The organism is Roseateles sp. UC29_93 (assembly GCF_042695725.1).
Lineage (GTDB): Bacteria > Pseudomonadota > Gammaproteobacteria > Burkholderiales > Burkholderiaceae_C > Roseateles > Roseateles noduli_A.
On the sequence record NZ_CP170545.1, the window covers coordinates 4,640,521 to 4,698,191 of the forward strand.

Genomic DNA, 57,671 nt, shown 5'->3' on the forward strand with positions numbered 1-57,671 from the left:
TGAACCCGACGACGGCCACGCGCTCCGGCACTTTCACGCCCTGGCGCAACGCCTGCAGGAGCGCGCCTTGAGCCAGGTCGTCGTTGTTGAAGAAGATCGCGTCGACGTCGGGGGCTTCGCGCAGCACGCGTTCGAACATCGTCGCGCCCAGCGCCAGCGATGAGGGCGCGGCATCCATGAACTCCAGCGCCGGATCGTGCGCCGCGCCGAGTGCCGCGCGATACCCTTCGGCGCGTTGCAAGGTGCGCGGATCCAGCTGCGCCGCAGCGAAGGCGATCCGGCGGTAGCCGCGCCGGACCAGTTCAGCCGTCATCGCATGGCCGGCGGCCTGCTGGGAGAAACCGACCGAATGCAGGCCCGTTTCCCCGCGGTTCTCCATCACATGGACGAAGGGCACGCCGCTGCCCTGGAGCAAGGCACGGGAGGCGTCGGTGCGGTCGAAGCCGGTGACCAGCAGCCCGGCGGGCCGGTTCATGAGGTAGGTGCGCAGCAGCGCTTCCTCTTCCTCCGGGTGGTAGTGCGTGACGCCGATGAGGCTCTGGTAGCCGGCGGCCAGCAGCGTGCGCTGGGCCGCGTCGAGCAGGTCCACGAACAGCGCGTTCGACAGCAACGGGATCAGCACAACAACCTGGTTGCTGCGCGACGAGGCCAGCGCGCGCGCGGCCGGATCCGGCACATAGCCGAGTTGCGCGACGGCGGCGGTGACGCGCTCGACCAGCTCGGCGGCCACGCTGCGCTCGCCGCGCAGCGCGCGCGACGCGGTGATCGGGCTGACGCCGGCGGCAAGCGCGACGTCTTGCAGCGTGGTGCGACCGGTGGCGCGCCGGCGCTTGGAGGAGGGCAGGGAACTCATTGGTCGGGAGGATAGCGCTGTCCTCCCGCGGTGGATGCCGGGGCAGACCCCGTGGTGCGTTGCGTTCCCGTATGGCCGCAGGATCCGGGTTTTTCCTAGGCTGCGCATGCAGGAACTCAGAAAAATCCGAAGCGATACTCCCGCGAAACCAATTCGACATGAACCGCGAGCCCGCCCGGGCCAGCAACGCGGTCGGGAGGATCACTTTGAACGCCATTCTTCGGCCCGCCGCAGGCGGGATGGGGCGCGCGCCGCGCGGCCGCACGATTGCCCGTTTGACGCGTCCCGCCCCTTGGGTGCTGGCAATGCTCACGGCGCTGACGGCGTTGTTGCCGAGTGCGGTATCCGCGCTCGAGGTCGGCGACAACGGCATGCCCACCTACTCGCAGCCGATCGCGATGCCTCCGGGCGTCGCGGGGCTGGCGCCGCAGCTGGGATTGATGTTCAGCAGCGGCGGTAACGGCGCACCCGGGCAGGCTGGGCGATCCAGGGCCTGTCGGCGATCAGTCGCTGCCCGGGCACCAAGGCGCTCGACGGCAAGCTGGTGCCGGTGACCTTCGGCGTCGACGACCGGCTCTGCCTGGATGGCCAGCGTCTGATCCGCGTCGATCCGGCCACGGGGCTGGCGTTGTCCACGCAGGGCGGGGATGCCACGGGGCTGCCGTCGGGCTTCCGCGAGTACCGCACCGAAAAGGACAGCTTCGCCCGCATCCGCGCCTATGGTCAGGCGACGTCGGGCGACGCCACCAGCGGGCCGGGCTACTTCAGGGTGTGGACCAAGGCAGGACAGATCTTCGACTACGGCGCGACTCCTGGTGGGGCCGGTTCGTCGGCCCTGGTGCTGGCGCAAGGGCGGTCGACGGCGATGGTCTGGGCGGTCAGCCGGCTGTCCGACGTGTCGGGCAACTTCATCGACTACAAGTACGAGCAGGGCTCGCCCGTCTGGGGCTCCTCCAACCCGTCCAACCTGCCGGGCAACGGCCGGACGTGGAAAATCCGCGAGATCCAGTACGGCCTCAACAAGGTGGTCTTCGAGTACGAGACGCGTCCGGCGACCAAGTTCCCGCTCGATGCGTCGGAGAGCTACCACCGCGGCGTGAAGAACGTGGATGTCGACCTGCTGAAGACGATCACGACCTACGTGAATGCGCCATCTCCGACGATCGGCGAAGTCAGCGGCGCGACACCCGTGCGCACGCTGAAGTTGACTCAAGAGGCCGGACCGACGACCGGGCGTTCGCGGCTGATGAAGATCGTCGAATGCGCGGGCGGGCCGAGCAGCACGCGGTGCCTGCCAGGGACTGACTTCACCTACACGGACGGGTATGACATCGCGCGGGTCGAGATCGCGCCTTTCAATCTGAAGCGCGAGCGGCTGGCGTCGGTCAACGGGCAGTATGGCGTGCTGGTCGGGGACTTCAACGTGGACGGGAAATCCGACCTGCTGCGCTGGTCGCAGACGACGTCGGAGAACAAGCTCTGGCTCAGCCAGGGCGACGGGAGCTTCCAGGCCGGGACCTTGGCCATCGGCGGCACTGCGCGCCCGCTGCAGACGCCGGATGGCTGCACGGTGTCCCTGGTGGCCGACGTCAATGGCGACGGCATTGCGGACATCGTCCGGATCGACCACACGACCAATGCGGCAGGCGCGGCGTGCGCCCGGGCTTCTGGTGCCGAATTCCTGATCAACGACGGCAACGGTAACTTCACGCCGCGCGCGTTGACCTTGCCGAGCGGTGTGGCGATTCCGTTCGCCCGACTGAAGTCGAAGATCACGACGCAGACCTTCTGCGGCCAGGTGGCCTCGCTGAGTCCCAAGGCGGGCGAGGGCACCTGGTACGACGGCGGATTGCTCGCGTTGGTCGGGGGTGGGGGCATCTGCGAGGACAGCCCGCGCACCGGGCAAGGCTGGACGCCGGGAGCGACGTACTACTTTATCGACCTCGACGGCGACGGTCGGCTGGACATCGTCACCACGTCGCTGGCCGAGGCTCAGCCGGAAGACCCGTTCGGCGGCGTCACGCCGCCGGAGCAGCGAATCCAATGCAACGGCTGCACGCGCGTTTTCCTTCAACGTGCCGATGGCAGCTTCATCGAAAAGACCGACTCGTCGATCGCCAACCGCTCGATGTACTCGGATCCGGGCCCGACCGGTTCTTCGGACAACGTCCGCGACGTCGATGCGGACGGTCTGGCGGATCTCGCCTTCGTCGGCGCACCGCTGCTCCACGAGAACTGGGGTTCGCTGGGCAATGGCAACTTCGCGAAGACCTCGGACGATCAGGGTTGCACGCGCCCTATGGACTTCAACGGCGACGGCCGCGCGGACTGTCTGTTCCCCGGCAGGACGAGCGGCACCAACATGCTGGCCGCGGGCATGGGCGATGGGACGTATCGCTATGTCTCCGGCTTCTCGGTTCCTGAAGGCTTGAGCACCAACTACTCGGAAGTCGTCAGCCAGAACTTCAACGTCCTCGTGCTCGACCTGAATGGCGACGGCAGGGACGATCTGGTGCGCTGGCACGACAACCCGGCGAACAACCGCGTCTACATGTCCAACGGCGATGGCAAGTTCACCTCGGTCTCACTGGGGCAGACCACGAACGGGCTGCAACTGCAGCACAGCGATGGCAGCTATGAACTGGTTCCAGGCGACTTCCGGGGCACCGGCGTGATCGAGTTGCTGCGCATCTCGAAGAATGCGCCGGACCTGACCGCGAACGACACGGATAACAAGCTGCTCGGCGTGACCGATCCGCGACCCGCTGACCTGCTGCTGACGGTGCGGGGCGGGAACGCCTTGACGACGACGGTGACCTACGTCCCGATGACCGGTAGCGACGGTCGTTACGTCAGTGACCGCGGGAACGCGGCCAAGCGCGCCGTGTGGCCGGTCATCGATGTGGCGCTGCCCGGTTGGGTGGCGGCGACGTTGACGTCGCAGACCACAGTCGCTGGGAAGTCTTCCGTCGTCGAGCATGGGTATGCCGGCATGAAGGCCGAAGTCGCCGGCCGTGGCGGTCTCGGCTTTAGAGAGGTGAGGCGATCCACTCAGGGGCCCGACGGCGGCTGGATCACGACGGTCACCGAGTCCGTACTCGCGAATCCCTACCTGGGAGCGCCGGCAGTGTCGGAGACCCGCACGGGCGCGTGGAACGCGACCGGCTCGGTGCTGAGCCGAAGCGTCAACACCTACTGCCACATGGACACGACCCAGGCCCAACGTGACGCCGCAGTGTCCAGCGGCGTGCATTGCGCGCTGGATCCGACGACGAAGATCAGCCGGCCGTTCCAGCTGCGCAGCACGCAAGTGTCGAATGACTTGAACGGCGCGGCGATGCCGACGATCGACATCCGCAACAGCTACAACGACCGCTTCGACCTGGTGCGCATCGACACGACCACGACGGGCTCGATGACGAGAGGGCTGGCGCAGACCTTCACCAAGACGGTGGTCAACGACTACGACTACCAGGCCGCGAACACCGCATGCAGCTCGGACACGAGCTGCAAGTGGATGCTGAGCCGGCTGTCGCGATCGACGATCACGAACACGGTGCCGAACAGCCTCCCGAACCTGCCGACAGACGCGGGGCCCGCGCCGAACGCCGGTGCGACTTCAGGGGGCGAGACCGGGGAACCTGCCGGTGCCGCCTGCGGTGATGAGCGTCATCCTCAACCTGCTGCTGGAGGACTGAGCCATGACGCATTCGATCAAGACAGCGGTGGCGCGTCGACTGGCGCGTTGGACGATGGCGGTGTTGGGCACAGCGGCGATGGCGCCCACCGTACTGGCGCAGACGCCCGCGGATCCCTACAGCTACAGCCGGACCAGCGCGATCACGTATCGCGCCGATGGTCTGGTCGACACGGAGACGGTCGAGCCCGACAACCCGCAGCTATGCACGAAGACGACGCACGGCTACGACGAGAAGGGCAACCGCACCAGCACGCAGATCGCGAACTGCGCGAATGCGAGCGGCACGGCGGTGTTCACGACGCGCTCGTCGAGCGCGAGCTTCGGTGGCTCGACGGAGATCAACGGCACGGCCGTGGCCGCCGCGGACAAGCTCTTCGCGACGACCTTGATCAATGCGGCGACGCACACGGAGTCGCGCGTCTACGACCCGCGATTCGGCGCGGTCACGCGGACCGTCGGCCCGAACCAGTTGACGACCAACTGGACAGTGGACGACTTCGGACGCAAGACGAAGGAAGTACGCGCGGACGGCACGAGCACGGTGACGTACTACTGCCTGATCGGCACGGGCGTCGACACGAGCAGCAATTCGCCGGAATGCGCGGGGCTGTCGCTGACGGACAAGCCGGACGGCGCCTGGACGCTGGTGCACAGCGAGCCGCGCAACAACGCGAACCAGAAGATGGGCCCGTACTCGCGCGTCTACGGCGACGCGCTGGGTCGTGAGATCCGCTCCGCCGCCGAGAGCTTCGACGGCGCGGGGCAGGGCGCCAATGCGCGCCTGGTGGTCAAGGACACGGTCTACGACGAGTTCGGTGCGAAGGTACTGGAGAGCCAGCCGTACTTCCTCGCGCTGCGAGCGTCGAGGCAGGATCTGGCCGACGTGCGCGGCGCGTCGCGCACGACCTACGACCGGCTGGGCCGTCCGACGGAGGTCCTCGTCCGCAACGACAAGGGTACGACGACCGGCAACTTCGGTGCATTCGGCTCCGGCGCTGCGGCGCAGGTCCGCTTCGAATACAACGGCCTGACGGTCACGACGGTCACCGTCGCGGAAGGCGGGCGCGAGCTGCGCAAGGTCGAAGAGCGCAACGTCAACGGTCAGGCGGTGCGTATCACCGATCCGGCGAGTGCGACGCTCGCGCATCAGCATGACGCCTTCGGCAACCTGATCGAGACGAAGGACGCGCTGCAGAACCGCATCGCGATCGGCTACGACATCGCGGGCCGCAAGGTCTCGATGAACGATCCGGACGCGGGTGCGAGCAGCTATGCGTTCGACGCACTCGGACAGATGGTGTTGCAGCGCAATGCGAATCAGCTGAAGAACGGCACGTCGACGACGATGGCGTACGACGTGCTGGGGCGCATGACCTCGCGGACGATGCCCGAGTACACGAGCACCTGGTACTACGACGTCGATGCGTCGAGCGTGGCCTGCGGCAAGGGCCGGCTCTGCGAGATGCGGACCAGTCACGGCCTGGTCAAGCGCTACAGCTACGACGGCATGGGGCGTCCGATCGGAAGCCGGTCCGATGTGATGGGCGGGCCGTCGATGGCGACGGCGCTGAGTTACGACGCGGCGACCAGCCGCGTGGCGACGCAGACCTATCCGACGGGTCTGCAGGTCGGCTACGGCTACACGGCCGGTGGCTTCCTGAACAAGCTCTCGCTGATCACCGGCGTGCAGGCGGGCGGCACCTCGCTGGCGGCAGGCACGGTGTTGTGGAAGCGAAGGCGAAGACTGCCTGGGGCGGTCTGGAGTCGGAGCAACTGCAGAACGGCTTCGTGGAGAGTCACAAGGTCGATGGTGTGACAGGTCAACTGTTCACACTTCGCGCCGGCACGGGCGGCAACGCGCAGGCAGTCGACCGTACCCACACCTGGGACGTCCAGGGCAACCTGACCCAACGCATCGATGGCGTCGGTGACGCCGTCGCGGGTCCCATCACCGAGACCTTCGTCTACGGCGACGCGCTGAACCGGCTGACCTCGTACACGGTCGCCGCCAACGCGGTGCCCAACGGAAGCCGCACGGTGACGATGACCTACAACGCGCTCGGGATGATGCTGTCCAAGAGCGACGCGGCGGGCTTCGTCTACGGCGCGCAAGGACCGACGTCGGTGCGTCCGCACGCGGTGCAGCAGGTGCTCGGCTCGACCGGCGGCAGCTACGTCTACGACGACGCGGGCAACCTGCTGAGCGCGGGCGGCGCGAAGTACTCTGCCATCCGCTACACCAGCTTCAACCTGCCCGACGGCCAGGATGGTCTGCAGGGCAACGGCACGCGCTATCAGTGGCAGTACGACGAGTCGACGGCTCGTATCCGCGAGACGCGGACGGTCGGCGGCGCGACGCGCACGACCTGGTACCTACACCCGGACAACCAGGGCGGCCTTGGCTTCGAGCGCGAGAGCGGCGGGACGGGCGGCGATTTGAATCGCCACTACATCTCGACCGGTTCGTCGACGCTGGTGCTGATCACGTCAGGCGCGTTGCCGACGTTGGCGTCGGGACAGACCCAGCCGAGCGGATTGGGCAGTGTGTTGGCGGGCAAACTGGAGTACTGGCACAAGGACCACCTGGGCAGCATCGTCGCGACGACGGACCAGACTGGTGCGGTGACGGCGCGCTACGCATACGACCCGTTCGGCAAGCGACGGTACGTCAACGGACGCTACGACGACTTCGGGAACATCGTCGTCGACTGGAATGGCACTGCGGCGGGCGCGACTGATCGCGGTTTTACTGGCCATGAGCACCTGGATGACGTCGGCATCGTGCACATGAACGGTCGGCTGTTTGATCCGAATCTGGGCGTGTTCTTGCAGCCGGATCCGTTCATTCAATCATCGGGAAATCTTCAGGACTATCAGCGCTACGGGTATTGCTCAAGTAATCCGATGACGTGTACAGATCCGACCGGATACTTTAAATTTAGTGACATTTTTACCGGTGGAAAGACGTTAGGGCCGGGGAGCTTTTTCTCGAATTTCTTTCTCACCTCGATGAGTGATCCCTTGCAGTATTGGACGTATCGAACCGTTGCTCGCAATAAGGTTGGCTATCAAATCGGCTCGATCGCAATCGGCGTATTGTCAGCATATTGCAATGGATTGGCTCCGGTCTGCGCCGCCGTTGGCGCAGCAGAGTGGTCTGGTTTTGCAGGAAATTCGATTGACCAGAATATTCGGGCGGGAGCTTTTGCAGGGATATCTGCATATGCCAATACGCTAATCGGCGACACATTTAAAAACTATTACGCCAACGTGGCGGCTCACGCTGCATGGGGTTGCGCAGAGAGCAAGGCGTCGGGTGGAAATTGCGGCAGTGGAGCGTGGTCCGGAGCGTTGTCGACCATCTGGGCACATGAAGGAGCGGAATTCTCCGGCGGATCAAAAGTCGGGGATATGGTGGCCAATACGATGACAAATGCGCTTGTGGGTGGGTCGATCAGCGCCCTGACCGGAGGGAATTTCTGGGTTGGTGCTAGGAGCGCCGCATTCTCGTATCTCTTCAATTATCTGAAACACTCCGCTGGGGCCGAAAATACATCAAGGAACTGAGTGAGCGGTCGGATATTGCTGCCAAGATGTTTGCGGACTTGGCAAGCGACACAACTACTACGTACTATTTTGATGTGGGGCCGTTGCCCGAAAGCGTCGGCGGGGGTCAGGACGAATATTCAGCAGCAGGAGCCATCAATTTGGCGAAGGATGTTGGGGGATAAAGAAGTTCTATCAACTGTCGTGATTGTGTCCGTGGATCCAACGTCGAAAGTCGCATTTGCAGATGTGGCTGGAAAATTCTTCTATCCCGACACTCTTCGGTTAATGGCGCATGAACTTGGGCATGCATATACTTGGTTTAGTACGAGGGGAAATTTTGTTGCCTATCGAACAAATTATGACGATGCCGTTCGTATCGAAAATCAGATTTCCCGTCAGTTGAACCCGAAGGCTCCGCAGCGCGCGTTTAGTGATCACGGTCGAGGACCTTAGGAGATGAGAGTGAAGCGATGGTCCAGGCGGGTTTGTGTTGCGCTTGTTGTAATCGATTTACTCTGGATTCTGGCAATTCTTTTGCCAGCTCTAGTGAGTACTCCAGATGGATCACTTACTGTCGATCGGCAAGTAACGTTTAGCGGGATTACTTTGGCTAATGCATGGAATGTGGCGCATCTTCCGGTGTATTTGTTCTTGGAGCCGATATTCTTTTCATCCACACTCAGTGATCCACATTCGCCATCGATGATCGTCGTCGTTGGCTACTTGTTATGTGGACTTCCTTGGGCGGCCTCCGTGGGATGGGCCGTCGGTGCGCTGTGCGATCGATTCAATTAAGACTTCAGCTTTCGGAAAGCGCTTAGCAAGCAGTCATTCTTGGCGTAATCCCTGATCTGGTGCCCCCATGCACCATCTAAGATAGCGCTATCCCGTCTGCTTCCCTGTGCGACGAGGACCCGACGGCGAACCGGTTGATCCGATCGCCGTCTCTTTTCAGACTTCGGGATAGCGCTATCCAATGACTTCACCGACCGTCACCGCCGCCTCGACCGCCGCCCGCGCCATCGTCGTGATGGGCGTTGCCGGTTGCGGCAAGACCAGCGTCGGGCAGGCGCTCGCTCAATCGCTTGGCTGGACGTTCATCGAAGGCGACGCGCACCACGCACCAGCGTCGATCGCCAAGATGCAAGCCGGTCAGCCGCTCACCGATGAAGACCGCTGGGGCTGGCTGGAACGGCTCGGTCAGATGCTCGCCGAGCAGTCGCCGGTCGTCCTCAGCTGCTCCGCGCTCAAGCGGGCGTATCGCGAGCGTCTGCGTCGTGCATGCCCGGCGCTGCGTTTCGTGTTCATCGACATCGATCGAGCATTGGCGCTCCAGCGCGTCGCCGATCGCGCTGACCGACACTTCTTCTCGACCACGCTGGTCGACAGCCAGTTCGCCACCTTGGAATCGCCCATCGGCGAACCCGGTGTCATCACCGTGCCCGCTGCCCTGACGCTGGCGGAACAGGTCGATCAGGCGCTCGCGCTGCTGATCCCGAACAACAATCAGGAGACCGGACCATGACGACGCCCGCATCGGACGCTCCCGCCACCTCGGTGGCCCCCCGCGCGCCGCTCCCGCCTGCAGACCCTCAGCGAAGCCGCGATGGCGCTGTGTCTGGCCGTGATGGCGCTTGCCGTGTTCGTCAACGTCGTGCTGCGCTACGGCTTCGGCAGCGGCATCAACGCGAGCGAGGAACTCTCGCGCCTGCTCTTCGTCTGGATGGTCTTCATCGGCGCGACCGCCGCCTATCCGCTCGGCGAGCACATGGCCTTCACCAGCCTGTTGCTGCCGCTGCGCAAGAAGCCCGCCGCGTTGCGCTTCATCACCGCCGTGATCCGCATCGCCGTCATCGCCGCGGCCGCCCTGGTGGGATGGGGCGCGTGGCAGCAGGTCGTCGTCGGCCTGGACAGCCGCTCGGTCGTGCTGGGCTATTCCAACGCGCTGTTGCCGTTGCCGGCGCTGCTGTCCTGCGGCGCGATCGCGCTCATGGCCGTGTGGGAGTTGATCCGGAACAAACCGATCGATCTCGACCATGAGTCGGACGTCGAATAAGGGCAGGGTGCATCGATCATGAGCAACGAAGCACTCGCCTTCATCGTCTTCTCCGTCGGCATGCTGCTGCTGATGGGCCTCGGCATCCCGATGGCCTTCGCGCTGGTGCTGACCGGCGCCGGCATGGCCTGGGCGCTCGACTTCTGGGACACCCAGCTGCTGGCGCAGAACCTCGTCGCCGGCATCGACAGCTTCCCGCTGCTGGCCGTCCCGTTCTTCATCCTCGCCGGCGAACTGATGAACGCCGGCGGCATCAGCCGGCGCATCATCGAGATGGCGCAGGCCTGGGTCGGCCACATCCGCGGCGGGCTCGGCTTCGTCGCCATCGGCGCCGCCGTCCTGATGGCCAGCATGAGCGGCTCCGCACTCGCCGACACCGCCGCGCTCGCCACCATCCTGCTGCCGATGATGCAACGCCACGGTTATCCGATGGGGACCTCCGCCGGCCTGATCGCCTCGGGCGGCATCATCGCGCCCATCATCCCGCCGTCCATGCCCTTCGTGATCTACGGCGTGACGACCAACACCTCGATCTCCGCGCTCTTCATCTCCGGCATCGTGCCGGGCCTGGTGATGGGCCTGGGCCTGCTGATCGCATGGAAGCTGCAGCTGCGCAAGATCGATCTGCCGCCGGGCACGCCGATGCCGATGGCCGACCGGCTCAAGGCCACCGCCAAGGCGTTCTTTGCGCTGCTGATGCCGCTGATCATCATCGGCGGCATGAAGACGGGCATCTTCACGCCCACCGAGGCCGCCGTGGTGGCCGCCTTCTACGCCCTGGTCGTCAGCTTCGCGGTGCACCGCGAGATGAGCCTGCGCGACCTGCACGGCGTGCTGGTGCGCGCGGCCAAGACGACGGCGATCGTGATGTTCCTGTGCGCCGGCGCGCAGGTCGCGAGCTACATGATCACGCTGGCGGACCTGCCGGGCGTGCTGACCGGCTGGCTCGGCGGCCTGATCGATTCGCCACGGCTGCTGATGGCGCTGATGATGCTGATCCTCGTCGTCATCGGCACCGCGCTGGACCTGACGCCGACCATCCTGATCTTCGCCCCGGTGATGCTGCCCATCGCCGTCAAGGCCGGCATCGACCCGGTCTACTTCGGCCTGATGTTCGTGCTCAACGGCGCCATCGGCCTGATCACGCCGCCGGTGGGCACGGTGCTCAACGTCGTGGCCGGCGTCGGCCGGCTGTCGATGCACCAGGTCATCAAGGGCGTGAACCCGTTCCTGATCACATATGCGCTGATCCTCGCGATGTTCACCGCGTTCCCCGAACTCGTGACCGCGCCCATCAAGTGGATGCGCTGAGCCCGTCGAGCTTCCCGTCGAGACCCGTTCCCCCAAGGAGACAAGCATGAGCCTGAAGAGCCTGAACACCCGCCGCAAGATCCTGGCCGCCGCGTCGGCGCTGAGCGCCGCGATGTGGACCGCCGCGCTGCCCGCGCAGGCCGCCGACATCAAGCCGCGCCTGATCCGCTTCGGCTACGGTCTGGCGGAGAACAGCAACCAGGGCCGCGCGGTGAAGGTCTTCGCCGACGAGGTGAACAAGCTCTCCGGCGGCAAGATGAAGATCCGCGCGATCGGCGGCGCCGCGCTCGGACCGGACACGCAGATGCAGCAGGCGCTGATCGGCGGCGCGCAGGAGATGATGGTCGGATCGACCGCGACGCTGGTCGGCATCGCCAAGGAGATGGCGCTGTGGGACACGCCTTTCCTCGTCAACAACGTCCGCGAGGCCGACGCGCTGCTGGACGGTCCGGTCGGCGACAAGGTCAAGGCCAAGCTCACCGACAAGGGCCTGGTGGGCCTCGTCTACTGGGAGAACGGCTTCCGCAACCTGACCAACAGCAAGCATGCGGTCAACAAGCTGGAAGACCTGAACGGCATCAAGCTGCGCGTGATGCAGAACGCCGTGTTCCTGGACAGCTTCAAGCAGCTGGGCGCGAATGCGGTGCCGCTGCCGTATTCGGAGCTGTTCACGGCGCTGGAGACCAATGCGGTCGACGGCCAGGAGAACCCGTACAACACCATCCTGTCGGCCAAGTTCTACGAGGTGCAGAAGTACCTGACGGTGACGAACCACGTCTACAGCCCGTGGATCGTGACGGTGTCGAAGAAGTTCTGGGACGGCCTGTCCAAGGACGAGCAGGCGGTGCTGCAGCAGGCCGCTGTGAAGAGCCGCGACTTCGAGCGCAAGGACACGCGCGACGAGGCCGCCAAGGCGCTGGCCGAGCTCAAGACCAAGGGCATGGCCGTCAACGAACTGAGCCCCGCCGAGACCGCGCGCATGCGCGACAAGCTGACCCGCGTGAACGCGGGCGTCGCGACGCAGGTGGGCATGGACCTGTGGAACGAAACGCAGGCCCAACTGGCGAAGTTGCGCGGCGGCAAGTGAGCGCGTGACGCGCATGACGCGCATGACGCGCGGGTGACAGCGCGGCTCGGTGTTTTCCCCGGCTGCGTCTGCGCACGAATGCGCATCGCCGCCGTGGCTTTCGTCTCCACGCGAAAGAGACGTTTCGTTACCGCCGCCTATCATGGACCGGACATTTCCTTCCTGATTCGCGGATGCATCGACGACATCTGACCCTGGCGGGTCTGGCCTGGTTGGGCGGCGCACAGGCCGCCGGCCGCGCCACCCTGCCGACTCCGGCCCTCGGGCCGGGGCCGGCGTCGACACCGCCCACGCCGATCTCGGCGACTCCGGCCACGGCGTCGTCCGGCGGCACGCCGTCCGCGTCGCTGCGCCTGCTGAGCGAGGAATTCCCGCCGATCAACTTCACCGAGGCCGGCCAGCCGCGCGGGCTCTCCGTCGACATCGTGCAGGCGATCCAGAAGCGGCTCGGCCAGTCGCTGCCGATCGAGTTCATGCCCTGGGCCCGCGCGTTCCGCGAGGCGCAGGACGGCCCGCCGGCGGCGCTGTTCGCGATGGCCCGCATCCCCGAGCGCGAGAAGCTCTTCCAGTGGGTCGGCCCGATCGTCACCTTCCAGAGCACCTTCTACGCGAAGGCCGGCAGCGGCATCCGGCTGCGCTCGCTGGCCGAGGCGAAGCTGGCGGCCAGGGTGCTGGTCGTGCGGGACTGGTACACGCTGACGCAGCTCCAGTCGGCCGGCTTCCACAACCTGCAGCAGATCAGCGATCCGATCCAGGGTGTGCGGATGCTGGCCGCCGGGCGGGCGCCGCTGTTCGCGGCGGAGAAGCTGTCGATGCCGCAGACGCTGGTGCAGGCGGGCGTTGCGCGCGGCGCGCTGGAGGAAGTCTTCAGCTTCGCCGCGAGCGAGGGCTACATCGCGTTCTCCCGCAGCACGCCGATGGGGACGATCCACGCGTGGCAGTCGCAGCTCAACGAGCTCAAGCGCGACGGCACGTTCCAGGCGATCTACAAGCGCTGGCTGCCGACCGACGCGCCGCCGAAGTAGCGCAGGGCGCTCTCGGCCCCATTTTCCGGCAACTTGTCACGGCATCGCGTCCTGCCGCTGTTCGAGCGCGGATCTCAAACGGCGCGTTTTCGAACTCTCCTGTCATGCGAACACTTCGGCATGACCAATGAAACTCACTTCTCTTGGCGCGGCGGGCGACCCGGCATCGGCTTCGGACAACGACATGGCCATGGCGTCGGCCACGGACCCCAGCCGGGGTCCGAGCGTCGCCGGAAGCCAGCATGTCCTGGGCGTGGACTTCTCACAGTCCCGTCGTCTGAAGCCGGCAAACAGTCCGATCGCCTTTCAGCCAGGGGAGGAACTTGGACGTCTGCCCCAGATGCCCGCATCCGGCGATGCGCGGCACCTGATCGGCGAGGTCGCGGCGGCGTTGGGGCAGAGCCTGCTGGAGCGTTATGACTGGGATCGACCGGTCGCCATCGACTCAAAAGCCGTGGCGACGTTGCTCAAGTCTCCGCACGTTCAGGGCAAGCAGGATGTGCAATGGGAATTGAAGGCGGATGCGCGGGCGGACAAGGTCCTGCTCGTGGCCCGGTCTGGCGGCAAGCCGGTGGCGCAGGCGTCCGTGCTGGATTTGAGCAAGATTCCCCCGGGGATGGTGATCCTCTGTCTGGAACCCGATGACAACCAGATAAAAACGGCGCAGGGCCGCTTGACGGACCGCTACAACGCGGGAGGGCACACGCTAGGTTGCCTCAGCGTGCCGGAGCATTTGAAACACCATGCCGCTGCCGTAAGACCTCTGCACGGGTTGCCTTCCCAGTCGCGCATCATGCTCGTCGGTCATGGAAAGGGGCGACCGGATCGTGATCCAAACACGCCCTTCTCGATCGGTGAATTGGCCCACATGAACGTCCGCCAGATTGCGGATCGATTGGCGAAAGACGGCCTGCAGCAGAGCTTTGCCGGCACGCTGTACCTGGAGAGCTGCGGCAGCGGATCGGGCTTCGGCGACGGGTCGAGTTTTGCGCAATCGCTTCAGGCTGAGCTGTTCAAGCGAGGATATCGGCAGGCCTGCGTCGCGGGGCTGCCCGGCAAGACCCACCTTTGGGAATCGGGGCAGAACGAGTCCCAAGTCGATGCGCTGTCCACAGACGTCAACATCGCGTTGCAACAGTCGAAGCGCACCGTCGGCAATCTGAAGAAGACGCGCCAGCAGCACTCGGAATCCCTGACCACGGGCAAGCTGACCTCGGGTGGCCGACGTCAGGATCAGGTGACGCAATCGCTCACGGCCGCGTTGAACAAGGAAAAGAAGCACATCGCCGCACTGAAAACACTGAAGGGACTGGTCAACCGCGGTCTCAAGAAGGGGGAGACGGACGCGCAGCGACGCGACAAGATCCTCGCCAGCTCCGGCGTGCTCAATTGGTGGGGACGACTCGGGCCCGGGGCGTCGAAGCCGAAACCGCCCAAGGCCTCGAAGGGCTAAGACCCCAGCGCGGCGGCTTATATTCCATGCGACCCCGAGAAAGGTTCGCATGGCTTCGTCCTCGCTTGTTTCCAAGTCCAACCGCCGTCCCAGCCTGGATCTCGCCCTGCAGGGCGGCGGCTCCCACGGCGCCTTCACCTGGGGCGTGCTGGACCGGCTGCTCGAGGACGGTTCGCTGCGCATCGACGGCGTGTCCGGCACCAGCGCAGGCGCCATGAACGCGGCAGTCATGGCGACCGGCTTCGCACAGGGCGGTGCGCTGGGCGCGCGGCAGGCGCTGTCGCGGTTCTGGCAGGACGTCTCCGGTGTGCCCGCGTGTTTCGGCATCGTGGGGGAGATGAAGGGCCTGACGGACACCGCGCGGCTCGAGACGCCCGCCTGGGTCTTCAATCGCAGCGCGTGGCCGGGGATGGCCGCCTGGGACGCGTGGTTGCGGCTGTGGAGCCCGTATCAGCTCAACCCCTTCAACCTCGATCCCCTGCGGGACATCGTCCGTCGTCACGTCGACATCGACGCCGTGCACGCAGGACCGGTCAAGGTGTTCGTCACCGCGACCTCGGTGCGCACCGGGCAGCCGCGCGTGTTCAGCGGCGACGACCTGAGCATCGAGGCGCTGATGGCCTCGGCCTGCCTGCCGCACAGCGCGCAGACGGTCGTCATCGACGGCGAGCCGTTCTGGGACGGCGGCTACTCGGGCAATCCGGCGCTGTGGCCGCTGGTCTACGGCACCGGGTCGGACGACGTGCTGCTGGTCCAGATCAACCCGCGCCAGCACGACGGGATCCCGCGCACGTCCGCCGAGATCGACGACCGCATCAACGAGATCACCTTCAACGCGAGCCTGGTGGCCGAGCTTCGGGCGATCCACTTCGTGCAGAGGCTGCTGCGCGACCAGCGCGTCGATCCCACGCGCTACAAGCAGATGCGACTGCACCGCGTGGCCGACGAGGGCGGGCTGGCGCAGTTCGGCGCATCCAGCAAACTCAACACCGATCCGCGGCTGCTGACGACGCTGTTCGGCCTCGGCCGCGCGGCCGCCGACGGCTGGCTGACCACGTGCGCGCAGCACGTCGGCCACGAGAGCACGCTGGACATCGGCGAGGTGTTCCTGGCCAACCGGGTCCGCAATGCGCGGCCGGCGATCAAGCCGCCGACGAAGGCCGTCGACAAGACGGTCGACAAGACGGTCGACAAGGCGGTCGGCAAGGCGGTCGGCAAGCTGATGGGAAAGCCGGGCAAGTCCTGACCCCGCGATCCCCGGCCGCACCCCGGCCGCACCCCGGTCCACGTCCCGGCGCCTGGGGACAGGGAGAACCCCGGCGTCGCACGAATTCTTCACCGGATCGTCATGCGTTTCCCCGAACATCCGTCCCCATATGTCGACGTGCGGAAAGCACGCGGTTTTCGGGACCATCAGGGAGACTTCGATGCGATCCATCCTGCTTCTGACCGCCGTGGCGGCGGGCCTCGTCCATCAGACCGAGGCCAACGCCTTCGCCCAGGACACCCACAAGCGCATCGCCATCGATGCGGTCCGCTACATGCAGCGGCATGCGGACAGCACCAACTACGCGAAGCTGCTGGCCGGCGTGACGCGCGCGGGCTACACGATCGACCAGTTCGCCGAGCAACTGGGCCAGGGCGCGTATGACGTCGACGACTTCGCCGACACCTACCTCTGCGGCGCGGTGACCGGCGATTGCGTGCTCGCGCCGGTCTGGGGCCTCGGGTCGGGGATCGTCAACTACACGTCCTACTGGCATTTCCAGAATCGCACGCAGGGGCCGGACGTCCACGGCAATCCCTTCGGTGGCTACAACTACGCCAGGCTCACGGTCAAGGGCGACATCGACGACCTCGCCGCGGCGTGGCTGGTCGGCGACCACCTCGACGACGGCAAGGGCGGCATGAAGGGCTGGTTCAGCGACGGCAGCAAGTACAACTCGTACGGACTGACCGAAGCCAACTACCGCCAGGGCGGTTCGTCGAGCGCGTCGATGTACGCGGACTTCGAGAAGGCTCCGTTCCAGCCGATCGACAACCTCGGCCAGTACTGGTGGTCGCAGTTCCTGGCGCGGCCCACGGTGCAGAGCCTGGGCTTCGTGATGCACACGACCGATCTGCTGCAGCCGCATCACACCTGGACGACGTCGGCGCTCAACCACTCCGGCTGGGAGACCTGGGTCAAGGACTACTACGACAGCGAGACGCTGAACGCCGATGCGCTCGTCACCACGGCGCTGGGCAGCTACACGCCGCTGGCCCCGACCGCCGCCGACATCCGGCCGCTGCTGCGCCAGGGCGGTCAGATCTCTTACAGCCGCGGCGGGCAGGTGCTGTCGACGACCGATCACGCGGTCCGTCGCGACGTGGGGCGCGTCGTCGTGCCCCATGCGATCGCGATGGTCGTCCACCTGCTGAATCGCGCGGCCGAGCGGCTGTGAAGGCGCGAGGCTCGCGCGCCACGGCGGCGACCGTGGCCGCGCTGGCGCTCGCGTTCGGCGGGCCGTTGCTGCCGGTGAGCGGTGGCATCGCGGCGACGACGGTCGAGGCGCATGCCGCGTCGTCCTGGATCGCCCGCGTCGGCGGCGACACGATCCCGCGTCGTCCGACCGAGGCGCTGCTCATGCTCGCCCGTCGCGAGCAGCCGGACCTGACGCTGCAGGAACTGGCGCGCCAGCTCGCGATCGATCTGCTGATGGGCGACGCGGCCTCGCGCGAGGTCGGCGACGCGGCGCTGTTCGCGAGCAGGCGGGTGGCCTTCGCGCCGGAGGTCGACGTGCGACGCCAATGGCTCGCGACCTTGCAGCAGGTCTGGCCCGAGCGGATCGAGCGTGACTGGCAGTCGGCGGCGCCGGCCTTGCCGTCGACGGTCGACGCGCGCGCGTGGCAGGCACTCTGGTCGGGCGGGCAGGGCGACCGCCTGCGGATGGACGAGGACCTGGACGACGCACAGCGCGAGGGCGCGACGCGCCTCGTGCTGCTGCGCCATCGCGGGTTCGGCGGCAGACCGGCCGGCACGATCACGCTGGCCGATGTCTGGCCGTTGCAGAACGTGCAGGGCCGTCGCCTCTTGCGCGCGGGCGATCTCGACTTTGCGCGGGCCCAGGCGCGGCAGTTGCTGCGGGAACGCTTCGTCGAGGCCTGGTTGCATCGCAGCAGCGGCTGGAGCGAGGCCGAGCTCGACTTCGTCCGCCGGGTCATCGAAGCCAGGCAACGCAAGCTCGCCTGGCAACGCTGGCAGGGACTGACGGGCGATCCGCATGGGGATGCGCCGGCTCGCGACGCGCTGGCGGCGGCGGTGACCGCGGAGGAGATCGCCGCGTACTACCGCGCGCATCTGGATCGTTTCGAGCGCCTGGAGTCCGTCGAGGGGCTGCGCCTGCGCTGCGTGCCTGCCGGGTGCGGGGAGGATGCTCAGGGGCAGGACCTGCGGGGGCGGCCAGGAGTGGCGCCGGTCGAATGGCGCCTCGGTGATCCCAGGCCCACCGCCGGTATCGACGCATGGGTGCTCGACCTGTTGCAGGCGTGGCCCGCGGGCCCCGCTTCGCCGCCGATACGGCACCCCGATGGGGAGGGTTGGGAACGGGTGCAGGCGCTGTCGGTGAAACGCGGTCATCATCCCGCCGACAGCGAGACCGTCCGGCACGAGGCGCGGCAGGCCGTGGCGCTGCAGAAGTTGGAAGCGCGCTGGCGGCAACGGCAGGTCGAGCTGCTGGCATCCGCCGGCTTGCAGTGGGCGCCGGGCATCGCGGCGCCCGATGCGCCGTTCGATCCGCAACGGCTGATGCCTGCGGGCGGGGAGCACGGACATGCGCACTGAACCCTGGCAGCGGCAACGCGACGCCCGAGGTGTCCGGCGACGCGGTCGCATCGATCTGAAGGTCGCGGCGGCGGTCGCATTGGCGCTCGCGGGCGCCCTGGTCGCCTGGATCGCCGCCGGTCGCTCCTCCGGCATCAGCGAGACCGCGCCTCAGGCGCTCGCGGCGCCACCGCCGGCCTCTGCCTCGGCGGCCATCCGGACGGGTGAGGGCGAGGACCTGGCCATGCGCGCTGCGGATGGCTCGCCGACGTCCGGCGCGCTCTCCGCAACGGTGACCGTGGCGTCGGCCTCGGCGCCGGCGTCCTCTTCGGGCGCGGAAGTCCCGGCGGCATGGAGCCTCGCGGACACGCGCATCGCCGGCGACGATCGCGCGCCACCGATCCAGAGGTCGGCGGCGGAGGCGGCAACGCCAGCGTGGCAACTTGACGATCATCAGGCCTACACGCGCCGCGAGCAGGATCGGCATCAAGCGGTGCAGCGCGCCTTCGTCAATGCCGCCGACCGCGAGCTGCCGCTGCTCGATCAGCAGATCGAGCAGGGCCGCGCGATGGGCGTGTCACCGGAGCAGCTCGCCAAGGGCGAAGAGAAGCGGCGTCGCATCGCGGAGATGCGCGCGCGGATGCAGGCAGACCTGGCCGCGAGCGCGCCCGCGCCCTCGCCCTGACGCGTCGGCGCCCGCGCACGCGCAAGGGCCGCCGACCTCGGCGCCATTTACGTCGCCATTCACGGCGCCATTCACAGCGCTATTCGCAATGCCCGGCGAAGGGTCAGGTGATGCGTCGGAAGCGCAACTCCTCGATGAGCGCGTCGTCGCCGACGGTGCTCACGCGTTGCGCGACGACCTCGGCCCGGCCGTCGGCGGCAAGCTGATGGATCTCGCGTGCCGCGCTGTCGAAGACCAGCGGATGCTCCAGGGCGGAGCCGGCGTGCGGCAGATCGACGAGCTCCCCGGGCGCGGAGTCGAGGAACATCGTCATGGCGATCGAACTCATGCTGCCTCACGAGTTGGCTGAACACCCGAGGACTCTATAGGGCATCGCAGCAGGTTCAATGTCGATCGCATCAGGTTTCCGCGCTGGCGTCCGGCGTTCGCACCGACGGCCCTTTTGCACCTGATTGAAGCCGGGCTGGAATGAAAACGGGAGCCTGATCAGCTCCCACTTCGGTTTTTTCGACGGCCGGCAGGCCGGGACTGACCCTCAGGCGCCCGCCATCCCGCGCACCTTGAACCGCGCGATCGCTTGCGTCAGCGCCATCGCCTGCTGGCGCAGACTCTCCGCCGCGGCGGCGCTCTCCTCGACCAGCGCCGCGTTCTGCTGCGTGCCACGGTCGATCGCCGCCACCGCCTCGTTGACCTGCACGATGCCGTGCGTCTGCTGGTCGGTGGAGGCGCTGATCTCGCCCATCAGGTCGGTGACCTTGCGGACTTGCGTCAGCACCTGGTCCATCGTGCGACCCGCTTCCTGCACCTGCACGGCGCCGGCGTCGACCGTCGCGGCCGAGTCCGAGATCAGCGTCTTGATCTCCTTGGCCGCCTGCGCGCTGCGCTGCGCCAGCGCCCGCACCTCGCTGGCCACGACCGCGAAGCCGCGGCCCTGCTCGCCGGCCCGTGCCGCCTCGACGGCCGCGTTCAGCGCGAGGATGTTGGTCTGGAACGCGATGCCGTCGATCACGCTGGTGATGTCGCTGATCCGCTTGCTGGAGCCGGTAATGGCTTCCATCGTCGTCATGACACGGTGCACTACCGCGCCGCCTTGACCCGCGACCTGCGCCGCGGCGTCGGCCAGGCCCGTCGCCTTGCGCGAGGACTCGGCGTTGACCTGCACCGTCTCGGTCATCTGCGCCATCGAGGACGCCGTCTCCTGCAGCGCGCTGGCCTGGGTCTCGGTGCGGCTGGACAGGTCCTGGTTGCCGCTGGCGATCTGCGTCGACGCCGTGGCGATGCCGTCCGCGGCCTGGCGCACGTTGGTGACCATCGTCGACAGGTTGCCGCTCATGGCCTTCAGCGCCGTCAGCAACTGGCTCAGTTCGTCGCGGCCGTCGACCTGGATCTCGTCGCGCAGGTCGCCGTCGGCCACCGATTGCGCCACCTTGATCGCACGGTTCAGCGGCGTCGTCACCGCGCGGCTGATCAACCAGCCCAGCAGGCCGGCCACCGCCGCCGACAGCACGGCCGTGGTGATCAGCATCATCCGGTCGGTTGCGAAGAGTTCGGCCGCTGCCTGGGTCTCCGTGGCCGAACGCTCGTCCTCATAACGGATGAAGTCGTCGGTGGCCGTCAGCAGCGCTGCCAGCAGCGGGCGGCATTCCGCGTTCATCTTGGTGACGGCGTCGTCGCGCTTGCCATCGTTGGCCAGGCCGACGATCGTCAGGGCGACCTTGCCGTACTGGGCCTCGATCCCGGCGACCTTGTCGAAGAGGGTCCGGTCCTGGGGCGTCGCGTCCTGCGCGGCGGCCAGGTGCGATTTCAGCTGCGCGAGCGACCGTTGCACCGCTTCATGGGATCTGGTGACGGCGTCGAGCTCGGTGGCGCGGTCCTGCGGCGTCGTCACGAGCACCAGGTTGCGCGCCGCGATGGCGCGCGACTTCGCGGCCGACTGCACGGCGATCACCAGCCGTTCGCGGGCGGCGACGCCCTGCAGGTAGTCATCGACGCGCGAGCTCGACTGGTTCAGCCAGTGCAGCGCCGCGCCGGACACGGCGGCGACGATGACCGCCATGACGCCGAATCCCGCCCACAACTTGGTCTTGACCTTGAGGCCTGAGAAGTTCATTTGTGTTCCCCCTGATGGATGCCGGAACCCGTGCTTGCAGTCCCGCTCTCATCTTCGGCGCTGGGCCGCCGTTTCTCAATTGGCGTGCGGCCGAATCGCGTGTGCCGCGATCACCTACATCCGGGGAGGGAGGCGGGACGGGATCGGTGGAAACCCGATCCTGTCAGCGCCGGCGGGCTCAGGCGCCGAAGGCGTGCGCCAGGCCGGCGACCTCGCGCTCGAAGATCATCCGCTCGCGCTGTACCGCCTGCCGGGCGGGACGCGAGAGCTCGAGGTAGAGCGGGAAGTCGCGCATCAGCCCGTGCGCGCCGGCGAAGACCTGGTCGACCTGGTCCGGCTTGAAGTAGCACTCGTCGGGCAGCGCATAGTCGCGGGCCGCGCCGACATCCAGCGCGAAGACGCAGCAGTCGCGCATCAGCGCCTCGCGCGCCAGGCGGTCCTTGCCCGGGAAGGTGCCCAGGTCGATGAAGAGCCGGCTGCGCCCCAGCGCCTCGTAGACCTGCGCCCGCGTCAGGCCGCGGATCAGGTGGACCTTGCAGCCGTTCTCCGCCTCCAGCCGCGCCGCGATCGCGCCGACGTCGTAGACGACCTTGTGGTTGGCGTTGAGCGCGATGTCCGTCTTGGCGGCGGTGTCGAAGACCGGCTCGCCATCGGCGGGCGTCGGCTTGGCCGGCGTGTAGTCCGACAGCGGCAGCGTGCGCAGGCAGCCCAACGCGCGGATCACGTCGTGCGCATAACCGGACTGGTAGGTGTGGAGCACCCGCTCGCTGCGCAGCAGGTTCATGTTGATCTTGTTGACCGACAGGTATTCGAAGGCGTTGTCGATGCTCAGCCACCAGACCATCGGCGTGCAGGGCTGGAAGTAGCGCAGCCAGTGCACGTAGGTCTCGGCCAGGACGACGCAGGTGTCGGGCGTCATCGCGATCTCCTCGGCCAGCCGCACCTGGTACTTCTGGTAGTCGGCCACGGTGTTCGGCCGCGGCTGCAGCTTCAGCGCCGTGCCTGCCGTCAGGCCGTTGCGGCGGAAGAGGTCGTCGATCGCGGGCAGGTCGGTCGGCAGCACGTACCAGACGCGGGCGTCGTGCCCCTGGCGGATCAGCGAGTCCGACAGCTGGTGCAACGCCTCCGGGCCGCCGGTCTGCACGCCGTGGGGGATCAGGAGGACGATCTGCTTCTTCGCGTTCATGGGGAGGCTTTCAGGAGGTCTCGGATCGTTGTTGTCGTCGCCGTCATCGTCGTCGGGGGGGCGCGCGGGTTCAGCCCAGAGCCGCCAGTCGCGCCTGCAGCTTCTGCGCCGCGGCCGGCGAGACCGCCTGCAGCCCGGGCAGCAGGAAGCCGCTGCGGGTCTTGACGATGCGGTCGGAGAGGTGGTCCAGCAGGAAGTCGGGCATCTCGCGGTAGACGCTGGGCAGATGGAAGATGCCGTGGAAGCCGAAGGTCGGGTAGGGCACCGCCGGGAACTCGACCGAGAAGTGCGAGGCGATCGCCTTGGGCGCGAAGCGGCAGCCGGCGCGCTCGAGCGTGTCGCGCATCGTGCGGCAGATGTAGAGGTCTTCGGCCTCGGTGGGATCCGGGTAGTCGAGCTGCGCGACCGCGTGGACCAGCCGCTTGGAGCGCCACGAGAAGCCGCCGTTGCCGACCTCGTTGACCTCGTAGTTGGGCCAGGGCGCGCCGATGTAGTCGTAGTGCAGGAAGTGCGGCGAGAACTGGTCGGCGTTGAGCACGAAGCCGTCGTACTGGATCACCAGCACATGGTCCGCGCTGAGGTGCCGGGCCAGTTCCTGGGTGATCAGCAGGTTGTATTCGGTGATCGAGCGCAGCGTCGGCACCGGGATCACCGGCAGGCCGGGCCAGAGCTCGGGCTTGTCCGAGTAGATCAGCACCTGGCTGAAGGGCAGGCCCTGCTGCTCCATCGCCCGCATGCTGTGCAGCAGCGCCTGCCGCGCCAGCACATGCAGGTCGGTGTCGACGATGGCGACGGCGATGCTCGGCTTCGTGGCGCCGAGGGTGGCGGAGGGCGCGCTCATGTCACATCAGGTCCAGCAGCTGCTTCGTCACCGTGGCCCACGAGAAACGCTTCTCCAGCCGCTGGCGGGCCGCCTCGCGGCGCGGGGCGGGGGTCAGGCGTTGCTCGACGACCTGCAGCATCGCTTCGCGCAGGTCCTCCAGGTCGGGGACGACGAAGGCACCGACCGGCTGCGGCGCATCGGCGTCGGTGCCGGGACGGCTGTGCAGGCGATGGCAGAGCTCGGGCGGCGTGAAGTCATCGGTAGCGCCGCCGCCGCTGACGATCACGTGCGTGCCGCACCCCATCGCCTCCAGCACCGGCAGGTTGAAGCCCTCGGCGCGGTAGGGCGAGACGTAGGCGTCGGACAGCGCGTACAACGAGCGCAGCTGCGGCAGGTTGAGGCTGGTCGACAGGATGGAGATGCCGTCCCGCACCTGCGGCGTGTTCAGCTGCGGCGCGCGTGCCGCGAGTTCGGCGAAGACGCGCTCCACGCCGATGCCGTACAGGCCCTGGTGGTCCTTGAGGATCAGCCGCACCGGCAGGCCTTGCAGCCGCAGCTCGGCGAAGGCCAGCAGCAGCAGGTCGATGCCCTTGTTCCAGGTCGCGACGCCGACGTTGGTGAAGACGGTCTCGTGCGGCAACATGCCCAGCGCCGCGCGCGCGGTCTGGCGCTGCTCCGGCGTCATCGGGAAGAAGGTGTCGGTCTTGTAGCCGTGCGGGACGACCAGGACCTTGTCCGCGTCGAAGCCGTAGTCGACCAGTCGGGCCTTGGACCAGCGGGTCGGCGTCACGACGATGTCCTCACCCTGCGTCAGCGCGGACGGCGCCATCTCGGGCGGGTCGAAGCTCTTGCCCGACAGGCCGAATTCGGTGACCACGAAAGTGGCGTTGCGACGTGCGGCGACCGCATCGCCCAGGCGCACCGGCGACGCGATGCGCAGGCGCACGTCCATCACGCGATCGCCGGGATCGGGCAGGCCGTCGATGATGGCCCGCTCCTCAGGCGCGAAGCCGGAGTCCAGCTTGCTCTTGTCCCAGTGCGGCATGAAGAAGGGCGCGTCCTTGTGGAACAGCTCGAACCGCGGGTCCTTCACCATCTCCAGGATCTGGTTCTGGTTGACCATCGCGATGGAGTGGTTCACTCCCCGCCAGCCCTCGATGCACAGTGTTTTCAACGCGGAATCCCCTTTGGATGCTCAGGTCGGGCACCCGCGCGGGCGCCGTCCTTCCCATCGATCTTTGAGCCATTGTGTCGCGCCGTGGGCGCGGCCATGCCAGGATAAGGGGGACAGGGAGCGGTCAACTCTTCGCGGTGAGAGGGGGCTCGCGTCGTCGCTTCCCGAGGCCCGTGCCGGCGGCGGGGCACGGTGGGGGAAGGCGGCGCGATTCAGTGCGCCATGGCCATCGTGTCGTGCATCGTCGAGTCGGAGAAGGCCGGGATCGCGGACAGACGCGCTTCGTGCGGCCGGCTGGACGCGGGGTTGCCTGGTGTCGCGCCCGGGCGAGGGGGGACGTCCAGCGCGAGCAGGATCTTCCCGCCCACGGCCGTCCGGATGCTGCCGCCCAGGGCCAGGCGGCCGCCGCCGAGCAGCCGGTCCGCGCCGTCGCCGTGGCCGCTGCCCGGCTGCATCGTGACGCTGGCGTCCACGCCGCCGGACCAGGCCGCCGCGGCCTGCATCGGCTGGACCACGTCCATGCCCGCCGGCAGCCAGTGGGCGGGGTTCGCCACATGGGCGGCGATCCTGCGCTGGAGGTCTTCCACCTGATCGAGGGCGCCCGGATCCTGCGGCACGCCCGGTGGCAGGGGCCGCTGCAGCACCGCGAGCCGGTCCATGCAGGCGTTGATCACCTCCGCGGCCTCGGTCGTCAGCGCCTGATGTTCGCGGTAGACCCGCGAGCCGGCGGCGCGCAGGTTGACCAACCTGTCCATGAACTCGTCGTACTGCTCGTCTCCGCCGCGGGGCCGGCCGTCGGGGCCGCGGGCGTCCAGCGCGGCGACCCATCGCGCACGCTGGGCATTCATCGCCTGGATGAAGTCTTCACGGACGCCGAACTCCCGGTCGCGGCTCGAGAGTTCCGGTCGAAGCCGGCCCCCCTCGGTGACGAGGCGCACGAGACCGTTCTGCGACTGGATCACCACCTCCGTCTCGACGCCGACCCGATGGCGTCCGAACACGGCGATGCTGCGGCCGGACGGCGTGGTGAACGCGGGGCTGCTCATACCCAGACCCGCGCCCACGCGCAGCGCACTGCGCGACCCTTGCTCCGCCTGCATGCTGCGGGCCGTGCCGGCCGCGTCCCGCGTGCGCTTGCGGTCGAACAGGGTGCGCTTCAGGCTGATGCTCGCCGAGGCCGAGACGGCGACGCCGGGCGCCAGCGTCGCGGAGGCCGTCGCATCGAGGGTCACGGACACGTCCGCCGTGACCGCCTTGCCCTCGTTCCAGCCGAACGAGATGTCGCGGTAGTCGCCCAGCTTGTCCACCAGCTGTGCCCACATGGCGCCGCCGTGGGCGGGGCGGTCGGCCTTGTCCCGATCGGCGATCTGGAAGATCGAACTGATCACGAGTTCGTTCATCCGCTGCCAGTCGGTGGACTGGAGTCCGGCGGTCTGGCCGGCCGACAGGGCCTCGTGGTCACGCCCCGCCTTGCGGGTGCGGATCATCAGCCCCCGCGAGACCAGGTGCGATCCGCCGATCCGGGCCATGGCCTGGGCGGAGACACCGGCGATCGGACCGGCTTCCGCGCCGGCCCGCACGCCCGCCCCGACGGCACCGCTCAGCTTGCGTTCGCTGCCGAGGTAGAGCGTTCCGGTCCCGGCGATGCCGGCCTTGAACACCGCGGTGCGGGAATGCTCGGCGCCGACCTCCACCACCGGCGTGATGCCGACGCCCACCCCGCCCAGGCCGCCGATCTTCGCAAGGCCGTACCCCGCCGTCACGCCGATGCCATGACGGCGGCTGTCGCTGTAGGTGCCGAGGCGACCTCGGGTGACGGCGTTCATCACCTGACGCAGGATGTCGCGCCGCTCGGCCGGCGATGCGGCTTCGAAGATGTGCTGGAGGCGCTTCGCATCCTGGCGCGTGTCCATTTCGCCTTGCGGGGTCTTGATGGTGGCGGCCGTCTCGATGGGGCCGGCCTTCAGCAAGGTTTCCAGCGGCGACTTGCCTTTGCCGGCCAGATGTCGTTGCAGCAGGCGTATCGGCAGCCGGGCCTTGTGCATCGCCGTCGGCAGGTCGCCGTGGGGCGTCTTGCAGGCCAGGTCGATGTAGGTGATGAACTTGCGCAGGCGCTTGGCCATCAGATGGAAGTCCGAGCCCTGACCGCTGGTCGTGAAGCCGTTGCGCAAGGCGACGTAGGCCGGTTTGAGGTCGCGATGCTGCTCGCCCTGGCCGGGTGCGCGCCGGAGATTGTCCGTGGCGTAGAGGAAGGCCTGGGCAGCGAGCGTGGCGGGATGTTCCGGCTCGTGCGGCCCCCGGGGACGACGGCGCGCGTTGCCGGTGCCGAGACGGCCCGGATCGAGCAGTTCGCGCCGCTGCGGGTGGGTGTCGAGCGCGGCGCGGATGTCGGCCATCGACTGGGTGCCGCCCACGTCGAGACCCGCGGCGAGCAAGGCCTCCTCGGCATGGAGTCCGAGCTGGTAGTACTCGATCGCCTCCTCGGCATGGCCGCGGCGCGGATCGCCGGGCCGCGGCAGCGCGAGGCCCTGCAGGTCGAGCAGCGCCTGGAAGCCGCCGGCCGTCACCGCCAGCGCGCGCCGCGCCGCGTGCGTCATGCGCGCGACGGCCGGCGAGGCTGTGCCCAGGTCGGCCAAGGGGGGCGTGGGGCCATCGGAGCCGCGGGTGCACAGGTCGTCCAGCGCCGGCGGCGTCTCCAGGCGCAGACGCTGGTAGACCTGCGAGGCCTGCACCGGATCCGCGGTGACGGAGCGGAGTACCGTGGCGATCAGCAGGGATTGCTCGTAGCGCAGCGGGTGACCGTCGGGTCGCCGGCCGGGGTCCGGGTTCGGGTGGTCGAGCAGCGTGGCCGCGAGCCGGATCGTGGCGAGCCGCGTCGATGGCGAGGCCGCAGGGAACATCCGCTCGATCTCGGCGTTGAAGTCGACCGCGCTGCCGGCGGCGGCTGGCGCTGCAGCTCGACGGCCGTTGTCGACGCCGTCCTGCCCGGTGGCGAGCGGCAATCCTTTCGTCAGTTCCTGTCCCACGCCGTGGGCGGCGGCATCGACGAGGCGATCGACGGCCTTCAATCCGCGCTCGCTGGCGGTGGTCGTGGCCTGGAAGATCCGGGGACGTTCTTCCAACGAAGGCTCGGACGTCGAGTTGCTGCGGGACAGGTTGAGCGGCCCGATGACGAGCTCGACACGCGGCACCGCCGTGCGCAGCCGCAGCGCGTCGAGCGGACGGCGCAGTCGATCCATGAACCGCGGCTTGGGCGCCGGGTCGGCGCCACCCGGCGGAAGCGGCGGCGGCTGGAGCGCTTCGGCCATCATGTCCGACGCTTGCGCATCGGTGGCGGTCTGCAAGCAGGTGAGTTCGTCCGTGGCCTGTCGCTGCGCCGCAAGCGCGGCGGCGGATGACGCGTCGATGCGTGCCAGCCTCCGCGCATGGGCGCTGGCGGCGAGGGCGGCGGCGCGCTCGATCTCGGGGTCGACGGGAGGACGCTGGATCGAGGCGGCGGTTCGATGTCGGGAAAGCAGACCCGATGGTCGAACCCGGGACGAGGGCAGGAGCTTGGTCCGGTCGTCGGCCGCAGGCGGCCGCGATCCTGCAGTCTCGGACGTCGCCACCACCGCCGCGGTGTCGACAGGCGTGGCGCTGCGGGGGCTCCATCCAAAGAAACTGATCGGCATCGTCGTGTTCCATGGCGAGACCACGCGCCGAACGTCCCGGACCACTGTCGGATCGCCCTACATCGACGCGTAGCGGTCTGATGAGGGGGACAGTGCCGAGGTTGTCGTTCGCGGTTCGTTCGCGAACGGCGAAACCGGGCGAGAGGCGGACGTATTGCGGGACGCCCGCGAGCGCGGTCAGAGCAAGGGCGTGCTGCCGTTGTTCTCGTCGTCCTGGCGCTTCAGGGCGGCCAGCGTCGTGTGCGCCACGGCCGCATGGGCGAGCGCGTCCGTCCCCGTCGGGACGGCGGCCGGCGTCGATCCCGACGCCCCCTCGGAGAGCAGCGCGGTCTCCGAAGTCTTCGGCGACGCGAGCAGTTCCGACGCCGCCGGCAGGGGCGTGGCCGCATCCGCCGCGGTCCCGCCGCCGTCCGCCGTCTTCGAGAACCAGACGTCGCCCATCTGGTGCGTGACGCCGTCCGCGGTCTTGTAGCCGGAGATCAGCCCGATCAGGTTGCCGTGATCGACGGTCGAGGTCGACCGGGCGTTCAGGTCCAGCTCGACGATGCCCAGCTCCGTCAGGGACTTGAGTTCGCCCACATCGGTCTTGCCGTTGCCGTTGGCGTCGGCCCAGATCCGCAACTGGCTGAAGCCGGCGTCGAGCGCATTGAGGGCATGGTCGCCGTTGGCGTCCAGAGCCTGCATCGCCTCGTAGCCGTTGGCCGCGTGCTTGCCGTTGGCCAGCACGGTGCCGGTGCCGAAGAGTTCCCCGCCCGAGTCGATCTGCCCGTTGCCGTTCAGGTCGCGAGCCAGCAGGCCGTTGCCCTGCCCCATCCATCCCCATTGCTGGGCGTGGCCGGTGTTGTTCATGTCGAAGCTGACGCCCTGCGCCGCGGACACCGTCCCGAGGCCGTGGCCGTCGAGGTTGAGCATGATCGGCGTGGCCAGGAACAGCGCGTCCAGCTGCGCGCCGGACATCGCATGGATGGTCTCGGTGCTGAACGCCATCACCTGGTCCATGCTGAGCGCGGCCAGGTCGCGGGTCTCGAAGCCCACGATCGCGTCGCTGCCGATCGCATGGATCTGGTCCACCGTCAGCGCCTTGGCCTGATCGCGGCTCAGCGCGGTCAGGTCGTCGCTGGACATCGTGGCGAAGGCCTCGGACGTGATCGCCGCGAGTTGCTGCGTCGTCAGCGCGGCGACCTGCCGGCTGTCGAGCGCCTCGATCGCGTCGGAATTCATCGCCGCGATCGCCTCGGTGTGCAAGGCGCGCAGCGTCTGCGTCGTCAGCCCGTGGATCTGGTCCGAGCCCAAGGCCGCGAAGACGTCCGTGGACAGGGCGTTCAGCGTCGCCGTGCCCAGCGCCCGGAAGGCCGTCGAGGTCAGCGCCGCGTAGTCCTCGGTGCCGAAGCCGCTCAATTGCGAGCCGGTCATTTCAACCAGCTGCGTGCTGGTCATCGCATGGACCTGATCGGTGGACAGCGCCGCGAAGTCGCCGGCGTCCATCACCCGGATCGCCCGGCCCGGCAGCAGCGCCACATCCTGCGCGTCCAGCGCGGCGATCTGGTCGCTGGTCCATGCCAGGACCTGCACGTTCGTCAGGCCCAGGACCTGTGCCGTGCCGAGCGCCTGGATCTGCTCCGTGTGCATCGCCGCCGCCTGCTGGAAGGTCAGCGAACCGACCTGGTCCGGCCGCAGCGCCGCGATCTGATCGGTGTTGAACAGCGCGATCTGGTCGGAGCCCATCGCCTTCAGCGCCGTGGTGTGCAGGACGGCGAGGTCCTGCGTCTCCAGCGCGGCGATCTGCGTGCCGCTGAGCGCCGCGAGCTGCGACGACCGCAAGGCCGCGAACTGCAGCGTCGTCAGCGCCGCCAGCGCCGTGGGGTCCAGGGCCGCGATCTGCAGCGACGTCAACGCCGCGACCTGCCTGGCCGAGAGCGCGGCGATCTGGTCCAGGTCCAGCGAGCCGAACTGGTCGCTGCTCAGGCCCAGCAGCGCCTGCGAACCCAGGCTCGCGAGCTGCGCGGTGCTCAGGTGGTCGATCTGGTCCGCGGTCAGTCCCAGCAGCTGCTTCGAGCTGAGCGCCGCCAGCTGCGCGCTGCTCAGCGAGGCGATGCTGTCGACGTTCATCGCGCCGAGCTGGGCGGAGGTCAGTCCCAGCAGCGCCCGCGTATTCAGGCCGACGACGTCCTGGAACTCGAGCTGACTGATCTGGTCGGTCGTGAAGGCCGCCAGCTGTTTCGACGAGAACACCGAGAACTGCGCCGAGTCCAGCGCGTTCAGGTCGGCCTGTTCCATCGCCGACAACTGGGTGGTCGTCAGCGAGGCGACCTGGTTGGTGCGCATGGCCGCGAACTGTTCGGGCACGAGGGCATTGAGCTGATCGGTGGTGAAGCTCTGCAGCGCCTGCACGCTCAGTCCGCGCACGCCGTCGGTGGAGAGCGCGTCGATCTGCGACGGCGTCAATGCGGCGACCTGACCGGTGCCCAGCAGCGCCGTCTGCGCGCTGCCGAGGGCACCGACCTGCTCGCGGCTCAGCACGTGGATCTGGTCGGTCGTCAGCGCGGTCAGGTAGATCGGCTTGACGCCGGCGAGCAACTCGGGCGCCAGGGCGCCGATCTCGTCGGTGGAGATCGCCGCCAGCTGGAACGAGGTCAGGGCGGAGAAATGGGCCGAACCCAGCGCGTTGAAGCTGTCGTGGTCGAGGCTGCGCACCTGGGCCGTGCTCAGCGCGGCCAGTTGGCCGTCGCGCAGCATGGCGACGCCGGTCGGCCCGAGGGCGTCCAACTGGTCCGCGGTGAGACCGCGGATCGCCAGCGTGGAGATCGCCTGCAGCGCCTGCGGAGACAGGACCTGCAGCTGGCCGGCAGTCAGCGCGCCGATCTGGGCCGCGTTGAGCGCGCCCGTCTGCGAGGTGCTGAAGGCGGCCACCAGGTTGATGTCCAGCGCCTGCACCTGCGCGCTGCTCAACGAGCGGATCACCGATGCGTTCAGCGCGCCGAAGTCCTCGGGCTCGAGTTGCGAGACCTGATCGGTCGTCAGGCCGCGGAACTGCGCCGACGTGAAGGCGGCGAACTGCGCCGACGTCAGCGTGTTCAGGTCCTCCACCGTCATCGCGGACAACTGGGCCGTGGTGAGCGCGCGGATCTGCGCGCTGGTCAGCGCCTGCAGCTGGTCGGAGTTCAGCACGTCGAGCTGGTGATCGGTCAGCGTCGCGATCACGCGCGTCGTCAGCGCCTGGATCGCGCCGGTGCCGAGCGCGGACAGCTGTTCGTCGCTCAGGTCGCGCAGCTGCGTCGTCGACAGCGACGCGGTCTGGGCGCCGCTCAGCGCGGCGAGCTGCTCCGAGCTCAGCGACGCGAGCTGCGCCGGCGTCAGCCCCCGCAAGGTCGCACTGCTGAGCGCGGCGAGGTCCTCGGTCGTCAGCGAATGGAACTGGTCCGGCGTCAGCGACTGCAGCTGCTTGGAGTTCAGCGCCGCGATCTGTCCGGTCGACAGCGCGGCGAGGTCGTCGGTGTCGAACGCGGCCAGCTGGCGCGTCGTCAGCATGGCGATCTGCACCGTCTTCAGCGCGCCGAGCTGCTCGGCGCTCATCGCGCCCAGCACTTCGGGCTTCAAGCCCACGAGCGCGCTGCTGCTCAGCAGCCGCAGTTCATCGGTGCTGAAGGCCGGCAGCTGAGCGCTGCCCAGGCCGATCAACTGGGTCGAGGTCAGGCTCTGCACCTGGCGCGAGCTCAGCGCGTCGACCTGGTCGGAAGACAGCGCGGCCAGCTGTTGCGAGTTCAGCGCGCGCAGGCCCTTGGTGCCGATGGCGGCGAGGTCCTCGCCCTCGAGCGCCGCGACCTGCGTGGTGCTCAGCGATTTGATCTGCAGCGTGTTGAGCGCGCCGGCCTGCTCGGTCGTCAGCGCCACGAGGGCGTCGGTGCTCAGCGTGCGGAACTGCTGGCTGGTCAGCGCGGCGATCTGCCGGCTGTCCAGCGACTGCACGGCGTCGGAAGAGAGGTGCGACACGGCGGCGGTGCTGAGGCCGCGCACCGCGCCCGTGGTCAGCGCCTGCAACGCGTCGGTGCTCAGCGCGCTGAGCTGCTCGCCGCTCAGGCCCTTGGTCTGGTTGCCGCGCAGCGCGCCGATCTGGGCGGTGTCGAAGGCGTTGAGCTGGTCCACGCTCAGCGCGCCGATCTGCACCGTGTTCAGCACCTGCATCGAGGCGGTGCTGAAGACGGCCACCTCGTCGGTGGTCAGCATGTCGATCTGCTGGCTGCCCAGGCCGCGCACCTGCACCGACGACAGCGCCGCGATCTGCGTGCTGTCGAGCGCGGTGAACTGGTCGCTGTCCATGCGGCGCAGCCGGTCCACGGTCAGGGCCGGGATCTGCGTCGTGGTCAGCGCATGGATCTGGTCGGTGGTCAGCGCCGCGAGCGAAGCCGTCGTCAGCGTGCGGATCGCGGCGGTGTTGATCGCCTGGACGTCCTGCAGCTCCATCGCCGAGAGCTGTCCCGAGGCGAGGTAGTTGAGCTGGCGGGCCGACAGCGCGGAGACCTGGACCGTCGTCAGCGCCACCACCTGCTCGGCGGTCAGCAAGGCCCACTCCGACCCCGTCAGCGTCGCGAGCTGCGTGGTGGTGAGCGCTGCGATCTCCGCGGGAGTGAGCGAACCGACGTCGAAGGTGGCCATGCGGGAAAGGAGAGTACTTCTGAAACCTGGCGGTCTGTCGTTCCCGGCCGCTCGACACGCATCGCGTGGGCGAGGGCCGCAAACGGCAAACCGGGGGCGCGAGGCCCCCGGTTCCGCACTGCCGCTTAGATCAGCGGAGCAGCGCCGTTCTGGTCGTCTTCATGCAGCTTCTTGTAGGCCGCGCTCATGACGTCGTGGTTCACCGTGTCGGTCGCCGCGGCGGTGGTCGCCGCCGTGGTGGCCGTCGCGGTCTGGGCCGTCGCGCCGCCGAGCAGGTTGGCTTCCGGCTGGGCGAGCAGGTCGCCCAGGTGCGGCGTCGCCGCCGTGGCGCCGGTCGCCGTGTGCTGCGAGCCGTCCTTGGAGAACCACACGTCGGTCATCTCGTGCGTCGTGCCGTCGGCCTTGGTGAAGCTCGACACCAGACCCAGGACGTTGCCGTTGTCGACCTCAGTGCCCTTCGTGGCGCCCAGGTTCAGGTCGGTGATGCCCAGGTCCGCCAGGGTCTTGAGCTCGCCCGTGTCGGTCTTGCCGTCGTGGTTGGCGTCGACCCAGACCTGCAGCTTGCTGAAGTCCACGTCCTTGCCGTTGACGTGGCCGTCATGGTTCGAGTCCAGCGAGGCGAGGGCGGCGAAGCCGTCCAGGCCCTTGCGGCCGTTGACCGTGGTGCCGGCCCCGAAGAGCTCCGCACCGCTGTCGATCGAGCCGTTGCCGTTGCGATCCATCACCAGCAGGCCGTCGTTGCCGCCGACCCAACCCCACTTGTCGTTATGACCGGTGGCGTTCAGGTCGAAGTTCACGCCGTGCGACGCGGACACCGTCTGGATGCCGTTGCCGTCCAGGTCCAGCACGATCGGCGAGGCCAGGAACAGCGCGTTGGTCTGTTCACCGCTGAAGCCCGCCGTCTGGTCGGAGGTCATCGCCAGCACCTGCTGCATGTTCATGCTGGCCAGGTCCTGCGTGTCCCAGCCGATGAACTGGTCGGACGTCATCGCCACGATCTGGTCCGTCGACAGGCCCTGCACCTGGATGGAGGTCAGCGCATGGATGTCGCTGGAATCCATCGCCAGGATCTGGTCGGTCGTGAACGCGTGGAACTGCGAGGACGTCAGCGTCGCGAAGTGCGTGCTGGTCATCGACGCGATGTCCTCGGTCGACAGGGCCGCGATCTGGTCCGTGCCCAGCGAGCGCAGTTGCGCCGTGCTGAATTCATGGACCTGGTCGCTGGTCAGCGCCGCGATCTGGTCGGTGTTGAACGCGTGCAGGGCGGTCGTGCTCAGCGCATGGATGCCGTCGGTGGTGATCGACGCGATGTCGGCGGTCTCGATGCCGGCCACCTGCGTGGCGCCCACCGCGCTCCACTGCTGCGAGGTCAGGGCGTGGATCTGATCCGAGGTGAAGGCCTCGAAGTCCGCCGAGCCGAAGGCCACCATGTTGGCGCTGCTGATGGCCGCGAGGTCGCCCGTGTCGATCGCCTGCACCTGGTCGGTGGTGAAGGCGTGCAACTGGGCCGAGCTCATCGACACGATCTGCTGCGAGGTCAGCGCCTGCACGTCGTCGGTGGCCAGCTGGCTCACCTGCAGCGTGCTCAGCGCGGCGACCTGCTGCGTGCTCAGTGCCGCGATCTGGTCGGAGCCCAGGGCTTCCAGCTGCGCGCTGTCCAGCGAGCGGATCGCCAGCGTGCTCAGGCTGCGCAGGTCACCGGTCTCGAAGGCCGCCATCTGGTCGGTCGTCAGGCCGTCGACCTGGGTCGAGCTCAGGGCCGCGGCTTGCGACGAGCTCAGGGCGACGATCGCGTCGGTGCTCAGCGCGCCGACCTGGGCCGAACCGAAGGCCTGCAGCTGCGTCGAGGTCAACGCGGCGACGTCGTCCGTCGTCATCGTCGAGATCTGCGCGGTCGTCAGGGCCTGCAGCTGGGCGTTGCTCAGCGAGCGGATCTGGCCGCTGGTCAGCGCGTTCAGGTCGTCGCTGGTCAGGTTGGCGATCTGCGCGGTCGTCAGCGAGGCGACCTGCAGCGTCGTCAGCGCGGCGATCTGGTTGCTGTCGAGCGCTTCCAGCTGATCCGTGCCGAGGGCGCGCAGGGCGACCGTGGACAGTGCCCGCAGGTCGGCGGTTTCCATCGCGGCCATCTGGTCCGTCGTCAGGCCCTTGACCTGCGCCGAGGACAGCGCGGCCACCTGGGCGGAGCTCAGCGCGATCACCGAGTCGGTGCTCAGCGCGCCGATCTGGGCCGAGCTGAACGCCTGGACCTGCTGCGAGGACAGCGCGGCGACGTCGTTGCTTTCCATCGTCGAGACCTGGGCGGTCGTCAGCGCGGCGACCTGCTGGGTCGTCAGTGCCTTGACCTGGGCGCTGGTCAGCGCGTTCAGGTCGTCCGAGGTGAGGTTGCTCACCTGGCCGGTCGTCAGCGCGGCGACCTGCTGGGTCGTCAGCGAGGCGACCTGGTCGGAACCGAGGGCCGCGAGCTGGTCGCTGGTCAGCGCACGCAGCGCCACCGTGGACAGGGCCTTCAGATCACCGGATTCGATCGCACCGATCTGGTCCGTCGTCAGGCCGGCGACCTGCTTGCTGGTCAGCGCGGCGACCTGCAGCGAGCTCAGCGCCACGACCGCATCGGTCGTCAGGGCGCCGACCTGGTCGGAGCTCAATGCGGCCACCTGGTTGGTGGCCAGCGCGGCCACGTCGGCGGTCTCCATCGTCGAGACCTGCGCGGTCGTCAGCGCGGCCACCTGGGCGGTGCTCAGCGCCTTGATCTGCGCGCTGGTCAGCGCGTTGAGGTCGTCCGACGTCAGGTTGCTCACCTGGCCGGTCGTCAGCGCGGCGACCTGCTGGGTCGTCAGCGCGGCGATCTGGTCGGAGCCGAGGGCTTCGAGTTCCGCCGAGGTCAGCGACGCCACCTGACCCGTGGTCAGGGCGCGCAGCTGGCCGGTGGTCAGCGCGGCGAAGTCGTCCGTGGCGAACTGGCTGATCTGGCCGGTCGTCAGCGCGGCCACCTGGGTGGTGGTGAGCGCTTCGACCTGGTCGGAGCTCAGCGCCTGCAGCTGGTCGCTGGTCAGGGCGCGCAGGGCGACCGTCGACAACGACTTCAGGTCACCGCTTTCGATCGCGGCCATCTGGTCGGTCGTCAGGCCGGCGACCTGCTTGCTGGTCAGCGCGGCGACTTGTGCCGAGGTCAGGGCGACGATCGAGTCGGTGCTCAGCGCGCCGACCTGGGCCGAGCTCAGCGCGGCGACCTGGTTGGTGGCGAGCGCCTGCACATCGGCGGACTCCATCGCGGCGACCTGGGCGGTCGTCAGCGCGGCGACCTGCTGCGTCGTCAGGGCCTTGATCTGGCCGCTCGTGAGGGCGTTCAGATCGTCGGAAGTCAGGTTGCTGACCTGGGCGGTCGTCAGTGCCGCGACCTGCTGGGTCGACAGCGCGGCGACCTGGTCGGAGCCCAGCGCTTCCAGCTGGGCCGAGGTCAGCGCCTGCAGGGCGTTGGTCGACAGGGCCTTCAGGTCACCCGTTTCCAGGGCGGCCATCTGGTCCGTCGTCAGGCCGGCGACCTGCTTGCTGTTCAGCGCGGCGACCTGCGCCGAGCTCAGGGCGACCACGGCGTCGGTGCTCAGCGCGCCGACCTGGCCGGAGCTCAGCGCGGCGACCTGTTGCGAGCTCAGCGCGGCGACGTCGTCGCTGGTCATCGTCGAGACCTGACCGGTCGTCAGGGCGGCGACCTGCTGGGTCGACAGCGCCTTGATCTGGCCGCTCGTGAGGGCGTTCAGGTCGTCCGAGGACAGGTTGCTGATCTGAGTGGTCGACAGCGACGCGACCTGGACGGTCGACAGCGCGGCGATCTGGTCGGAGCCCAGCGCGTCGAGCTGGTCGGTGCCCAGGGCACGCAGCGCGACGGTGGACAGGGACTTCAGGTCGCCCGTCTCGATCGCGGCCATCTGGTCGGTCGTCAGACCGGCGACCTGCTTGGAAGTCAGCGCGGCGACCTGCGCCGAGCCCAGGGCGACGATCGCCTCGGTGCTCAGGGCGCCGACCTGGGCCGAGCCCAGGGCCTGCACCTGCGCGGTGGTGAGCGCGGCGACGTCGTCGCTGGTCATCGTCGAGACCTGGCCGGTCGACAGCGCGGCGACCTGCTGGGTCGTCAGCGCCTTGATCTGGCCGCTCGTGAGGGCGTTCAGGTCGTCCGAGGACAGGTTGCCGACCTGCGCGGTCGTCAGCGCGGCGACCTGGACGGTCGACAGCGCGGCGATCTGGTCGGAGCCCAGCGCGTCGAGCTGGTCGGTGCCCAGGGCACGCAGCGCGACGGTGGACAGGGACTTCAGGTCGCCCGTCTCGATCGCGGCGATCTGGTCGGTCGTCAGGCCGGCGACCTGCTTGGTCGTCAGCGCGGCGACCTGCGAGGAGGTCAGCGCGACGATGGCGTCCGTGCTCAGTGCGCCGACTTGCGACGAGCTCAGCGCGGCGATCTGGTTGGTCGCCAGCGCGGCGACGTCACCCGATTCCATCGTGTTGATCTGGCCGGTCGTCAGCGCGGCGACCTGCTGGGTCGTCAGCGCCTTGATCTGACCGCTCGTGAGGGCGTTCAGGTCGTCCGAGGACAGGTTGCTGACCTGGCCGGTCGTCAGCGCGGCGACCTGCTGGGTCGTCAGCGCGGCGACCTGGTCGCTGTTCAGCGCGTCGAGCTGGGCGGTGCCGAGCGCGGCGATCTGGGCGGTACCCAGGGCGCGCAGCTGGCCGGAAGTGAATGCACCGAAGTCGTCCGTGGCCAGCTGGCTGACCTGACCGGTGGTCAGCGCGGCGACCTGGGTGGTCGACAGCGCCTGGACCTGATCGGTCGACAGGGCCTGCAGCTGGTCGCTGGTCAGCGCACGCAGGGCGGTCGAGGACAGCGAGCGCAGGTCAGCCGTCTCGAGGGCGGCCATCTGGTCGGTCGTCAGACCGGCGACCTGCTTGCTGGTCAGCGCGGCGACCTGGCCCGAGGTCAGGGCGACGATCGAGTCGGTGCTCAGCGCGCCGACCTGGGCCGAGCTCAGCGCGGCGACCTGGTTGGTGGCGAGCGCCTGCACGTCGGCCGATTCCATCGTCGAGACCTGGGCGGTGGACAGCGCGGCGATCTGCTGCGTCGACAGGGCCTTGATCTGGCCGCTGGTCAGCGCGTTCAGGTCGTCCGAGGTCAGGTTGTTCACCTGGCCGGTCGTCAGCGCGGCGACCTGCTGGGTCGACAGGGCAGCGATCTGGTCGGAGTTCAGCGCCTCCAGTTGGGCGGAAGTCAGCGACTGCAGGGCGTTGGTGGCCATCGCCTTCAGGTCGCCGGATTCGAGCGCGGCCATCTGGTCGGTGCTCAGGCCCGCGACCTGCTTGCTGTTCAGCGCGGCGACCTGCGTCGAGGTCAGCGCGACGATCGAGTCCGTGTTCAGCGCGCCGACCTGGGCGGAGCCCAGTGCGGCGACCTGCGCCGTGGTCAGGGCCTGCACGTCGGCGGATTCCATCGTCGAGACCTGCGCGGTCGTCAGGGCGGCCACTTGCGCGGTGCCCAGCGCCTTGATCTGCGCGCTGTTGAGCGCGTTGAGGTCATCGCTGGCCAGGCCGGCGACCTGCGCGGTCGTCAGCGCGGAGACCTGGACCGTGCTCAGGGCGGCGACCTGGTCGGAGCCCAGCGCGTTCAGCTGATCGGTGGTGAGGGCGCGCAGCGCGGTGCTGCTCAGCGCGCGGAGGTCACCGGTCTCGATGGCGGCCATCTGGTCGGTGGTGAGGCCGGCGACCTGCCTGGTCGTCAGCGCGCCCACCTGGGCGGAGCTCAGGGCGACGATCGCGTCCGTGCTCAGCGCGCCGATCTGGGCCGAGCCCAGCGATTGCAGCTGCGTGGTGGTCAGCGCGGCGACGTCGTCGCTGGTCATCGTTGCGATCTGGCCGGTCGTCAGCGAGGCGACCTGCGCGGTCGACAGCGCCTTGATCTGGCCGCTCGTGAGGGCGTTCAGGTCATCGGAGGTCAGGTTGCTGATCTGACCCGTCGTCAGCGAGGCGACCTGGGCGGTCGACAGCGCGGCGATCTGGTCGGAACCCAGGGCCTCGATCTGGTCGGTGCCCAGGGCGCGCAGCGCGGCGGTGGACAGCGCCTTCAGGTCACCCGTTTCCAGGGCGGCCATCTGGTCGGTGGTCAGGCCGGCGACCTGCTTGGTCGTCAGCGCGCCCACCTGGGCGGAGGTCAGCGCGGCGACGTTTTCAGTCGACAGCGCACCGACCTGCGCCGAACCCAGCGCGGCGACCTGCGCCGTCGTCAGGGCCTGCACGTCGGCGGATTCCATGCCGTTGACCTGGCCGGTGGTCAGCGCGGCGACCTGGGCGGTCGACAGCGCGCGGATCTGGGCCGAGCCCAGCGCGTTCAGGTCGTCGGAAGCCAGCGCCTGGACCTGGGCGGTCGTCAACGCGGCGACCTGGGCCGTCGTCAGCGCGGCGATCTGGTCGGAGTTCAGCGCATCGATCTGCGCGGTCGTCAGGGCGCGCAGCGCGTTGGTCGACAGCGCGCGGACGTCCACCGTCTCGATGGCGCCGACCTGGTCGGTCGTCAGACCGCCGACCTGCTTGGTCGACAGCGGGGCGACCTGCTGCGAGCTCAGCGCGGCGATGTTCTCGGTCGACAGCGCGCCGACCTGGTCGGAGTTCAGTGCGGCGATCTGCTGCGTGGACAGGGCCTGGACGTCGTTGCTCTCCATCGTGGAGATCTGCGTCGTCGTCAGGGCGGCCACTTGCTGGGTCGACAGCGCCTTGATCTGGGCGCTGGTCAGCGCGTTCAGGTCGTCGGAGGTCAGGTTGGCGATCTGGCCGGTCGTCAGCGCGGCGACCTGCGCGGTCGTCAGCGCGGCGATCTGGTCGGAGCCGAGCGCGGCGATCTGGTCGGTGGTCAGCGCGCGGATGGCCGCGGTGCCCAGCGCCTTCAGATCGCCCGTCTCGAGGGCGGCCATCTGGTCGGTCGTCAGGCCGGCGACCTGCTTGGTCGACAGCGCGGCGACCTGCGAGGACGTCAGGGCGACGATGTTGTCGGTCGACAGGGCGCCGACCTGGTCGGAACTCAGCACCTGCACCTGGCCGGAGCTCAGCGCCTGCACGTCGGCGCTTTCCATCGAGGAGACCTGGGCGGTCGACAGGGCGGCGACCTGGGCGGTGCCCAGCGCGCGGATCTGGGCCGAGCCCAGCGCGTTCAGGTCATCGCTGGCCATCGCCTGGACCTGGCCGGTCGTCAGGGCGGCGACCTGCTGGGTCGACAGGGCGGCGACCTGGTCGGAATGCAGCGCATCGAACTGGTCGGTGGTCAGCGACCGGATCGCGGCCGTGGACAGGGCGCGCAGATCCTGCGATTCCATCGCAGCCATCTGGTCGGTCGTCAGACCGGCGATCTGCTTGGTCGACAGCGCGGCGACCTGTGCCGAGCTCAGCGCGGCGACGTTGTCGGTCGACAGCGCGCCGATCTGGGCCGAGCTCAGCGCGGCGACCTGCGCCGTCGTCAGCGCCTGCACGTCGGCGCTTTCCATCGAGGAGACCTGGGCGGTCGACAGGGCGGCGACCTGGGCGGTGCCCAGCGCGCGGATCTGGGCCGAGCCCAGCGCGTTCAGGTCATCGCTGGCCATCGCCTGGACCTGGCCGGTCGTCAGCGCGGCGACCTGGGCGGTCGACAGCGCGGCAACCTGGTCGGAGTTCAGCGCGTCGAACTGGTCAGTGGTCAGCGAGCGGATCGCGGCCGTCGACATGGCGCGCAGGTCGGCGGTCTCGATGGCGGCGACCTGGTCGGTCGTCAGACCGGCGATCTGCTTGGTCGACAGCGCGGCGACCTGGGCGGAGCTCAGGGCGGCGATGTTTTCCGTGGACAGCGCGCCCACCTGGCCCGAGCTCAGGGCCTGGACCTGACCGGTGGTCAGGGCCTGGACGTCGGCGCTTTCCATCGCGGAGATCTGGGCGGTCGACAGGGCGGCGACCTGGGCGGTGCCCAGCGCGCGGATCTGGGCCGAGCCCAGCGCGTTCAGGTCGTCGCTGGACATGGCCTGCACCTGGCCGGTGGTCAGCGCGGAGACCTGTTGGGTCGTCAGCGCGGCGACCTGGTCGGATTGCAGCGCATCGAACTGGTCGGTGGTCAGCGAGCGGATCGCGGCGGAGGACAGCGCACGCAGGTCCTGCGACTCGATGGCGGCGATCTGGTCGGTCGACAGGCCGGCCAGTTGCTTGGAGGTCAGAGTCGCGAACTGGCCGGAGGTCAGCGCGACGATGGCGTCGGTGGACAGCGCGGCGATCTGGGCCGAGCTCAGCGCGGCGACCTGGCCGGTCGTGAAGGCCTGGACGTCGGCCGACTCCATGCCGGAGACCTGGTCGGTCGACAGCGCGGCGATCTGGGCGGTGCCCAGCGCGCGGATCTGCGCGCTGCTCAGCGCGTTCAGTTCATCGGTCGACAGCACGGCGACCTGGCCGGTCGTCAGCGAACCGATCTGGGTGCTGGTCAGCGCCGAGACCTGGTCGGAATTCAGCGCCTGGACCTGATCGGTCGTCAGCGCGCGGATGGTGGCGGTCGAAAGCGCCTTCATGTCATCGGAGCTGATGGCCGCCATCTGGTCGGTCGTCAGGCCCTTGACCTGGGTGGAGCTCAGGGCGCCGATCTGGCCGGAGCTCATCGCCTCGATCGAGTCGGTGCTCAGGGCGCCGACCTGGGCCGAGCTCAGCGCGCGGACCTGCGCCGTGGTCAGCGCCTGCACGTCGGCGCTGTCGACGCCGGCCAACTGGTCGGTGGTCAGCGCGGCGATCTGCTGCGTGGTGATGGCGCGGATCTGGTTGGTGTCCAGGGCGGCGATCTCATCGCTGGCCAGCTGGCGGATCTGCTGCGTGGACAACGCGCCGATCTGCGCGGTGGTCAGCGCGGCGACCTGGTCGGAGTTCAGCGCGGCGATCTGGTCGGTGCCCAACGCCTTGACGGCGGCGGTGCTCAGCGCGTGCACGGCGTCGGAGGTGAGGGCGGCCGCCTGGTCCGAGGTCAGCGCGGCGGTCTGCGTGCTGCTCAGCGCGGCGGCCTGGTTGGTCGCCAGAGCGGCGACGCCCTCGGTGGAGAGGGCGGCGACTTGTTGCGAGCTCAGGGCCTTGATCTGGTCGGTCTTCAAGGCCTGCAGGTCGTCGGAGGCCAGGCTGCCCATCAGGCTGGTGGAGATGGCGGCCACCTGCTGCGTGGTCAGCGCACGGATCTGGTCGGAGGCCAACGCGTTCAGGTCATCCGATTCCAGGTTCTTGACCTGCTGCGTGGTCATCGCGCCGACCTGCCGGGTCGTCATCGCGCCGAACTGGTCGGAACCCAGGGCATTCAGCTGAGCGCTGGTGAAGGTCTGCACCGCGGCGGTGGTCAACGCGCGCAGGTCGTCGGTCTCGATGGCGGCGATGTTGGTCGTCGTGAACAGCGACACGGCCTTGGTGCCGAGCGTGGCGAACTGCGAGGTCGTCAGCGCCTGGAACTGCTCGGTGGTGAACGCGGCCCAGTCTTCGCTGGTCAGGCGCGCCAGGGTCGTCGACGTGAGGGCGGCGATCTGGTCGGTCGTCAGGTTGGTAATCAGCGATGCCATCTTGGAACTCCGTGAACCTATGGGGGGCGGATGCGCCCATAGGCGCGAGGTGGGGTTGGGTCAGCTTGTTGTTGCCGGGCACCCGAACTTCCGGATGCCGTCATTCGGTTTTCGGTCGCCGATTGACAAACTTGAGCTAGCCCAGAAATGTTATTGGCGGCTTGCTTAACGTGAACGGAACAAAAGGGCCGGGAGTCGGCCTCAGTTCACGGTTACAGAAGCGGCGTAAAGCCCGCGAACGCGGGGGGAGGGATGCTTGCCGAGGCAAGGGATTTCGGCGCCGTTGTCGAACGATCGTTCACTTGTCACGCGCCAGACATCCAATGGTGATCGGCACTTAGGCGTGATCCTGAAGTCCGGATGCACGACGAGGACCGGCCCGATGAGCGACGGATTGCTGCAGCGCGCGCCTGAAACACGATGTAAGCAGTGTGAACGAAGTCTGAGGAAACCCTGGGCGGGCCCTGGGCTCGACCGGGCTTGGCGTGTGTCGGGCGTGATAAGTTCACGGGTTTCCAGCCGGCCGGTCACGCTCAGTTTCCAGGGTATGACACCCCTATTAGTTATTGACGGCCAATCAATATGACGATGAACGCAACGAAGCCTTATCGGATCCTCGGCATCCAGCAGATCGCCATCGGCGGGCCGGACAAGGCAGCGCTGCGCCGGCTGTGGGTGGACGTGCTGGGGCTGGAGGTCACCGGCACGTTCGTGTCGGAACAGGAGAACGTCGACGAGGACATCTGCGCGATCGGCGCCGGGCCGCATCGCGTCGAGGTCGATCTGATGCAGCCGCTGGATCCGGAGAAGCGGCCGGCGGTCCACGCGACACCGCTCAATCACGTCGGGTTGTGGGTGGACGATCTGCCCAAGGCGGTGGAGTGGATGACCGCGAACGGGGTGCGTTTCGCGCCGGGCGGCGTCCGCAAGGGCGCGGCAGGCCACGACATCTGCTTCATTCACCCGAAGAGCAGCGGCGAGTTCCCCATCGGCGGGGAGGGCGTGCTGATCGAACTGGTGCAGGCGCCGGACGACGTGGTGAAGGCCCTGGGCGGGCCGTGCGGCTCAGGCGCCTGAGCCGCACGGCCGGGGCGTCGCGTGCGCCACGGCCAGCCCCGTCACCAGAACTTCCACCAGGGCGAGGGCTCGGACGTCTCTTCCGTCGCCGCCTTGCGCCGCGTGCCCGAGCGCTGGAAGTGCAGCAAGGGGATCGAGAACGGATCGACGCTCGCTGCGCCACTGCCCTCGAGCTGATATCCGAACCGGGCGAGCAGGACCTCTTCGCCCAGCTCCAGCGGATGGAAGGGCAGGGGGTAGGCGTCCTCGCCCGGGTCGCTGGTCACGCGCTGCTGCTCCGCCCAGTACGGCGCCTCGAAGGGCAGCGGCTCGCCGATGTCCTCCAGGATGCCGCTGTCGGGGGACAGGCTCAGGGAGCGGATCAGGCGTCCGTCTTCCCAGACGGCAAAGGCGAACCAGTCCACCACGCTGTGCATCGCGTGCAAGGTGATCCGGCGTTTGCCGGCGATGTCGAGGAAGCGGCCCGGCAGCTGCGACGGGTGGTCGACCGCAAACTCGCTGGCCGCGATGATGGAGACGCCGGGGAAGCAGCCGATGAACATCAGCGGGTCCGGCGGATCGGTGTAGCTCAGATCGCCTTCGCCGATCAGTTCGAGCGACTCTCCCGGGAAGAGCCGTTCCGCCAGCGCGCGCGTGGCATCGCGGTCGAGCGCCGGCTGCCCTTCCAGGGCCGCGCGAGCGTCGCCGTCCGAGATGACCAGCATCCAAGTCTTGGCCCCCATGCGCCATCCTCTCCGTTCAGTGGCGAGGATGGTAATCGCGTCAACCCTCGTACGGCCCTTTCCCGGGCAGCGCCCACAGCAGGCCGAGCGTCGCGCCGGCCGGCGCGACGGTGAGATGGTCCTCGCCGGCCAGAACGCGGCTCTCGATGCGCAGCGACTTGTAGCGGCGCCTGCGCAGCTGTGTCTCGAACCGGCGCACGTCGGCGACGAGGTCGCTCTCCTTGTTGAAGCGCGGTCCCGGCGCGACGGCCTCGTAGGCGCCGACGTACTGGAAGACACGGGCCGCCAGGTCGGTGTGCTGCTTCGCGTAGGCCGCTTCCTGCTCGAACACCAGGTGACGATCGAACCAGAACGACGGACTGCCGAGGATGTAGTGGCTGAACAGCGCCGGCCTGGCGAGCAGGACCTGCGCCGCGAACAACGCGCCGTAGGAATGCCCGAGCAGCACGCGGCGGGCCGGGTCGAGCTGGTAGCGCGCGGAGATTGCCGGTACTGCGATGTCGGCCAGGTACTTGAGATAGGCCGCCCCTTCGCCGTAGCGCGGCGCGCCATAGCGATCGGCGGGCCGCCCGGGCCGCGTCCGGGGATCGCTCGGGGTGTAGTCGCGCGAGCGCATCTCCACGGCGGATTCATCCGCGGGCCCCGCCAACCCGACGACAGCGAAATCGGCCAGGTTGCGACCCTGTTGACCCACGCGGTTGCGCAGCGCTCGCACGAGCGGGAATGCATAGGGCGCATCGGTCACGAACACGGCCGGTCGGGGACCGGTGTTTGGAGGTGCATTCGGCGGCAGGTCGATCCAGACCTCGTAGCGGCGGCCGGTGGCCGGATCGGGCAGCGGATGGACGAAGGTGCCGGGCAGGGCGTAAGGCCCGGTGGCATCCGGCAGCGCGGGCGCGGCGATGGACCGGGTGGTCGGCATCAGCAGCGAACCCAGCGCCGCGGCGAGGACTTGCCTGCGGTCGGTCATGCGAGGGAGCGGGAGCAACGAAGGGTCGCGAGTGTCTCGCGGCGTGGCGGCGGGGCACTCCCTGGAAGCCGTTACGTGCGTTACGTGCGTTACGGGCGTCGGATCCTCGTCAGGTGCGCGCGCCAGGCCCCGCGCGTGCCTCAGTCGACCAGGATGTTCCGGTTCTTCAGCGTCAGGTGGATCTTGTCGCCGACCGTGTCCTTGTTGAAAGGCTTGACGATGTAGCCGGTCGCGCCGAGCTGGGCGGCGCGGATGATGTCTTCCTTGCGGCCCTCGGCGGTGACCAGCAGGACCGGCACCTTGCGCAGCGGATCGGACTCCGGTTTGGCGCGCAGGGCCTCGAGGAGCTGGAAGCCGTTCATCACCGGCATGTTCACGTCGCTGAGGACGAAGTGGACCGGTTCGCCCGACTCGGCACAGAGTTCGAGCTGGCGCAGCGCGGCCTTGCCGTCCTCGGCTTCGAGGATCTTCTTGAAGCCCAGCTCGCGGAGCAGCCCGGAGATGATGCGGCGCATGGTCGAAAAATCGTCGACCACCAGGAAACAGAACTCTTCGCGTTTGATCGTCGTGACCATGTGGAACCCCTTCAGGGGTGGAATCCTAGCGTGAGGAGGCTCAGGCGTATTCGTCGAGGAGGGCGCCCAGCGACGCGTGAGCGGGAGAGCGCCTCGCGCCGGCCTCATCAGCGTCCCGATCCTGGTCCCGGTCCTGAGCCTGCGTCGAGGCCTGGGGCGCGGCGCTCTGGCCGGATCGCTCCGCTGCCTTCGCTTGCGCGGCCTCCGCCGCCTGTTTCTGGATCTGGGCGATCTGGTCCATCACCATCTGCATCTGGGTTTGCAGCAGCTTCTGGCGTTTTTCCTTCGCCTGGGCGTCCATCGTCGAGTCCGAGGCGAGATCCTTCATCTGCTTCTGCAACTGCTTGAGTTGCGATTGCAGACGTGCGATCTGCGCGTCGGGGCCGGTGCCGGAGGCCGCGGAGGAGGTCCCCGTCGAGGTCGATGCCGAGGAGGCGGAGGGGATGGCGACGTGCATGATGGATTCCCGGGCGATGCTCCGATATCGGCCCCCGGGGCCGGGTCTTGAGGGGGCCCCGGGGCGACCGCGTGCGTGCAGCGGCCGCCCCGGACCCGCGCCGAGGCTCACGCCGGGGTCATGGCACTGCGGGTAGCATCCCCGGATGACCTCGACAACGCCTGACCCCGTCGCCGCACTGCTGCGCCACGCCGCCACCACCTGGATCGCGCCGCGTTTCCGCCATCTGGCGGACGAGGAGGTGATGGAGAAAGCCCCCGGCGAGTGGGTCACGACCGTCGATCGTGATGTCGAGGCCTTCCTCACCCCCGAACTGCGTGCGCTGGTGCCCGGCTCGCGCGTCGTCGGCGAAGAGCAATGCGCGGAGACGCCGGAGCTGCTCGACCAGCTCGACGAGGGCGCCGTGTGGCTGGTCGATCCGCTGGACGGGACCTTCAACTTCATCTCGGGGCGCGAACCGCTGTCGTCGATGGTGGCGCTGCTGGAAGACGGCGTGACCGTCGGGGCCTGGATGCTGGATCCAATCTCGGGCGTGCTGCATCACGCCCGGCGCGGGCAGGGCGCCTGGCGGGAGACGGAACGGCTGCACACGGCACCGGGCTCCGGGCTGAAGCGGGCCGTCGTCAAGACGCGCTTCCTTCCGCAGGAACACCAGGACCGCGTCGCGACCTGGCAGGGCGTCGAGATCCTGCCCGGACTGCAACTGCGCCGGCGCGGAGTACCCCGCACTCGCCGAAGGCGCCTTCGACGCGACGCTGTATTGGCGCAAGCTCGCCTGGGACCATGCGCCAGGCACGCTTTTCATCACGGAAGCCGGCGGTTTTGCGGCGCGGCTGGACGGCACGCCCTATCGCGCTGGCGACCGGCAGCCGGGGTTGCTCGTGGCTCGCAGCCCCGACGTGTGGGAAGAGGCTGCGGCAGCTTGGAAGAAGACGTCGTGAGCCCGGGCGAGGGCGCTCCAGGGGGCATGGGGGATCCCTCCAGGACCCCCAAGCACCCTTCCGGCCCCAGTCGCGCTCGTTGACTTCGGCCTCGCTGGCATGCGCTGACTGAGGGTCGCGGCGTTTCCGCCGATTGGGGCGGTCAGGAGCGGCGGCTCCGGTTTGGAACGCGGATTGCCGCATCTGGCGTCGATGACAGCCTCCCTCGATATCGCACGCCGGCTTGACCGGCTGCCCTGGTCGCGCTGGCACTGGCGCGTGGTGCTCGCGCTGGGCGTGGCATGGGTGCTTGACGGGCTTGAAGTCACCCTGGTCGGCTCGGTCGGCGCCGTGCTGGAAAGACCTGACACCCTCGGCCTGAGCGCGGTCCAGGTCGGCTGGTCCGGATCGCTGTATCTCGCCGGGGCGATCGTCGGCGCACTGGTCTTCGGCCGGATGTCGGACCGGCTCGGCCGCAAGCGGCTGTTCCTCGCGACGCTCGCGATCTACGCCGTGGCCACGCTCGCGACGGCCTTCTCCACCGACTTCACCTTCTTCGCGCTGTGCCGCTTCGTCACCGGACTGGGCATCGGCGGCGAGTACGCCGCCATCAATTCCGCGATCGACGAGCTCGTGCCCGCCCGCGTGCGTGGTCGGGTGAACCTCGCCATCAACGGCAGCTTCTGGATCGGCGCCGCGCTGGGCGCCGCCTCCAGCCTGCTGCTGTTGCATCCGGGCGTGCTCGGCCCGGTGCAGGGCTGGCGCGTGGGCTTCGCGATGGGCGCGCTGCTGGCGGTCGGCATGGTGCTGGTGCGCCGCCACGTGCCCGAGAGCCCGCGCTGGCTGCTGCGCCATGGCCGGGGCGAGGAGGCCGGCCGGATCATCGACGCCATCGAGGCCGAGGTCGCCGCGCAGCACGGGCCGCTGCCGCCGCTGCCGCCGCTGCCGGCGGATCGGAGCGAGCACCGCCGCGCCGTGCCCACGATGCGCGAGGTGCTGCAGGTGCTGCTGCGCCGCTACCGCGTCCGCAGCGGCGTGGCCTTGTCGCTGATGCTGGCGCAGGCCTTCTTCTACAACGCGATCTTCTTCAGCTACGCGCTGGTGCTCACGCGCTTCTATGGCGTCGCCGATCATCGGGTGGCGCTCTACATCTTCCCGTTCGCGCTCGGCAACGTGCTGGGCCCGCTGCTGCTGGGGCCGCTGTTCGACCGGGTCGGCCGCCGTCGCATGATCGCGCTGACCTACGGTCTGGCCGGCGTGGGCCTCGCGGCGACCGGCATCGCCTTCGTCGCGGACATGCTCGACGCGCGCTCCCAGGCGTTGTGCTGGTCGGCGGTGTTCTTCTTCGCGTCAGCGGCGGCCAGCTCCGCCTACCTCACGGTCAGCGAGGTCTTCCCGCTCGAGATGCGCGCGATGGCCATTGCGATCTTCTACGCCGTGGGCACCGGCGCGGGCGGCTTCGTCGCACCGCTGCTGTTCGGATGGCTGGTGGAGAGCGGCGACCGCGGCAACGTCGCGATCGGCTACGGCATCGGTGCAGTGCTGGTGATCGTGGCAGGCCTGCTCGCGCTGCGCTTCGGCGTGGACGCGGAGCGCAAACCCTTGGAGGACATCGCGCCCTCGATGCACGACGCGGACTAGCGCCGCCTCAGCGCTTGCCGAACCAGCGCCGCACGCGGCGCTTCCAGTCCAGCCACTGGCGGTGGCGCGAGCGGTCGATGCGCTTCACGTCGATCAGCGTGACGTCGCCGCAGGCGGACATCGTGTGCAGGCCGCTGGCGAAGTCGCGATGCGCGAGGTCGCCGGTGAAGGTCGCCGGCAGTGCCTGGACCTCGACGGCGTCCAGCGTCAGACGGTTGAAGCGCAGCCAGCGCGTCGCTCCGCCGTAGCCGTTGCGGCTGTCCTGGACCGGCAGCGTCACAAGACCGTCCGCGCCTACGAAGGGCGTGCCGGCGGGCCGCGCGCCATCATGCGCGCACCTCACCGGATTCGCGCGGTGCGGCGTCCACGGGCCTTGCAGCGACTCGGCATGGGCGACGTGCAGCTCGCGCTGGTCGCGCTTGTCCGGGCCGATGACCGCATAGAACATCCACCAGACGCCGTCGTGCCGCAGCAGCGAGGCGTCGACCGCGCGCACGCCCGGCAGCAGCGCGCAGACCCGCTCCCACCGTTCCCAGCGCTCGGCGCCGTCCACGGCGCGGTAGAGCGCGACTTCCTCGGCCTGGCTCGATTCGGGACCATCCACACCTGCCCGTCGTGTTCGAACACGAACGGGTAGGACAGGTGGAAGGGCGTCTGCAGCACCGGCTTGGGCGCGCTCCAGGCGCCGTTGCTCAGATCCAGCGTGAGTCGCTGCAGGTCGGCGCGCTTGGTGCGGTAGTCGAAGTTCTCGACGAACACATGCAGCGCGTCGCCGTCGCGCAAGGCGAAGGGATCGGCGTAATAGCGCCAGTCGCCGGCCTCGGGCATCCAGACGATCTGGTCCCGCAGTTCGCGCAGGCGCGCCGGGCTGAGCAGATCGATGCGTTCGGGAACGACGCCGACGGTCCAGAAGTCCGACTTCGGACGCTTAACCACGAACGTCTTCCACGCTCAGGCCAGCCAGGTCTTTCTCCCGGGCGCCCTGGCGCGTCAGCACGTCCTGATAGAGCCCCAGCGTGGCCCGCACGGCGGTCGAGCGGTCGTAGCGTTGCATGTCGTAGTCGATCGGGCGACGGTGGTCGCGTTGCCGTTGCTCGAGCGCGGCGGCGATCGCCTGACCCATCGCCGACGCGTCGTCGATCGCCACGATGGCCGATTGCGCCGGGTCCAGCATCTCGCGCGCGCCCAGCGTGGCGGTCGCCACGATCGGCAGACGGGCGCGCATGGCTTCGAGGATGGCCAGCGGGAACTGCTCCTCGCGCGACGAGGACACGTACAGGTCCATCTCGCCGAGCAGCTCGTCGACGTTCCAGCGGAATCCGAGCAGGTGGATGCGCTTGTCGTTGCCGCGCAGCGCCTCGAGCTCCGCGCGCTGCGGGCCCTCGCCGATCAGCACCAGGTGAGCGTTCGCTGGCGCGTGCTGCTGGAAGGCCTGGATCAGCGTGTGCATGCCCTTGGCCGCGTGCAGCCGGCCGACGCAGCCGATCACCGGCGCGGCGGCGGGGATGCCGAGCTCCATGCGCAGCGAGCCGGACGGCGCCTTCGCGGCGCAGGAGCCGGGCGCGCGTTCCGGGGCCCAGTTGTAGATGACGCGATGCATGCCGTCGAATTCCTTCAGGTGACCGACCTGCGCCGAATTGACGCACACCAGCGCGTCCATCCGCGCATGGTGATGCGACTTGTACCCGACATGCAGCGTGCCGACCCGGGCGCTGTGCTTGGCCGCCGCCACTGCCTTGCAGGCGGGGCCGAGGTGGCCGTGGACCACGTCCGCGCCCAGCTTCGTGGCCAACCGGCGCACACGCGCGCCGCGCAGCAAGGGCAGGCGCAGGCCGTGGTAGCTCACGCGCTGGTCCAGCGCGTGACGCACCGCGGATCCCGCCGGTCCGATCACGTGGACTGTGTGGCCCAGCGCGGCCTGGGCGTTGGCCAGGTCGACGCAATGATGCTCGCCCCCGGCGATGCGAGACGAGAAGACCACATGGACGATGGAGAGTGCGCGCATGACGTCGAATCGGCAAAAGGGATAAATAACGTTTGGAGTCTATTTCTTAACATTCAGCAATAGAGCGGGATTTCCCCCGAGATCGTGGGGTGTACGGTGAGCCTTCGCCACAAGGTGTGCGCAATTCCCTGCCCAGTGTTGACGCGGGGCAAACACTAGGAGCGGAAGTGGCGCGCGCGACGGCGCGGACAGGCTGAGTGGCCCCGAGTGGGATGAAACGCCACGTAACCAAACCGGCAGTGGCGGACCTGCGGTCGTCGGCGCGACGAACCGCTGTTTCCCTGGGATGAACTGCGAGGCGTGACCACCTGCATGCAGGGTCATTGAAGTTAAGCTAGCGCGCCTTTTTGCGGCTTTCGCACGAAGGACACCTCTTCACGCCAACTGCCACGTTCCCCCGGAGCCCGCTTCATGCTGCGTCTGTCGCTGATTGCCCTTGTCGTTGCGTCCCTGCTCGCCGGTTGCGGCAAGTCCTCTCCCGACAAGAAGGCGTCGCCCGCGGCCGAGGCAGCCAGCGCGCCGAGCCTGCTGGTCTCGCCCGAGGACGTCCAGACCCTGGGCGTGAGTGCCTATGCCAGCGGCCCGGTCATCACCGGCTCGATCCAGCCGGAGCGGCGCGCCGACCTGCGCGCCGAGCTCCAGGCGATCGTGCTGCAGGTCTACAAGGAGAACGGCGAGCGCGTGAAGCGCGGCGACCTGCTGGTGCGCCTGGACGACACGGCCATCCGCGACACGGTCCAGTCCGCCGACGAGTCCGCCCGTGCGTCCTCGCAAAGCTTCGAACAGGCCGAGCGCCAATACCAGCGCCTGAAAACGCTGCAGGCGCAGGGCATGAGCTCCATCCAGGCGATGGAAGACGCGGAGATCCGCCGCAACAACGCGCAGAGCGACCTGGTCGCCGCCCGCGCCCGCGTGGCCACGGCGCGCCAGCAGCAGCAGCGCACCGAGGTGCGCGCGCCGTTCGACGGCGTCGTCAGCGACCGCAAGGTCTCGCCGGGCGACTCGGCGCAGATCGGCAAGGAACTGATCAAGGTGATGGACCCGGCGTCGATGCGCTTCGAGGGCCTGGTCTCCGCCGACCGGATGTCCGAACTCAAGCTGGCGCAGACGGTCTACTTCCGCGTCAACGGTTATCCGCAGGTGGACTTCCAGGGCAAGGTGCGCCGCATCGCCCAGGCCGCCAATGCCAACACCCGCCAGGTCGAGGTGCTGGTCGACTTCGCCGGCGCGCAGCAGCCCGGCGTGGCCGGCCTCTACGCCGAAGGCCGCGTGCAGACCAACAGCATCTCGGCGCTGATGGTGGCCGACAGCGCGCTGGTGCGGGAGGGCGACAAGTCCTTCGTCTGGCGCGTGGAGGGCGGCAAGGTCGCGAAGACCCCGGTGAACCTGGGCGCGCGGGACGACCGCCAGGGCTTGTACGTGGTCACGAGCGGGGTGAAGCAGGGGGACCGCATCCTGCGCAGCCCGACCAGCACGCTGCTCGACGGGCAGCGCGTCGAGCTGGGCAAGACGGCCGTCTCCGCCAGCGGGACCGCCAGGACGGCGACCGGCATGACGAACCCGAGCGGCGCCCCCGCCGCGGGATCGACCACGTCGGGCGCCACCGCCGCGCCGCTGCCGGTGCTGCCGGTGGCTTCGGCCGCGTCGGCCCAGTGATGCGCACAGGAGCCTGAACCATGTTCCTCTCCAATTTCTCGGTCAAGAAGCCGATCGCGATGATCGTGATCATCATCGGCTTGATGGCCCTGGGCCTGCTGGCCCTGTCCAAGCTGCGCGTCAACGAGCGGCCCGACGTCGACCTGCCGCTGCTGGTGGTCAGCATCAGCTATCCGGGCGCCTCGCCGGAGACCTCCGAGCGCGAGATCGTCAACCGCATCGAGAAGTCGCTGCAGAGCATCTCCGGCGTGAACGAGGTCCGTTCGACCTCGGGCGAAGGATCGGCCCAGCTGCTGCTGTTCTTCAACTTCGACAAGAACATGATCGAGGCGGCCGACGAGGTCCGCAACGCGATCGCCGCGGTCCGCCACAAGCTGCCGACGGAAATGCGCGAGCCGGTGCTGCAGCGCGTCGACCCGTCGGCGCAGCCGATCATGCAGCTGGCGCTGTCGTCCAGCAGCCAGTCGCATGCCGAGATCTCGCGGATGGCCGAGGACCAGTTCGCCGACCGCTTCCGCGCCATCCCCGGCGCGGCGACGGTGACGGTGAACGGCTCGCTCAAGCGTGAGCTGTCGGTGCTGCTGAACGCGCAGAAGCTGCGCGAGTTCAACGTCTCCGTGACCGAGGTCGTCAACGCGCTGCGCATGCAGAACACGACGGCGCCGGTGGGCAAGGTGCGCGGACAGCTGGAGGACCAGAGCATCCGGCTGCTGGGCCGCATCGAGTCGCCGGCCGACTTCAACCAGATCGTCGTCAAGCGCTCCGGCAGCGAGCTGATCCGCCTGGGCCAGGTGGCCACGGTGCAGGACGGCTTCGCGGAGCAGACCGGCCTGTCGGTGCGCAACGGTCACCCGAACGTCGGCATCATGGTCACGCGCTCGCGCGACGCCTCGACGGTGAGCGTGGCCAAGGAGGTCCGCAAGCTGGTCGAGGAGATCGACAAGTCCTTGCCCAAGGGCACCAAGCTCGAGGTCGTGCAGGACGGCGGGCAGGACGCGCAGGACAGCCTGAACAACGTGATCCACGCGCTGGTGTTTGGCGCGGGCCTGACGATCTTCGTCGTCTACGTGTTCCTGAACTCCTGGCGCTCGACGATGATCACGGCGCTGTCGCTGCCGACCTCGGTGATCGCGGCCTTCATCGCGGTCTGGCTGTGCGGCTTCACGCTGAACTTCATGAGCCTGCTGGGCCTGTCGCTGGCGATCGGCGTGCTGATCGACGACGCGATCGTGGTGCGCGAGAACATCGTGCGCCACATGGAGCGCGGCGCCGACCGCCGCACCGCCGCGTTGAAGGGCACCGCGGAGATCGGCCTGGCCGTCGCGGCGACGACCTTCTCCATCGTGGCCGTGTTCATCCCGGTGGCCTTCATGCCGGGCGTGTCGGGCGAATGGTTCCGGCCGTTCGGGCTGACGGTGGTCGCCTCGGTGCTGGTGTCGCTGTTCATCTCGTTCACGCTGGACCCGATGCTGTCGGCGTTCTGGGGCGATCCCCCGGGGCATCACGAGGCGCCCAAGACCGGCATCTCCAAGAAGCTGCAGGCGTTCAACGAGTGGTTCGACCGCCAGGCCGACGGTTACGGTCACGTGATCGCCTGGGCGCTGCATCACCGCCGCTGGATGGCGGTGTTCGCGGTCCTGAGCTTCGCGCTCGCGATCTTCCTGCAGGTCAAGCTGGGCGGCACGAGCTTCCTGCCGGCGTCGGATTCCGGGACCATCGCCATCGAGGTCCGGACGCCGGCCTCGTCCAGCCTCGAGTACGCGCGGCTGAAGATGGGCGCCGCGTCCGCGCTGGCGCGCGAGATGCCCGAGACGGTGGCCACCAACGAGAGCGTCAACGCCAGCGGCGGCCGCATCTACGTGGACCTGGGCAAGAGCACCCAGCGCAAGCGCAGCGCGGCGGAGATCGCCGCCGACCTGCGCACGCGGGTGGCGCGGCTGGTGGGGGCGGAGTACGTCGTGCTCGACGACCTGAACAACGGCGCGCAGAAGCCGGTGCAGATCCGCTTCTCCGGCGCGGACTCGCGCAAGCTCATGGAGATCACGACCGACTACATGGAAAAGCTGCGCCGCGTGCCGGGCGCAGTGGACGTGGGCCTGTCGGAGCAGGATCCGCAGAACGAGCTGCAGATCGAGCTCAACCGCGGCCTGGCCAACACGCTGGGAATCTCGGTGGGCGACGCGGCCAACTCCTTGCGGGTGGCCTTCGCCGGCGTGGAGGTCGGCGACTGGATCGACCCGAGCAGCGAGACGCGCGACGTGGCGGTACGGCTGGCGCCGGAGGACCGCGTCGACGCCAGCAACATCGAGCGCCTGCCGATCGCCGTGACCGGCGCCGGCGTGATGGTGCCGCTGGAACAGATCGCGACGGTGACGATGGGCAAGGGCCCGGCCAAGATCCAGCACGCGGACGGCAAGCGGATGATCGCGGTGTCGGCCAACGCGCACGGCCGCTCGCCCGGCGAGGTCACCAGCGACGCGCTGAAGCTGGCCAAGGCGATCAACTTCCCGCCCGGCTACGGCATCGAGCTGGCGGGCGCGGCCAAGGACCAGCAGGAGGTCTTCAGCGCGATGGCCATCGCGCTGTTCTCGGGCATCGGGCTGATGTACCTGATCCTGGTGATGCAGTTCGGCAGCTTCACGGCGCCGATGGGCGTGATGCTGTCGCTGCCGCTGTCGCTGATCGGCGTGGTGGTGGCGTTGCTGCTGACCAAGGGCACGCTGAACCTGATGAGCTTCATCGGGATCATCATGCTGGCCGGCCTGGTGGCGAAGAACGCGATCCTGCTGCTGGACGCGGCGCGTCAGGAGGAGGCCGCCGGCGTGCCGCGCGAGGAGGCGCTGATGCACGCGGGCCGCAAGCGCTTCCGGCCGATCCTGATGACGACCTTCGCGCTGATCGCCGGCATGCTGCCGGTGGCGGTGGGCATCGGCGAAGGCGGCGAGTTCTACCGCCCGATGGCGGTGGCGATCATCGGCGGCACGATCACGTCGACCTTCCTGACGCTGCTGATGGTGCCGAGCTTCTACGACAGCATCGAGATGTTCCGCGACAAGCAGCGCGCCCGCGTGGCAAAGGCAGCCGACGGCTGGGGCAAGGTGGGCGCGATGGCGATCAACCGGCTGGTCGAGCTGGCGGTGATCGTCGGGTTCCTCACCACGCTGATCTTCGTGTGGTGGCTGATCGCCGGGCTGATCAACCGCGGCCGCCCCGTCGCGCACCACGAGGCCGTGCTGGGCGCGGGCGACGATTGAGGCGCGCGGGCCGGGGCTGAGCGCCGGCGACGCCTGACGGTGAAGGGAAGGGCGCCTCGACCAGGCGCCCTTTCCGTTTCCGGCCGGTCAGCCGCGCCGCAGGCGGCGCCACCAGGCGTCGCCGGACGCGCGCGCGACGCGGCATCGCCGGACGCGGCGTACGCCTGCGTGGCCGCCGCGCGCAGCTCGACCTCCGTGCCCGCGCCTGGGCGGGACGTGAGGCGGTAGACGATGCCGGCGAGTTCCGCGCGTTCCCGCATGCCGGACAGGCCCCAGTGGCCCGGCCGGCCGCCGCGGTCCTGCACCTCGTCGGGCACGCCGACGCCGTCGTCCCGCACGAACAGCGCGAAGCTGGCGTCGTCGAACCGGAGCGTGACCTCGATGCGCTCGGCCTGGGCGTGCTGGAACGCGTTGAAGATCGCTTCGCGCGCGATCAGGCAGATCGACGCGGCCAGCGCTGGCGCCAATGGCCTCGGCGTGCCCTCGACCGTCAGCGCGAAGGCGGCGCCGTGCGTGTGCGAGAGCTCGCGCCCCAGCGCCTCCAGCGTGTGCTCGAGCAGATTGGTGTCGGGCGGCGGCAGGCGCAGGTCGGTGACCCGGTCGCGGCCCTCGACGAGCAGCGCATCGGCGTCGGTCAGCACGCGTTCCATCGCGGCGCGCTCGGTGCCGGGCAGCCTGCGAGCGATGGCCTCGAATCGAAGGATCAGTCCGTAGACGCCTTGCAGCAGCGTGTCGTGCAGGTCGCGCGCGATGCGCTCACGCTCCTGCACTCGGGCGGCGAGGCGGTCCTGTTCATGCAGGCGGCGTTGACGCCCGCGCAGCGCGGCCAGGCCCCCCAGCGCGCCGAAGCCCGCGAGCACGGCCGCCGCGCGGAACCATGCGTTCTGGGTCAAGGTCGGCGCGATCTCGAAACGCAGCGTCGCGGGCGCGGCGCTCCACGGGCCGCCGTCCTGGGAGGACTCGACGTGGAAGTCGTAGGTCCCGGGCCCGAGGTTGGTATAGAAGGCGCGACGCCGCGTGCCGGCGTCCTGCCAGTCCCGGTCCTGGCCGATCAGGCGATATCGGAAGCGCGTGCGCTCGGGCTGGGCAAGGCTGATGGCGGTGTAGGCGATCTCCAGGTCCCGCGTGCCGGCGGCCAGGCGTTGGGGGCCGTTGCCAGCGTGCCCGTCGCTCCCGTCGCTCCCGCCGTTGCTGCCGCTGCCGCCGACCGGCACGGGCTCGCCGTGCACGAAGAGCCGTTGCACCTCGACCGGCGGCGGGGCCGGCTCGCCCTGGGGCAGACGGGCCGGATCGATGCGGACCACGCCATTGCTGAGCGAGAACCAGAGCACGCCATCCGGCGTGCGCGCGGCCGTGCGCAGCGGCCACGACTGCTCGGCGCGGCCCGAGAGACCGTCGATCAGATCGAAGCGGCGCCCCGACGGGCGCGCGCCGTCGCTGGACGCGGTCAGCGCGCGGCGGACTTCGTCGGCGGTGAGCCGCGTGATCCCGTTCGCGCCGTTGAGCCACAGCTCGCCATCGGGTGTTTCGACGATGCCGGAGACGCCGTCCAGCGCTTCGGGGTCCTTCAGGCGCAGCATCGGCATGCCGGCCTCGGACGCGAGCTGCACGCCGCGTTCGCCGCCGATCCACAGGTGCGATCCTTGCCGCGCGATGACCTTGATCGCGCCGACCTTCA

At 68.7% G+C, this 57,671-nt stretch carries 32 protein-coding genes and 3 pseudogenes (2 of these 35 only partly in view); 19 read left to right on the forward strand and 16 right to left on the reverse strand.

All coding sequences use genetic code 11. The features are described 5' to 3' along the window. Positions 1 to 853, reverse strand: a pseudogene (locus ACFJIX_RS21705) (LacI family DNA-binding transcriptional regulator) (it extends 174 nt beyond the left edge of the window). Between the two features lie 158 nt (positions 854 to 1,011). Between ACFJIX_RS21705 and ACFJIX_RS21710 the strand changes: the two are divergent. The 14 genes from ACFJIX_RS21710 to ACFJIX_RS21775 all read left to right on the forward strand — a co-directional run bounded on the left by ACFJIX_RS21710 (position 1,012) and on the right by ACFJIX_RS21775 (position 19,521). Beyond that, positions 1,012 to 1,407 carry a hypothetical protein gene (locus tag ACFJIX_RS21710; protein WP_377154779.1) on the forward strand — a complete coding sequence of 132 codons (396 nt, stop codon included), beginning with the start codon at positions 1,012 to 1,014 and terminating at the stop codon, positions 1,405 to 1,407. Next, entirely contained in the window at positions 1,404 to 5,279 is a 3,876-nt protein-coding gene (locus ACFJIX_RS21715) for an FG-GAP-like repeat-containing protein (protein ID WP_377154781.1), read from the forward strand. Before ACFJIX_RS21710 ends, ACFJIX_RS21715 begins: the two co-directional genes overlap by 4 nt. Beyond that, positions 5,236 to 6,369, forward strand: a complete 1,134-nt coding sequence (locus tag ACFJIX_RS21720) for a hypothetical protein (protein WP_377161881.1) — start codon at positions 5,236 to 5,238, stop codon at positions 6,367 to 6,369. Before ACFJIX_RS21715 ends, ACFJIX_RS21720 begins: the two co-directional genes overlap by 44 nt. Beyond that, positions 6,279 to 8,120 (forward strand): RHS repeat-associated core domain-containing protein, encoded by a 1,842-nt coding sequence (locus ACFJIX_RS21725; RefSeq protein ID WP_377154783.1) that lies wholly within the window; start codon positions 6,279 to 6,281, stop codon positions 8,118 to 8,120. The genes ACFJIX_RS21720 and ACFJIX_RS21725 overlap by 91 nt, the downstream gene beginning before the upstream one ends. A gap of 1,012 nt (positions 8,121 to 9,132) precedes the next feature. Further along, entirely contained in the window at positions 9,133 to 9,627 is a 495-nt protein-coding gene (locus tag ACFJIX_RS21730) for a gluconokinase (protein WP_377161883.1), read from the forward strand. Between the two features lie 81 nt (positions 9,628 to 9,708). Next, positions 9,709 to 10,158, forward strand: coding sequence for a TRAP transporter small permease (locus ACFJIX_RS21735; protein ID WP_377154785.1), 450 nt, complete (start codon positions 9,709 to 9,711; stop codon positions 10,156 to 10,158). Positions 10,159 to 10,176: 18 nt separating this feature from the next. Next, positions 10,177 to 11,469: a TRAP transporter large permease gene (locus tag ACFJIX_RS21740; RefSeq protein WP_377154787.1), complete on the forward strand. Its 1,293-nt coding sequence runs from the start codon at positions 10,177 to 10,179 to the stop codon at positions 11,467 to 11,469. Positions 11,470 to 11,515: 46 nt separating this feature from the next. Further along, positions 11,516 to 12,556 (forward strand): TRAP transporter substrate-binding protein, encoded by a 1,041-nt coding sequence (locus tag ACFJIX_RS21745; RefSeq protein ID WP_377154789.1) that lies wholly within the window; start codon positions 11,516 to 11,518, stop codon positions 12,554 to 12,556. Positions 12,557 to 12,729: 173 nt separating this feature from the next. Beyond that, positions 12,730 to 13,581: a substrate-binding periplasmic protein gene (locus tag ACFJIX_RS21750; RefSeq protein ID WP_377154791.1), complete on the forward strand. Its 852-nt coding sequence runs from the start codon at positions 12,730 to 12,732 to the stop codon at positions 13,579 to 13,581. A 127-nt stretch (positions 13,582 to 13,708) separates the two neighbouring features. Continuing rightward, entirely contained in the window at positions 13,709 to 15,034 is a 1,326-nt protein-coding gene (locus ACFJIX_RS21755; protein ID WP_377154793.1) for a hypothetical protein, read from the forward strand. A gap of 49 nt (positions 15,035 to 15,083) precedes the next feature. After that, the gene (locus ACFJIX_RS21760; RefSeq protein ID WP_377154795.1) at positions 15,084 to 16,280 is read left to right on the forward strand and encodes a patatin-like phospholipase family protein; all 1,197 of its coding nucleotides are present in this window, start codon (positions 15,084 to 15,086) and stop codon (positions 16,278 to 16,280) included. 181 nt (positions 16,281 to 16,461) lie between these two features. After that, complete coding sequence (locus ACFJIX_RS21765; protein WP_377154796.1) at positions 16,462 to 17,478, forward strand: phospholipase; 1,017 nt, start codon at positions 16,462 to 16,464, stop codon at positions 17,476 to 17,478. Next, on the forward strand, positions 17,475 to 18,857 hold the full coding sequence (locus tag ACFJIX_RS21770) for a hypothetical protein (RefSeq protein WP_377154797.1): 1,383 nt from the start codon (positions 17,475 to 17,477) through the stop codon (positions 18,855 to 18,857). The genes ACFJIX_RS21765 and ACFJIX_RS21770 overlap by 4 nt, the downstream gene beginning before the upstream one ends. Next, a complete protein-coding gene (locus ACFJIX_RS21775; protein ID WP_377154798.1) occupies positions 18,847 to 19,521 on the forward strand; it encodes a hypothetical protein in 675 nt (224 codons plus the stop codon). Before ACFJIX_RS21770 ends, ACFJIX_RS21775 begins: the two co-directional genes overlap by 11 nt. A 103-nt stretch (positions 19,522 to 19,624) precedes the next feature. Here ACFJIX_RS21775 and ACFJIX_RS21780 read toward each other — a convergent pair whose 3' ends face one another. From ACFJIX_RS21780 to ACFJIX_RS21815, 8 genes are all read right to left on the reverse strand, one after another. Then, a complete protein-coding gene (locus tag ACFJIX_RS21780; protein WP_377154799.1) occupies positions 19,625 to 19,849 on the reverse strand; it encodes a hypothetical protein in 225 nt (74 codons plus the stop codon). Positions 19,850 to 20,056: 207 nt separating this feature from the next. Beyond that, positions 20,057 to 21,631 (reverse strand): methyl-accepting chemotaxis protein, encoded by a 1,575-nt coding sequence (locus ACFJIX_RS21785; protein ID WP_377154800.1) that lies wholly within the window; start codon positions 21,629 to 21,631, stop codon positions 20,057 to 20,059. 178 nt (positions 21,632 to 21,809) lie between these two features. Then, positions 21,810 to 22,817, reverse strand: coding sequence for a hypothetical protein (locus ACFJIX_RS21790; protein WP_377154801.1), 1,008 nt, complete (start codon positions 22,815 to 22,817; stop codon positions 21,810 to 21,812). Positions 22,818 to 22,887: 70 nt separating this feature from the next. Then, entirely contained in the window at positions 22,888 to 23,658 is a 771-nt protein-coding gene (locus ACFJIX_RS21795) for a DUF5672 family protein (RefSeq protein ID WP_377154802.1), read from the reverse strand. A gap of 1 nt (position 23,659) precedes the next feature. Beyond that, complete coding sequence (locus ACFJIX_RS21800) at positions 23,660 to 24,781, reverse strand: glycosyltransferase family 4 protein (RefSeq protein ID WP_377154803.1); 1,122 nt, start codon at positions 24,779 to 24,781, stop codon at positions 23,660 to 23,662. Positions 24,782 to 25,026: 245 nt separating this feature from the next. Continuing rightward, on the reverse strand, positions 25,027 to 28,485 hold the full coding sequence (locus ACFJIX_RS21805; protein WP_377154804.1) for a hypothetical protein: 3,459 nt from the start codon (positions 28,483 to 28,485) through the stop codon (positions 25,027 to 25,029). Between the two features lie 177 nt (positions 28,486 to 28,662). Continuing rightward, entirely contained in the window at positions 28,663 to 33,138 is a 4,476-nt protein-coding gene (locus tag ACFJIX_RS21810; RefSeq protein WP_377154805.1) for a hypothetical protein, read from the reverse strand. A 125-nt stretch (positions 33,139 to 33,263) separates the two neighbouring features. After that, complete coding sequence (locus ACFJIX_RS21815) at positions 33,264 to 42,716, reverse strand: beta strand repeat-containing protein (RefSeq protein ID WP_377154806.1); 9,453 nt, start codon at positions 42,714 to 42,716, stop codon at positions 33,264 to 33,266. A gap of 582 nt (positions 42,717 to 43,298) precedes the next feature. On the opposite strand from ACFJIX_RS21815, the gene ACFJIX_RS21820 reads away from it, so the two are divergent. Continuing rightward, positions 43,299 to 43,793, forward strand: coding sequence for a VOC family protein (locus ACFJIX_RS21820; protein WP_377154807.1), 495 nt, complete (start codon positions 43,299 to 43,301; stop codon positions 43,791 to 43,793). Positions 43,794 to 43,834: 41 nt separating this feature from the next. Here ACFJIX_RS21820 and ACFJIX_RS21825 read toward each other — a convergent pair whose 3' ends face one another. The 4 genes from ACFJIX_RS21825 to ACFJIX_RS21840 all read right to left on the reverse strand — a co-directional run bounded on the left by ACFJIX_RS21825 (position 43,835) and on the right by ACFJIX_RS21840 (position 46,628). Next, positions 43,835 to 44,515 carry a DUF6928 family protein gene (locus tag ACFJIX_RS21825; RefSeq protein WP_377154808.1) on the reverse strand — a complete coding sequence of 227 codons (681 nt, stop codon included), beginning with the start codon at positions 44,513 to 44,515 and terminating at the stop codon, positions 43,835 to 43,837. A gap of 40 nt (positions 44,516 to 44,555) precedes the next feature. Continuing rightward, on the reverse strand, positions 44,556 to 45,485 hold the full coding sequence (locus ACFJIX_RS21830) for an alpha/beta hydrolase (protein WP_377154809.1): 930 nt from the start codon (positions 45,483 to 45,485) through the stop codon (positions 44,556 to 44,558). Positions 45,486 to 45,625: 140 nt separating this feature from the next. After that, positions 45,626 to 46,060 carry a response regulator gene (locus tag ACFJIX_RS21835; protein WP_377154810.1) on the reverse strand — a complete coding sequence of 145 codons (435 nt, stop codon included), beginning with the start codon at positions 46,058 to 46,060 and terminating at the stop codon, positions 45,626 to 45,628. A gap of 40 nt (positions 46,061 to 46,100) precedes the next feature. After that, positions 46,101 to 46,628: a FlxA-like family protein gene (locus ACFJIX_RS21840; protein ID WP_377154811.1), complete on the reverse strand. Its 528-nt coding sequence runs from the start codon at positions 46,626 to 46,628 to the stop codon at positions 46,101 to 46,103. A gap of 133 nt (positions 46,629 to 46,761) precedes the next feature. Here ACFJIX_RS21840 and ACFJIX_RS21845 point away from each other — a divergent pair. Together ACFJIX_RS21845 and ACFJIX_RS21850 are read left to right on the forward strand one after the other, a co-directional pair. Continuing rightward, positions 46,762 to 47,458, forward strand: a pseudogene (locus ACFJIX_RS21845) (inositol monophosphatase family protein). 192 nt (positions 47,459 to 47,650) lie between these two features. Next, positions 47,651 to 49,078 carry an MFS transporter gene (locus ACFJIX_RS21850; protein WP_377154812.1) on the forward strand — a complete coding sequence of 476 codons (1,428 nt, stop codon included), beginning with the start codon at positions 47,651 to 47,653 and terminating at the stop codon, positions 49,076 to 49,078. Between the two features lie 7 nt (positions 49,079 to 49,085). On the opposite strand, the gene ACFJIX_RS21855 is transcribed toward ACFJIX_RS21850, so the two are convergent. Further along, positions 49,086 to 49,682, reverse strand: coding sequence for a hypothetical protein (locus ACFJIX_RS21855; RefSeq protein ID WP_377154813.1), 597 nt, complete (start codon positions 49,680 to 49,682; stop codon positions 49,086 to 49,088). Between the two features lie 324 nt (positions 49,683 to 50,006). Beyond that, positions 50,007 to 51,083, reverse strand: coding sequence for a glycosyltransferase (locus ACFJIX_RS21860; RefSeq protein WP_377154814.1), 1,077 nt, complete (start codon positions 51,081 to 51,083; stop codon positions 50,007 to 50,009). 411 nt (positions 51,084 to 51,494) lie between these two features. Here ACFJIX_RS21860 and ACFJIX_RS21865 point away from each other — a divergent pair, with 411 nt between their 5' ends. Both ACFJIX_RS21865 and ACFJIX_RS21870 read left to right on the forward strand, forming a co-directional pair. After that, entirely contained in the window at positions 51,495 to 52,739 is a 1,245-nt protein-coding gene (locus ACFJIX_RS21865; RefSeq protein ID WP_377154815.1) for an efflux RND transporter periplasmic adaptor subunit, read from the forward strand. Between the two features lie 20 nt (positions 52,740 to 52,759). Further along, positions 52,760 to 55,993, forward strand: a complete 3,234-nt coding sequence (locus ACFJIX_RS21870; protein WP_377154816.1) for an efflux RND transporter permease subunit — start codon at positions 52,760 to 52,762, stop codon at positions 55,991 to 55,993. Between the two features lie 188 nt (positions 55,994 to 56,181). Here ACFJIX_RS21870 and ACFJIX_RS21875 read toward each other — a convergent pair. Beyond that, positions 56,182 to 57,671, reverse strand: a pseudogene (locus ACFJIX_RS21875) (triple tyrosine motif-containing protein) (its annotated part continues 478 nt past the right edge of the window); the annotation flags it as partial.

What these genes read in the sequence shown, in the direction of transcription:
- ACFJIX_RS21710 (WP_377154779.1), top strand. Translation starts at nt 1,012, where the DNA reads ATGAACCGCGAGCCCGCCCGGGCCAGCAACGCGGTCGGGAGGATCACT.
- ACFJIX_RS21720 (WP_377161881.1), top strand. Translation starts at nt 5,236, where the DNA reads ATGGGCCCGTACTCGCGCGTCTACGGCGACGCGCTGGGTCGTGAGATC.
- ACFJIX_RS21730 (WP_377161883.1), top strand. Translation starts at nt 9,133, where the DNA reads ATGGGCGTTGCCGGTTGCGGCAAGACCAGCGTCGGGCAGGCGCTCGCT.
- ACFJIX_RS21735 (WP_377154785.1), top strand. Translation starts at nt 9,709, where the DNA reads ATGGCGCTGTGTCTGGCCGTGATGGCGCTTGCCGTGTTCGTCAACGTC.
- ACFJIX_RS21740 (WP_377154787.1), top strand. Translation starts at nt 10,177, where the DNA reads ATGAGCAACGAAGCACTCGCCTTCATCGTCTTCTCCGTCGGCATGCTG.
- ACFJIX_RS21745 (WP_377154789.1), top strand. Translation starts at nt 11,516, where the DNA reads ATGAGCCTGAAGAGCCTGAACACCCGCCGCAAGATCCTGGCCGCCGCG.
- ACFJIX_RS21750 (WP_377154791.1), top strand. Translation starts at nt 12,730, where the DNA reads ATGCATCGACGACATCTGACCCTGGCGGGTCTGGCCTGGTTGGGCGGC.
- ACFJIX_RS21755 (WP_377154793.1), top strand. Translation starts at nt 13,709, where the DNA reads ATGAAACTCACTTCTCTTGGCGCGGCGGGCGACCCGGCATCGGCTTCG.
- ACFJIX_RS21760 (WP_377154795.1), top strand. Translation starts at nt 15,084, where the DNA reads ATGGCTTCGTCCTCGCTTGTTTCCAAGTCCAACCGCCGTCCCAGCCTG.
- ACFJIX_RS21765 (WP_377154796.1), top strand. Translation starts at nt 16,462, where the DNA reads ATGCGATCCATCCTGCTTCTGACCGCCGTGGCGGCGGGCCTCGTCCAT.
- ACFJIX_RS21775 (WP_377154798.1), top strand. Translation starts at nt 18,847, where the DNA reads ATGCGCACTGAACCCTGGCAGCGGCAACGCGACGCCCGAGGTGTCCGG.
- ACFJIX_RS21780 (WP_377154799.1), bottom strand. Translation starts at nt 19,849, where the DNA reads ATGAGTTCGATCGCCATGACGATGTTCCTCGACTCCGCGCCCGGGGAG.
- ACFJIX_RS21785 (WP_377154800.1), bottom strand. Translation starts at nt 21,631, where the DNA reads ATGAACTTCTCAGGCCTCAAGGTCAAGACCAAGTTGTGGGCGGGATTC.
- ACFJIX_RS21790 (WP_377154801.1), bottom strand. Translation starts at nt 22,817, where the DNA reads ATGAACGCGAAGAAGCAGATCGTCCTCCTGATCCCCCACGGCGTGCAG.
- ACFJIX_RS21795 (WP_377154802.1), bottom strand. Translation starts at nt 23,658, where the DNA reads ATGAGCGCGCCCTCCGCCACCCTCGGCGCCACGAAGCCGAGCATCGCC.
- ACFJIX_RS21805 (WP_377154804.1), bottom strand. Translation starts at nt 28,485, where the DNA reads ATGCCGATCAGTTTCTTTGGATGGAGCCCCCGCAGCGCCACGCCTGTC.
- ACFJIX_RS21810 (WP_377154805.1), bottom strand. Translation starts at nt 33,138, where the DNA reads ATGGCCACCTTCGACGTCGGTTCGCTCACTCCCGCGGAGATCGCAGCG.
- ACFJIX_RS21815 (WP_377154806.1), bottom strand. Translation starts at nt 42,716, where the DNA reads ATGGCATCGCTGATTACCAACCTGACGACCGACCAGATCGCCGCCCTC.
- ACFJIX_RS21820 (WP_377154807.1), top strand. Translation starts at nt 43,299, where the DNA reads ATGACGATGAACGCAACGAAGCCTTATCGGATCCTCGGCATCCAGCAG.
- ACFJIX_RS21825 (WP_377154808.1), bottom strand. Translation starts at nt 44,515, where the DNA reads ATGGGGGCCAAGACTTGGATGCTGGTCATCTCGGACGGCGACGCTCGC.
- ACFJIX_RS21830 (WP_377154809.1), bottom strand. Translation starts at nt 45,485, where the DNA reads ATGACCGACCGCAGGCAAGTCCTCGCCGCGGCGCTGGGTTCGCTGCTG.
- ACFJIX_RS21835 (WP_377154810.1), bottom strand. Translation starts at nt 46,060, where the DNA reads ATGGTCACGACGATCAAACGCGAAGAGTTCTGTTTCCTGGTGGTCGAC.
- ACFJIX_RS21850 (WP_377154812.1), top strand. Translation starts at nt 47,651, where the DNA reads ATGACAGCCTCCCTCGATATCGCACGCCGGCTTGACCGGCTGCCCTGG.
- ACFJIX_RS21860 (WP_377154814.1), bottom strand. Translation starts at nt 51,083, where the DNA reads ATGCGCGCACTCTCCATCGTCCATGTGGTCTTCTCGTCTCGCATCGCC.
- ACFJIX_RS21865 (WP_377154815.1), top strand. Translation starts at nt 51,495, where the DNA reads ATGCTGCGTCTGTCGCTGATTGCCCTTGTCGTTGCGTCCCTGCTCGCC.
- ACFJIX_RS21870 (WP_377154816.1), top strand. Translation starts at nt 52,760, where the DNA reads ATGTTCCTCTCCAATTTCTCGGTCAAGAAGCCGATCGCGATGATCGTG.